The organism is Pseudothioclava arenosa (assembly GCF_002358085.1).
Lineage (GTDB): Bacteria > Pseudomonadota > Alphaproteobacteria > Rhodobacterales > Rhodobacteraceae > Pseudothioclava > Pseudothioclava arenosa.
Map to the genome: position 1 here is coordinate 164512 of NZ_NTJD01000003.1, position 54581 is coordinate 219092.

Below are 54581 nucleotides of genomic sequence, written 5' to 3' on the forward strand. Positions count from 1 at the left end.
GGTCACGCTGCGCGCGGTGGCGCGCCTGCAAGAGGCCGATGCGATTTTCCACGCGCCCGAAGTCAGCGCTGAGGTGCTGGAGCTGGCGCGCCGCGATGCCGAGCGGGAACTGGCCGCGCCGGGCGATGCGGCGGCGGCGCTGGAGGCTGCGAGCGAGGGCGCGCAGGTCGTGCGGCTCGTGCCGGGCGATGTCGAGGCGCTCTGCGCCGCCGAGATCGCGGCGGCGCGGGCGGCGGGCATTGCCGTGGAAATCGTGCCGGGGCTTGGTTAACCGATCACGGTGACGGGCGCGGGCAGGGGGTATTCCTCAAGGTTCGCGCTGGCGCCTATTCGGTCGATCACCGCGAACAGCCCGGGCTCGGACAGGGGCGTCAGCACGCCGTGCCAGGTGCCGCGATGGAGGTTGATCGCCTGCGCCCCGTTCGTCAGGAACGCGCGCGGCGCACCGGGGCGCCCGTCCGCATCGGGCGCGACGATCACCAGAAACGGATCGGCCGTCATCGGGATGAACGCCTGGCTGCCCTCGGGGTGGCGTTCGAGCAGATCGCAGAGATAAGGCAGGGCGCGCGCCTCGGCCTTGAAGATCGAGATCCCTGCGCGGCCCCCGGTCTCGGTCCCGAAATCAAGCCGCGCGCGGTTGTGAAACCGCCCGCAGAGCCCTTGGTTGATGATCTTGTCGGGGGCGCCGGTGGCGTCCAGCACATCGCCGAAAGGGGCGAAGGCGGCAGCACTCAGCGGTTCGGCCTTGATCTGCATCGCGCCTCCGATCAGCCCGGAAAGGGCGAGCCCAGCTTCGGATGGCGGTTCACATCCTTGTAGAGCAGGTAGCGGAACGGCCGCCGCCCCGCCGCGTAGCAGGCCTGAGGGCAGAACGCGCGCAGCCACATGAAATCGCCCTCTTCGACCTCGATCCAGTCCTGATTGAGCAGGTAGACGCCGCGCCCTTGCAGCACGTAGATGCCATGCTCCATCACATGGGTTTCGGCGAAGGGAATGGTGCCGCCGGGCATGAAGGTGACGATATTCACATGCATGTCGTGGCGCAGGTCGGTTGGATCGACAAAGCGCGAGGTCGCCCAGTAACCAGCGGTATTGGGCATTTCGACGGGCGGTTTCTCGGTGTCGCGGGTGACGAAGCTTTCGGGCGCCTCAAGCCCCGGCGCGCGTTCGTAACGCTTGCGGACCCAAACGAAGGTGGCGGGCGTGTCGCCGTCATTGGCCACAGACCACGCGGCCCCGGGCGCAAGATAGGCGTAGCTGCCAGGTTCCAGCTGATGCGCGCGCGCGCCGATCACCAGTCGCAGGTGGCCCGCCAGCATGAACAGGACGCCTTCGCCCTCGGCGTCGGGTTCCGGGGTTTCGGCACCGCCGCCCGGGCTGACCTCGACGATCAGCTGCGCGAAGGTTTCGGCAAAACCCGAGAGCGGGCGGGCGAGAACCCAGGCGCGGGTGTTTTCCCAGCCGGGCAGGAAGGAAGTGACGATATCCGACAGCACGCCGCGCGGGATCACCGCGTAGGAATTGGTGAAATGCGCGCGTTCGCGGGCGCGGGTGTTCTGGTCGGGCAGGCCGCCGGTGGGGGCGTAATAGGTGTAGTCCATCACAGATCCATTGCAGAAAGCCGGTGCCAGGCGATCCGTTCGACTTGCCGGCAGGCCTCGGCGAACTCGGCCTCGCGGCTGTTCTCAAGGCGGTGGTGGAAGGCGTGCAGGATCGAGGCCTTGGTATTGTCTTTCACGGCGATGATGAAAGGGAAACCGAATTTCTCGGTGTAGCGGGCGTTCAGCGCCTCGAATTCGGCGCGTTCGGCATCGGTCAGCGCGTCGAGCCCGGCCGAGGCCTGCTCGGCGGTGCTGTCGGCGGTCAGCCGTTTTGCCTGCGCGAGCTTGCCCGCCAGATCGGGGTGCGCGGTCAGCACGCCGAGGCGCTCGACCGCGCTGGCGCTGCGGAAGATGCGCGCGAGCGCCGAGGCCATGCCTTCGAGGCTGTCATGCGCGGGGCCGAGTTCCAGCGCATGGGCACGCTCGGCGATCCAGGGCGAATGTTCGTAGATCGCGCCGAAGGCCTCGATGAACCGCGCCTGCGCCATCTGACTCGGGCGTTCGCGGCGGCGATGCGGATGGGTTTCGGCCCAATGCGCGGCGATCTGACCGCGGGTGGCGAACCAGACGCCTTCGTGCCCGCGCGCGTAATCGAGGAAGCGTTTCAGCCCCGCAAGCTTGCCGGGCCGCCCGATCAGCCGGCAATGCAGCCCGATCGAGAACATCTTGGGCGCGCCCGCCAGCCCCTCGGCGTAAAGCGTGTCGAATGTGTCGCGCAGATAGGTAAAGAACTGCTCGCCCTCGATATAGCCCGGCGCGGTGGCAAAGCGCATGTCATTGGCTTCGAGCGTGTAGGGGATGACCAGCTGATCGCGGGGTCCGACCTCGCGCCAATAGGGCAGGTCGTCATCGTAAGTGTCTGAAATCCAGTCGAAACCGCCCTCTTCGGCGGTCAGGCGCACGGTGTTCTCCGAGCACCGCCCGGTATACCAGCCGCGCGGGCGCGCGCCGGTCACCTCGGTGTGCAGCCGGATCGCCTCGGCGATCTGGGCGCGCTCCTCGGCCTCGGGCATGTCGCGGTGCTCGACCCATTTCAGCCCGTGGCTGGCGATCTCCCAGCCGGCCGATTGCATCGCGGCGACCTGCTCGGGGCTGCGTGCGAGCGCGGTGGCGACGCCGTAGATCGTGACCGGCAGGTTCATCCCGGTGAACAGCCGGTGCAGGCGCCAGAACCCCGCACGCGCGCCGTATTCATAGATCGATTCCATGTTCCAGTGGCGCTGGCCGGGCCAGGGCGCGGCGCCCGCAATGTCCGACAGGAAGGCTTCGGAACCGGCATCGCCATGCAGGACGCAATTCTCGCCGCCTTCTTCGTAATTCAGCACCAGCGAAATCGCGACGCGCGCGGCGCCGGGCCAGCGCGGATCGGGAGGGGTTGCGCCATAGCCGCGCATGTCTCGGGGGTAGCGGGTCATCTGTGTCTCCAAGCTTGGGGGAATGAAAGGCGCAAATTCGGGGGTTTGCAAGATCGACGCGGCGGGCGCATAGTCCGGCGCAAAAGGAGGCGCCTCATGTCCGGCTATCTGACGACCCATGTTCTCGACACCGCCAAGGGGGTTCCGGCTGCCGGGCTGCGGATCGTGCTGTTTGACCTGAACGGGGACGCGCCGCGCCAGATCGCCGACTGTGTGACCAATGAAGACGGGCGCACCGATGGCCCGATTCTGCCCGCAGAGCGCTTTGCCGTTGGGGTTTACGAGCTGGTCTTTCATGCGGGCGACTACCTGCGCGCAAGTGGTCAGGCGGGCGACGCGCCGCTGTTCCTTGACGCGGTGCCGATCCGCTTCGGCATCTCGGACGGGGCGGCGCATTACCACGTGCCGCTCCTGCTTTCGCCCTTCGGCTACTCGACCTATCGCGGCAGCTGAGCGCGCAATAATTTTGCGCCTGCCGCGTTGCGAGGCGTGAATGCTGCAAATTTAGGCGCCTGACGGGGCATCCGGCGCGAAGCCCGCCCCCGGTTCACGAGCCCTTGCGCTTGTCCGGCTGGCGGCAGAAGCTGGCGAAAAATGCCGAGGGGAACCATGTTCGACACGATCTTTCTGATGGAATGGGCGCAATTCGCGGTGCGCTGGCTGCATGTGGTGACCGCGATCGCCTGGATCGGGTCGTCTTTCTATTTCATCGCGCTGGACCTTGGGCTGCGACCCGAAGCGGGGGCGCCCAAAGGCGTGCATGGCGCGGCCTGGCAGGTGCATGGCGGGGGCTTTTACCACATCCAGAAATATCTGGTCGCGCCCGAGGCGATGCCGGCGGAGCTGACCTGGTTCAAATGGGAAAGCTACATGACCTGGGTGTCGGGCTTTGCCATGCTGGTACTGCTGTACTGGTTCGGGGCCGAGTTCTACCTGATCGACCCGCGGGTGATGGAGATGCCGATCTGGGCGGGGGTGGCGATCTCGGCGGGGTCGCTGACCATCGGCTGGCTGTTCTATGACTGGCTCTGCAAGTCGCGCTTCGGCGAGGACAACACCAAGCTGATGATCGGGCTTTTCGGCGTGCTGGTGGCGATGAGCTGGGGCTATACGCAGGTGTTCTCGGGGCGCGCGGCGCTGTTGCATATGGGCGCCTTCACCGCGACGATCATGACGGCGAACGTGTTCTTCGTGATCATGCCGAACCAGCGCATCGTGGTGGCCGATCTCAAGGCGGGCCGCACGCCCGACCCGAAATACGGCAAGATCGCCAAGCAGCGCTCGACCCATAACAACTACATCACCCTGCCGGTGATCTTCCTGATGCTGTCGAACCATTACCCGCTGGCTTTTGCCAGCGAATACAACTGGCTGATCTGTTCGCTGGTGTTCCTGATGGGGGTGACGATCCGGCATTTCTTCAACACCCATCACGCGCACAAGGGCTATGTCTGGTGGACCTGGGGGCTGACGGCGGCGCTGTTCGGGGCGATCGTCTGGCTATCCTCCTTTGGCCCGGTCGAGGCCGAGGCCGAAGAGGCGGCGCTGAGCCCCGCACAGGCGCGCTTTGCTGCGGCCGAGGGGTTCGACGAGGTGTCGGATGTCGTGCTCGGGCGCTGCTCGATGTGCCACGCGGCCGAGCCGGGCTACGAGGGAATCGGTCGCGCGCCGCGCGGCGTGCATCTGGAAACCCCCGAGCAGGTCGCCGCCGCCGCGCATCAAATCTATGTGCAGGCCGGCCTGACGCACGCGATGCCGCCCGGCAACCTGAGCTTCATGGAAGACAGCGAGCGTGCGCTGATCCGGCGCTGGTACCGGGGTGTTGTTGCGGGTGAGGCGGGCTGAGTGCGCTTTCGCACCGGGCTGCCCTTGAAGCGGCAGGCGCGCGCAACTAAGACTTGGATAAGGTTCTGCGGCTAACGATGGCCGGGACGAGATTCTGGAAAGGGCAGCCGATGAAAGATCCGATCGACCTCTACATGAACACGCTTGTGCCGATGGTGGTCGAGCAGACCTCGCGCGGCGAGCGGGCCTATGACATCTATTCGCGCCTCCTGAAGGAGCGGATCATCTTTCTGTCGGGGCCGGTTCATGACGGGATGGCGACGCTGATCTGCGCGCAGCTCCTGTTCCTCGAGGCGGAAAACCCCTCGAAGGAAATCGCGATGTATATCAACAGCCCGGGCGGCGTGGTGACCTCGGGCCTGTCGATCTACGACACGATGCAATACATCAAGCCCAAGGTCTCGACGCTGGTGATCGGGCAGGCGGCCTCGATGGGCTCGCTCCTGCTGACCGCGGGCGAAAAGGGGATACGCTTCTCGCTGCCGAACTCGCGCGTGATGGTGCACCAGCCCTCGGGCGGCTATCAGGGTCAGGTCACCGATATCCTGATCCATGCGCGCGAGGTCGAGAACCTCAAGCGTCGTCTGAACGAGATCTACGTCAAGCACACCGGCAACGATTACGCGACCGTCGAGGCGGGGCTCGAGCGCGACAATTTCATGTCGCCCGAAGAGGCCAAAGATTGGGGCCTGATCGACGAGATTCTCGAAAGCCGCCCGCGCAGCGAGGCCTGAGACCCGGCCGGGGCGGCACGTCCTGCCCCGGAAATTTGACATTGTGGTGACGGGGGGGCTGTCCTAGAGTTTGGACAGGCCCACCAGAACGGACCGGCCAGGACGGTCAGGCGCAGAGGAAAGTAATGGCGAACAATTCCGGCTCCGATAGCAAGAACACGCTCTATTGTTCGTTCTGCGGCAAGAGCCAGCACGAGGTGCGCAAGCTGATTGCGGGCCCGACCGTGTTCATCTGTGACGAATGCGTCGAGCTGTGCATGGACATCATCCGCGAGGAAACCAAGTCCTCGGGGCTGAAGGCCACCGATGGCGTGCCGACCCCGCGCGACATCTGCAAGGTGCTGGACGATTACGTGATCGGGCAGGAACACGCCAAGCGCGTGCTCTCGGTCGCGGTGCATAACCACTACAAGCGGCTCAATCACAGCTCGAAATCCGACATCGAGCTGGCCAAGTCGAACATCCTGCTGATCGGCCCGACCGGCTGCGGCAAGACGCTTCTGGCGCAGACGCTGGCGCGCATCCTCGATGTGCCCTTCACCATGGCCGATGCGACCACGCTGACCGAAGCGGGCTACGTGGGCGAGGATGTCGAGAACATCATCCTCAAGCTGCTGCAGGCCTCGGAATACAACGTCGAGCGTGCGCAGCGCGGCATCGTCTATATCGACGAGGTCGACAAGATCACCCGCAAGTCCGACAACCCCTCGATCACCCGCGATGTCTCGGGCGAGGGCGTGCAGCAGGCACTCCTCAAGATCATGGAGGGCACGGTGGCCTCGGTGCCGCCGCAGGGCGGGCGCAAACATCCGCAGCAGGAATTCCTGCAGGTCGACACCACGAACATCCTGTTCATCTGTGGTGGCGCCTTCGCGGGGTTGGAAAAGATCATCGCGCAGCGCGGCAAGGGCTCGGGGATCGGGTTCGGCGCGGCGGTGAAGGACCCGGACGCGCGCGGTGTGGGCGAGCTGTTCAAGGAGCTTGAGCCCGAGGATCTGCTGAAATTCGGCCTGATCCCGGAATTCGTCGGCCGCCTGCCGGTGATCGCGACGCTGACCGATCTGGATGCCGAGGCGCTGGTCACCATCCTGACCGAGCCGAAGAACGCGCTGGTCAAGCAATACCAGCGGCTCTTCGATATCGAGGGCGTGGCGCTCACCTTCACCGAGGACGCGTTGAAGGCGATCGCGAACCGCGCCATCGCCCGCAAGACCGGCGCGCGCGGGCTGCGCTCGATCATGGAAGACATCCTGCTCGACACGATGTTCGAACTGCCCGGCATGGACGGCGTCGAAGAGGTCGTGGTCAACGAGGAAGCCGTCGATCATGCCGAGGTCAAGCCGCTCCTGATCTACGCCGAGAAGGACAAGAAAGAGCCGAAGTCGGCGGGCTGATCTGCGCGTCGAAGCGATTTTCGCAAAGGCGGGCCGGCAATGGCCCGCCTTTTTGCATTCTGGCCGCGGCGTGGGGTCGCGCGGCTACTGGACGCGGGCGGATCCTTCGCTATAAGGGGGGAGAACAGCCCTGCGGAGGATAGATCATGAAATTCCTGCTTCGCCTGCTGACCTGGTGGAATGGCCAGACCCTCGGCACGCAACTCTTTACCGCGCGCAAGGGCGTGAAGGTCGGTGAAGACGCGCAGGGCAATGTCTATTACCAGACCCGCGACGGCAAACGCCGCTGGGTGATCTATAACGGCGAGGTCGAGGCGTCGCGGATTTCGCCCGACTGGCATGGCTGGCTGCACCACACCTTCAAGGAGCCGCCGACCGAATCGCCGCTGCCGCACAAGGCTTGGGAACTTCCGCATCAGGAAAACCTGACCGGCACGCCCGGCGCCTTTGCCCCCGCGGGCTCGCTGCGCCGCGCCGCGCCGGTCGTGCGCCAGGATTATGAGGCCTGGCAGCCCGAATAAGGGCCCGGACAGCGCCATGAGCGAAACCCGTTTGGAAATCGTCACCGGAGCGGCCGTTCTTGCGGCCGCTTTGGGTTTTCTGTTCTGGGCCGGGCGGGGCGCCGAGATTTCGGCGGGCACGGGGCACTACCCGCTGACCGCCTCGTTCCGCTCGGTCGAAGGGGTGACGGTGGGCTCGGATGTGCGGATGGCGGGCGTCAAGGTCGGCACCGTGACCGATCTTGAGCTGAACCCGCAGACCTTCTTCGCCGATGCCGAGATCAGCCTGCGCAAGGACGTGATCCTGCCCGACGATTCGGTGATCCTGATTGCCTCCGAGGGGCTCCTGGGCGGCGCGTTCGTCGAGATCATCCCGGGCGGCAGCCTGACCAACCTGGAGCCTGGCGAAGAGATCCTCGACACGCAAGGCGCGGTCTCGATGCTGGCGCTGATGATGAAATTCGCGGGCGGCGGTTCGGAGGACGGGCAATGATCCGTCTGGCTGCTGTATTGCTGGCCCTTCTCGCGCTGCCTGTGGCCGCGCAAGAGGCCCCTGCGGGGCTGGCCGACGCGCCGGGCGCGGTGCTGCGCGGGCTCGACAAGGTCGCGGGGGCGGCTTCGGATATCGAGCTTCTCTCGGGCCAGACCGTGCCCTATGGCCAGTTGGAAATCACCCTGCGCGAATGCCGCTATCCGCCGGCGGACCCGTCCTCGAACGCCTATGCTTTCGTGACGATCAAGGACACGAGCGCCGAGGCGCAGGTGTTTTCGGGCTGGCTGATCGCCGACAGCCCCGCGCTCTCGGCGCTGGATCATCAGCGCTACGACGTCTGGGCCATCCGCTGCAAGATCGAGTGACCCGATGAGGGCGGCGGCGCGGTGAAATCCGCAGTCCGTTGCAGGGCCTCGGCCAGACGTGCGTGATAGTCCTCGCGCGGAATTTCCACCCCGCCAAGGCTCGCCAGATGTGGCGTCAGGTATTGCGTGTCGAACAGGCAAAACCCGGCGCGCCGCAGCCGGTCCACGGTGTAGGCCAGCGCAACTTTCGAGGCATTGGTCGCGCGTGAAAACATGCTCTCGCCAAAAAAGGCGCCACCCAGGGTGATGCCAAAGATGCCGCCAACCAGATCCTTGCCCGACCAGACCTCGAGCGAATGGGCGAAACCGGCCGCGTGCAGCGCGTCATAGAGCGAGAACAGCGATCCGTTGATCCAGGTCTCGTGGCGATCCGCGCAGCCTTCGACCACGGCCCGGAATGCCTCATTTGTTGAAATAGTGAAAGTTTCACGCCGAATAACCCGCGCGAGCGAGCGTGAAATGTGGAAATTATCCAGAGGGATGATGCCGCGCAGCTTCGGGTCGAACCAATAGAGACGGGTATCCTCGCGGCTTTCGGCCATCGGAAAGATGCCCTGTGCATAGCCTGCCAAGAGCAGTTCCGGACTGAGCCTGTCGGTCATGCGATCCACCTCCTCCGGCGCAGAATGACCGAGGTCGCGGGCAGGTGCAATGCAATGAAAAACGCCCCCGAAGGGGCGTTTTCGTCAGCCGTAGGTGGCTTTCAGCCATTTCTCGAGCCAGTGGATCGAGTAATCCCCGCTCTGGATGTCGGGCTCGGCCAAGAGCTGGTGGAACAGCGGCACCGTGGTATCGACCCCGTCCACGATCAGCTCGCCAAGCGCGCGTTGCAGGCGGGCCAGCGCTTCGGGGCGATCGCGGCCATGCACGATCAGCTTGCCGATCAGGCTGTCGTAATAGGGCGGGATCTTGTAGCCGTCATAGAGCGCGCTATCCATCCGCACGCCCAGGCCACCCGGCGCGTGATACTGGGTGATCTTGCCGGGGCAGGGCGAGAAATTCGGCAGCTTCTCGGCGTTGATGCGCACCTCGATCGCGGCGCCGCGGATCTTCAGGTCTTCCTGACGGAATTCCATTTCCTCGCCAGCGGCGACGCGGATCTGTTCGCGCACCAGATCGACGTCGAAGATCGCCTCGGTGACCGGGTGCTCGACCTGCAGGCGGGTGTTCATTTCGATGAAGAAGAACTCGCCGTCTTCGTAGAGGAACTCGATCGTGCCGGCGCCGGAATATTGCAGCTCGGCCATGGCGTCGGCGCAGATCTTGCCGATGCGGGCGCGTTCCTCGGGGGTGATGCAGGGGCCGGGGGCCTCTTCGAACACCTTCTGGTGGCGGCGCTGCAGCGAGCAGTCGCGCTCGCCCAGATGCACGGCGCGACCGCGACCGTCGCCAAAGACCTGGATCTCGATATGGCGCGGCTTTTGCAGGTAGCGCTCCATATAGACTTCGTCATTGCCGAAGGCGGCCTTGGCCTCGGAGCGCGCGGTGCGGAAGGCGATTTCCAGATCGGCCTCGGAGGTGGCGACCTTCATGCCGCGCCCGCCGCCGCCGGCGGTGGCCTTGATGATCAGCGGATAGCCGATCTCGGCGCCGACGCGCTTGGCGGTCTCGAAATCGGGCACGCCGCCATCCGAGCCGGGCACCACCGGGATGCCGAGGTTCTTGGCGGTTTCCTTCGCGGTGATCTTGTCGCCCATGATACGGATATGGGCGGCCGTGGGGCCGATGAAGGTGATGTCGTGATCTTCGAGCACCTGCACGAAATTGGCGTTTTCCGAAAGGAAGCCATAGCCCGGGTGGATCGCCTGCGCGCCGGTGATTTCACAGGCGGCGACGATCGCCGGGATCGAGAGGTAGCTTTCGGCCGAGGAATTCGGCCCGATGCAGACGCTTTCGTCGGCCATGCGCACATGCATCGCGTCGGCGTCGGCGGTGGAGTGAACCGCGACCGAGGCAATCCCCATCTCGCGGCAGGCGCGGATCACGCGCAGCGCGATCTCGCCACGGTTGGCGATCAGGATCTTGTCGAACATGGGCGCGCCCTCACTCGATGATCATCAGGATGGTGCCGAACTCGACCGGCGTCGCGTCATCGACCAGGATGCGTTTCACGGTGCCCGATTTCGGCGCCGGGATGTGGTTCATGGTTTTCATCGCCTCGACGATCAGCAGCGTCTGGCCTTCCTTGACGGTCGAGCCGACCTTGACGAAGGCCTCCGAGCCGGGCTCGGGCGAGAGGTAGACGGTGCCGACCATCGGCGAGGCCACCGCGCCGGGGTGGCTGGCCGGGTCGTCGGTCGCGGGTGCTGCGGCGGCCGGGGCTGCGGCAGGCGCGGCCGCGGGGGCCGCAGCGGGGGCCGGGGCGGCATAGGCCACCGGGGCCTGCACGATGGTCGCCTGCTTCACAACGCGGACTTCGAGACTGTCATCCTCGCCATATTCGCGCACCACAGCGATCTCGGTCAGATCGTTCTGGTTCAGCAGTTCAGCCAACGCCTGAATGAAGGCCACATCGTTGTCGCGGGTGTTTTTGGTCATGCCATCCTCGAAAGGTGCGTTATGGGATTGGCCCGTCTTCTGCGGGCCATTCGATCCCGGGCGTTATACGCCAGCGGGAGACCGAGGGGAAGCGAGAACGACTGACGCAGGGGTAACGGTGCCTGCGTTGGGGGCGCGGCGGGCCGCAGGGCGTGCCGTGGGGCGGATTCTTCGCGATTGTGACAGAATCAGCGGGTTAGGCTGACCTTGGGGTCTTCCGGCGCCTTCAGGCTGGCCCAGCCGTCGGGCTGCGATGGCGCAGGGCGTTCCTCGTGGCGCGGTGCCTCGGCCTGCAGCGCTTGTGCCGGGTCGGGGGCATCCTCGGGCACCTCCGGCGTGGGGTCCTCGATCGCTTCGGGCGGCGCAAGCTGCTCGGCGGCCATGGCCTCGAGTGGCGTGATTTTGAAGGTCGGCGGTGGCCCGGTCGGCGCCTCGGGGTCCGGCGGTGGTTCGGGCATCAGCCCGCTCTCGCTGGAGCGCCCCGCGCCATCACCAGCCGCCTCGGCGCCTGTCGCCCCGCGATAGAGCCCGGCCTGCGTGCCGACATCCGCCGCCAGCCCGCCTTGCGCCGAAGTCGATTGCCCCGCCGGTTCGACGGTCGTCGCCGGCGCCTTCTTCGGTGTCGCAGGCGTCATCAGCGGCGACCAGCCGATCTGGGGCATCAAGCCCGAAATCTGGTCCATCCCCAACTCCTCGCACAAAACACCCCCACCAACGGGAATCCTGCGCGCCAAGAGTAAACCGAAGGTGAATCCGGGCGGGTTTTCGCAAGGCTTGGTTAACGGCTGGGCTCTAGCGGCCGGGGTCCGGGGCCAAAAGCCGCGTGAACAGCATTTCCAGGTAGCTTTCGGCCTCGATGAACGGGTCATGGCCCGGCCCGAGAATGGCGCGCACCTGCACGTCGAAATCGGCGTAATGCTGGGTCAGTGCCCAGATCGAAAAGATCAGGTGATAAGGATCGACCGGCGCGATCCGGCCGTCCTCGGACCAGCCGCGGATCATCGCGGCCTTGGCATCCACCAACGCCTTGAGGTCGCCCGAGAGCCCCGCCAGCACATGCGGCGCGCCCTGCAGCATCTCATTTGCGAAGAGCCGGCTTTCGCGCGGCATCTCCTGGCTCATCTCGAGCTTGCGGCGCACGTAGCGCAGGATTTCCTCGCGCGGCTCTCCGGCGGCGTCCATCGCCCGCAGCGGCGCCAGCCAGTCGTCCATCAGCTCCGAGAGCAACTCGATGTGGATCGCTTCCTTCGAGGGGAAATAGTACAGCAGGTTCGGTTTCGACAGCCCCGCTGCCTTGGCGATCTGGTCGAGCGTCGAGCCGCGAAACCCGAAGGCCGAGAACACCTCCAGCCCGGCCTCCAGAATGGTCTCGCGATTGCGCTTCTGGATGCGGGTCTGCGGACGCTGGGCCGCGCCGACGGGCTTGCTGGGCTTGCTCTGGGTCACGCGTTTCCTCCTCGCTCGGCGGGCTTGTACAGGAGTGCTTGACAGCGATCAACGGCGGGCGTTCCCTGTCGCTCGCCGCCGCGCAAGTGCCGTTTTGGATTCCTTGACTACCCTTAACCCTGTGTTAGCGTGGCGCTGACCGTCTGGTCAAATCCGGACATTAAAGAACTGGGTGCGGCAGGGGCCGGCCCGAACCCCAAGGAGACAGCGATGGCGCTTGATCGCAATACGCCCAACGACCTGAATGCTTTCTGGATGCCGTTCACCGCGAACCGCCAGTTCAAGAAGGCGCCGCGCCTTCTGGCTTCGGCAAAAGACATGCATTATTTCACCACCGACGGTCGCCAGGTGCTTGATGGCACGGCGGGCCTGTGGTGCTGCAACGCGGGCCATTGCCGCCCGAAGATCACCGAGGCGATCCAGAAGCAGGTCGCCGAGCTTGACTATGCGCCGCCCTTCCAGATGGGCCACCCGGTCGCTTTCGAACTGGCCAACCGGCTGGTCGATATCGCGCCCGAGGGCATCGACCACGCCTTCTTCACCAACTCCGGCTCGGAATCGGTCGAGACCGCGCTCAAGATCGCGCTGGCCTATCACCGCGCCCGCGGCGAGGGCACCCGCACCCGTCTGATCGGCCGTGAAAAGGGCTATCATGGCGTGAACTTCGGCGGCATCTCGGTGGGCGGGCTTGTCAACAATCGCCGCATGTTCGGCACGCTGCTGGCCGGTGTCGACCACCTGCCGCACACGCATCTGCCCGAGAACGCCTTTACCCGTGGCCAGCCCGAGCATGGTGCGAACCTCGCCGATGAGCTGGAGCGCATCGTCGCGCTGCATGGCGCCGAGACCATCGCCGCCGTTATCGTCGAGCCGATGTCGGGCTCGGCCGGCGTGATCCTGCCGCCCAAGGGCTATCTGCAGCGCCTGCGCGACATCACCAAGAAGCACGGCATCCTGCTGATCTTCGACGAAGTGATCACCGGCTTCGGCCGCCTCGGCTCGGCCTTTGCCTCGCAGCATTACGGCGTCACGCCGGACATGATGACCACGGCCAAGGGCCTGACCAACGGCGTCATCCCGATGGGCGCGGTGCTGGTCTCGGGTGAGATCTACGACACGTTCATGACCGGCCCCGAGCACATGATCGAGCTGTTCCACGGCTATACCTACTCGGGCAACCCGGTGGCCTCGGCCGCGGGGATCGCGACGCTCGAAACCTATCGCGAAGAGGCGCTGTTCGAGCGCGCCGCCGAGATGGCGCCCTATTGGGAGGACGCGCTGCACAGCCTCAAGGGGGCGCGCCACGTGATCGACGTGCGCAACACCGGTCTGGTCGGCGCGATCGAGCTGGAGCCGCTTCCGGGCGAGCCGACGAAGCGCGCCTTCAACGCCTTCCTGCAGGCCTATGAAAAGGGCATCCTGATCCGCACCACGGGCGATATCATCGCGATGAGCCCGCCGCTGATCATCGAGAAAGAGCATATCGACCAGCTGATCGGCACGATCGGCGAGGTTCTGGCGACGCTCGACTAAGGCCCGCCTCCGCGCAAAAGCGGCCCGCTCCGGCAGATCCGGGGCGGGCCGTTTGCGTTTCAGCCTTTGTTAATCGGCGTTTGCCAGACTGTCTGCGACTGGAGGTAACGGATGCAAAAGGTCGAGGTGCGCGCGGAAGGGGATTTCCCCGCCTGGTTGCTCTGGGGCGGCGGGGCGGTTCTGGTGGCGCTGGTGGCGGGGCTGTTTTTCCTGACCTGGAAAAGCCAGTTTGCGGCACCGCCCGGGTATCTGTTCGGGACGCCGAGCCTCGGGGCCGAGGCGGGCTATTGCTTGGCGGTGGCGCAGGATGTCTCGCCCGGAGGCGCGCCTTCGGGCAGCTATTTCGACGAGGCGGCGCAGTTCTGGCTTGGGCGGCTTAAGGGCTATGATGCGCCAATGGGGGAGGAGATCGCGGCGGGGCGCGCGAAGCTGGGCGCCGATCTGGGGATATTCGACGGGCCCGATCGGGTCTGGCTGCGCGACGCGATGGAGGTCTGTTCGCGCCGCGCGCTCAATTACGGGGCCAAATTCCGCTCGCTCGGGTGACCCGAACGGAAACGACGTTGCGGCACCTCGGGCCGGATTTGATGCCGATCAGTTTTCGCACAAGTTTTCGTGCCATATGATGGGCTTGCGCGGTGAAGCCGTGTGGACTGCTTTGAGGAGGCAAAGATGCGTTATGTTCAGAAATTCATGGTGGCGGGGCTGAGCGCGGTCGTCCTCGCGCTGGCGGCCTGTGCGCCGATGCCGAGCGGCGACATGCAATGCGAAGGCGGCGTGAGCGACATCAGCGATATGGCGGCGGTTGTTCCGTCGGAGTGCTGAGACCCCTTTGAAAATCCGGCGCGCCGTGTAAATCTCTCGCAAAGGCAGTCTGTTAGCGGTTAAGTTGCAGGCTGAGAGGGGGAGAAGGCATGGCGCGCTCTGCATTGACCGGCACGCGCATCCGCGAAAGACGGACGGCGCTGGGCCTGAAACAGGCGGATCTGGCGCGCGCGGTCGGCGTGTCGGCGGCCTATATCAACCTCATCGAACATAACCGGCGCCGGGTCGGCGACGAGCTTCTGGACAAGCTTGCGCGGGTGCTGGGGGCCGAGCCCGTGGCGCTGGCAGAAGGCGCCGAGGGGGCGCTCTTTGAGGGGCTGCGCGAAGCGGCCGCGGGGGGCGATGCGCCGGTCAGCCAGGCCGAGCTGGAGCGGATCGAAGAATTTGTCGGCCGCTTCCCGGGCTGGGCGGCGGTGCTGGCCGCGCGGCAGAAGCGCGTGACTGAACTGGAGCGCGTGCTAGAGGATTATTCCGAACGCATGGCGCAGGACCCGTTCCTGCTGACCTCGCTGCACGAGGTGATCTCGGCGGTGACGGGGCTGCGTTCGACGGCGGCAATTCTGGTCGAGACCGAAGATATCGAGCTCGAGTGGCGGGCGCGGTTCCTCGCCACGATCCAGGAGGAAAGCCTGCGCCTCTCGGACACGGCCGAGGCGCTGGTGGGCTATCTGGACGCCGAGGAACAGGCCGAGACCGGCCTGGCCACGCCGCTCGAACAGGTCGAGGCCTGGCTCGAGGCGCGTAACTGGCACCTGACTGAGCTGGAGGCCGCCGATCCGCCCGCGCATGAACGGCTGATCGACGGCGTGCCCGAACTGGCCTCGGGGGCCGCGCGCAAACTTGCGCTGGCCCATATCGCGCAGGTCGCGGCCGATGCGCGCGCGCTGCCCTTGCCCGAGATGACCCGCGCATTGGCGGCGCTTGGGCCCGATCCGGCGGCGCTTGCAGCGCGCTTCGGCGTGTCGTTGGGGACGGTGTTTCGCCGGCTTGCGGCGCTCCCCGAGGGGGTGCCCGGCCTGCCGCCGCTGGGGCTGGTGATCTGCGATGCCTCCGGGACGCTCACGTTTCGGCGTCCGGCGCCGGGCTTCGCGCTGCCGCGCTTTGGTGCGGCCTGTCCGCTCTGGCCACTGTTCGAGGCGCTGTCGCGGCCGATGCAGCCGATCCGCGCGCTGGTCGATATGGCCGGGCGCCTGCCGCAGCGCTATCTGAGCTATGCCTATTGCCAGCCGCGCGCTCCGGGCGGGTTCGACGGGCCGGTGCTGATGGAGGCGATGATGCTGATTCTGCCGCCCCCCGACACGCCTGAAATCGCCACTGGCCCAGCCCGGCTGATCGGGTCGAGCTGCCGGATCTGTCCGCGCGCGGCCTGTGCTGGCCGACGCGAGCCTTCGATTATGGGCGAAGCCTAGCGAGGCGTTTGACAGTTCGCCCGCCGCCCGCAATAGTTGAACGGGGGAGGACGCCGTGGAAAAGCATCATGTGCTTCTCATTGAGGATGAGCCGAACATCGCGGAGGCGATCCGATTCATTCTGAAACGTGCGGGTTGGGAGGTTTCGATTCGGTCCGACGGGGCGCAGGCTTTGTCGGCTGTTGAAGACTTGCGCCCCGATGTACTTATTCTCGACCTGATGTTGCCGGGGCTTTCCGGCATCGAGATCCTGTCGCGGCTGCGCGCGCGCAGTGACTTCGCCGATTTGCCGGTGCTGATGCTGACCGCCCGCGGGCAATCGCGGGACCGCGAGGCGGCGCAGCGCGCGGGCGCCACGGCCTTCCTGTCGAAACCCTTCGCGAATTCGGAACTGTGCGAGATGCTCGGGCGGATCGTCGCGCCGGAGACCACCCCCGATGCCTAAGTCCAGCCAGCCGGTTTTCCTCGCGCGCCGGTCCTATCGGCGGCGGCGCAAGATGGATGCGGCGCGGCTGCTGCCGATCGGCGGTGCGGTGATCTTCATGCTGCCCGTTGCCTGGGAACCGGCCAGCACGCCTGTGCCCGATACCGCGCGTGGGTTGGTCTATATCTTTGCCTCCTGGGTGATGCTGATCCTGGCGGCGCTGATCCTCGCGCGGGGGCTGGCGCCGACCTATGACGAGGAGGAAACGGCCGAGGGCTCGGGCGTGCTGCGCCGCCGCGACGCGGGCGGGGGGGCTGCTCCGCGCGCAACCGAGCCGCCGCCCGAGGAGTGACGCGCCATGCCCTTCAACATGCTCGTCGCCTTCTGCCTGCTCTACGTCATCATGCTCTTCGCCGTGGCCTATTTCGCCGAGCGGCGGGCGCAGCGCGGGCGGCTGAAATTCCTGCATTCGCCGATCATCTACACGCTTTCGCTGTCGATCTATTGCACCGCTTGGACGTTTTACGGCGCGGTGGGCTATGCGGCGCGTTCGGGGCTTGAGTTCGTCACCATCTATCTCGGCCCGACGCTGGTCTTCATCGGCTGGTGGTGGATCCTGCGCAAGCTGGTGCGGATCGGCCGGGCGCAGCGGGTGACCTCGATCGCCGACCTGATCTCGTCGCGCTATGGCAAGTCGAACTCGCTGGGGGTGATCGTCACGCTGATGTCGGTGGCCTCGGCCACGCCCTATATCGCGTTGCAGCTGCAATCGGTGACACTGAGCTTTGGGGTCTTCGCCGCCGACACGCCCGAATTCTGGGTGATGTCGGGGCAGGGCGAGGCCGCGCTCTGGATCGCGGGCGGGCTCGCGGTGTTCACGATCCTGTTCGGCACGCGCAACCTCGATGCCAATGAGCGCCACCACGGCGTGGTGATGGCCATTGCGCTTGAGGCGGTGGTCAAGCTTGTGGCGCTGGTGGCGGTAGGGGTTTTCGTCGTCTGGGGGCTTGCGGGCGGGGTGGCCGATGTCCTCGACAAGGTCGCGGCCTCGCCGATAGCGGATTGGAACCTGAAGCCGGGCCGGTTCGCAGGGCTGATCTTTGTGTCGGCGGCGGCGATCCTGACCTTGCCGCGGATGTTTCAGGTGCTGGTCGTCGAGAACGTGAGTGAGCGTCACCTTGCCACCGCCAGCTGGGCCTTTCCGGCCTATCTGATGATGATGAGCCTCTTCGTCCTGCCAATCGCGGTGGTCGGGCTTGAGCGGATGCCGCCGGGCACCAATCCGGATCTTTTCGTGCTGACGCTGCCCCTGTCCGAAGGCCAGGGCAAGCTCGCGCTGCTGGCGTTTCTGGGCGGGTTTTCCTCGGCCACCTCGATGGTGATCGTGGCGGCGATTGCGCTGGCGACGATGGTCTCGAACCATATCGTCACGCCGCTCTGGCTCGCTTTGCGGCGTCAGAGCGTGCGCGAAAGCGGCGATGTGCGCGGGCTCGTGCTGACCTCGCGGCGGGTCTCGATCGCGGGCGTGCTGGCGATGGGCTATACCTATTACCACCTCTCGGGCGGCTCCGAGGCGCTGGCCGCCATTGGCCTGATCGCCTTCGTCGGTGCGGCGCAGGTTCTGCCCGCGCTTTTGGGCGGGATCTTCTGGCGTGGGGCGACCCATGTCGGTGCGCGTGCGGGGCTCCTGATTGGTTTTGCGATCTGGCTTTACACGCTGTTTCTGCCCTCGGTCGGTACCAGCGGCTGGATCTCGGCCAGCGTCATGGCCGAGGGGCTCTTCGGCATCGACTGGCTGCGCCCGCACGCGCTTTTCGGCTTTACCGGGCTCGATCCGCTGCTCCATGCTCTGATGTGGTCCTTGCTTCTCAACACCTTGGCGTTCCTCATCTTTTCGATGTCGAGCTTCCCGCCGCCGATGGAGCGGCTGCAGGGGCTGGCCTTTGTCAACGTGTTCGACCAGGCGCCCAATGCGCGCGGCTGGACGCGCGGGCAGGCCGACGCCGAAGACCTTCTGTCGATGTCGCAGCGCATCCTTGGCGTCAGCGAGGCGCAGAAGTTCTTTCAGTCCGAGGCGGCGGCACAGGGAAAGACCGGTTTTCTGCCCGATACCACGCCCGAATTCATCACAACGCTTGAACGCGAGCTGGCCGGCTCGGTCGGGGCGGCCACGGCGCACGCGATGATCGCGCAGCTTTCGGGGGGCAGTTCGGTCTCGGTGCAGGACCTGATCGCGGTGGCGGGTGAGGCGGCCGAGATCAAGGAATATTCCGCCCAGCTCGAAGCCAAGTCCGAGGAGCTCGCGCGCACCGCCCGCGCGCTGCGCGAGGCCAATGACAAGCTGACCGAGCTGTCGGTGCAGAAAGACGCCTTCCTCGGCCAGATCAGCCATGAATTACGCACGCCGATGACCTCGATCCGGGCGTTCTCGGAGATCCTGATGGAGCCCGACCTGCCCGAGGAGATGCGCCAGAAATACGGCGAGATCATCCATGAAGAGGCGCGCCGACTGACCCGCCTGCTCGACGATCTGCTCGACCTGTCGGTGCTGGAAAACCGCCGCGTACAGCTTAATATCGGGGCGGCGAACCTGCATGACCTGCTGTCAAAAGCGGTGCAGGCGGCGGGCTCCACCCGGCCCGAGCGCAAGTTCCGCATCGAGCGCGATCCGAGCGTTGAACACATGGCGGTGTTCACCGATACCGACCGGCTGTTGCAGGTGTTCATCAATCTTGTTTCCAACGCCCGCAAATATTGCGACGCCGAGCTGCCGAAGCTGCGCATCGAGGTGCGCAAGCGCGGCCCGCGCGTGCAGATCGACTTCATCGACAACGGCTCTGGCATCCCGAAAAAGGCGCAGGCGCTGATCTTCGAGAAATTCGCGCGTCTGACCGATACCTCGCGCGCGGGCGGGGCGGGGCTGGGGCTGGCGATCTGCCGCGAGATCATGGCCAATCTGGGCGGCACGATCGACTACCTGCCGGGGCAGGGCGGGGCGGCGTTCCGGGTGACCTTGCCGCTGCGCTATTCCGAGGCCGAGGCGCGCGCGGTGATGGAGGGGTGAAAGCCCTTCCCATTTCAATGATTTATAAACCCTGATCTGCGAATCCTTGTCCCGAATGCCCCCGTCTGGGGTCGGCAGGTCAGGATGGCAGAGCAAAACGGCAACACGGTGGTGCGCAGGAAGGCCGAGGCGGGCAAGCTCGCCCCGGATGCGGCACCCATGACGGCGGAGCGTGCGATCGGGCAGGCGCTGGCGCGGGTTGCGCAGGATCAGCTTGAGTTGCCGCTGCATGTGCACGCGCTGAAAGAGGCGCGAATGACGCTCGCGGACCTGCCCGAGCTGTTCCAGGACCTGTCACTTTACACGCTGCTCGAAGGGCCGAAAGAGGGGCTGGGGCTGATGGTCCTGCCGCCCGACACGCTGGCCGCGCTGATCGAGATGCAGACGATGGGGCGGCTGAGCACAACGCCGCCCGCGCCGCGCCGCCCGACCCGGATCGATGCCGCGATGGCCGCCGATTTCGTCGACGGCGTTCTGGCCGAGATCGAGGCGCAACTGGCCGAGCATGACGCAATCACTTGGGCGGGCGGGTTCCGCTATGGCTCGTATCTTGATGATCCGCGCCCGATCGGCCTGATGTTCGAGGATATTTCCTATCGCGTCTGGACGATCGAGATGGGGTTTGGTCCGGGCGGCGACCGCGCGGGGCGGCTGATCTGGGCGGTGCCCGCGACCGGGCGCGGGGCGCGGCCGCGTCCCGCCGCTGCGCCGGAAGCCTCCGAGATCACGGCGCTTGCCTCCGAGTTTGGCGCGGACGAGGCAGAGCTTTGGCATGCGCAGATGGAGGCGGTGGTCAAGGGGGCGCCCGCCGAGTTGCTGGCGGTTCTGCAGCGTGTGCAGCTGCCCTTGCAGGCGGTGATGTCATTTCGGCCGGGGCTGGAAATTCCGCTCTCGGCTGCGTGTCTCGAACAGGTGCGGGTCGAGGGCGGCGGGCGCAGGCTTCTGAGTTTCGCGCGGCTGGGTCAGCAAAATGGCGCGCGGGCGCTGCGCTTGCGAGACCGCGAGGCTGAGCCAGCGGCGGTCAATCGTGGGCGGCGGCGGGACGACACGGATTGGTCACGGGCGGGGCAAAGCCCGTTTCCCGCGATGGACCCGGCCGAGGTGCCCGAGCTGGGCACGCTGTCGGGGCTGGGCGCACCGGAGGCCCAGGCCTACGACCTGCCCGGCAATCTGGCTATGGCCGCGCCGATGGAGGGGCTCGCGCTGGATGGGTTCGACCCGGCCACGCTTGACCCGGAGGCGCTCAAGACCGGGTCCGATAGGTGATGCTCAGCCGTCCTCGGGTGCGGTGTCGAGCCGGGCAAGCTGTTCCTTGAACATCGGCGCGATCGCCATGCCCATGCCCATCGCCAGCACGAAAAGCCAGCCCTGCCAGCCGCCAAAGGAGAGCGATCCAAGCGCCGGGCCCGGGCAGAGCCCCGCCAGCCCCCAGCCCACGCCGAACATCAGAGACCCAAACACGAGGTTACGATCAACGAGCTTCGGCGGCGCTTCGGGCATCGGCAGGCCGATCAGGGTCTGCGCGCGGCGTTTGGCGAACGCCCAGGCGATCATCATCACGCCGACGGCGCCGGCTAGCACGAAGGCCAGCGTCGGATCCCATTCGCCGAACACGTCAAGCCAGCCCTGCACCTTGCGCGTGTCGACCATGCCCGCGACCAGAAGCCCCGCGCCGAACAGCCCGCCCGAGAGGAAAGCAAAGAAATTGCGCATCAGATCACTCCCAGCAGGTGGCGCCCGACGATCAGCGCCAGCCCGCCGCCGATCAGGTAGAACACCGTCGCCGTGATCCCGCGCAGCGAAAACCGCGAGATCCCGCAGACGCCATGCCCCGAGGTGCAGCCATTCGCGATCCGCGTGCCGATCCCGACCAGAAGCCCCGCGATCACCAGCACCGCGATATTCGAGGTCACCTTGGTGTCGACCACCTGATACAGCGGCACCAGAAGCGGCGGGATCGCCACCAGCCCCGCAAGAAAGGCGAAACGCTCCGAGGTGGAATCGCGCCCGCTGCCGTCCACCAGCCCGCCCAGAATGCCGCTTGCGCCCATGATCCGGCCATTGACCAGCAGATAAATCGCCGCGCCAAGGCCGATCATCAGGCCTCCGACGAGGCCCCAGATCCAGTCCTGTTCCATCGTGATATCCCTTGTCGCGGCGCGTCTCCCGGCGCCGCAGTTCCGGGGCTACCGTATCGGGGCAGGTGTATGATCGGCAAGCGGTTTGACCTGTATCAAGGCCACCGGGCGCGGCTCGCTTCTAGATGAAATGATCAGAGGAGGACCGCCATGAAATCGGACGATATCCGCCGCGAAGAGCTTCAGGCGCGCAAGGCGCAGCTGCTGGGCCGCATCGACCAGATCGAGGCCGAGTTGGAAAGCCATGAGGCCAAGGATTGGGAAGAGATGGCGACCGAGCGCGAAGGCGACGAGGTGCTCCATGATCTGGGCGACTCCGCGCGCAACGAGCTGCGCATGATCGAGGCTGCACTCGCGCGTCTGGACGAGGGCGAGTATGGCTATTGCGTCACCTGCGGCGAGCGGATCGACGAAGCGCGCCTCGACCTGCTGCCGGCGACGCCTTTCTGCCGCAAACACGCGCCGGGCGCCTGATCCGCGCCCGCCAAACCCCTGCCAAGCTTTGATCTTTGGCGTTGCCTCGCAGCGCCAAGCTCGTAAACTTGGGCGAACTGGGCCTGCCGTGCGCCGCGGTCTCGCGGTGCCGCCGCAGGGAAGAGGAGCGGGAGATGACCAGACGCGTAAAGCTGCAACGACGCGAGGGTGTGGCCCTGATCACGATGAGCGGTCGGGGGCGCGATGGCGCGCGGGCGGGTTTCGACGCTGATCTGCGGGGCGCGCTTGGCAATGCGCTCGAGCTGGCGCTGGCCGAGCCGGGGGTGCGCGCGATCATTCTGCGCGCCGATCCCGAGGCGGGCGGCTGGCCGTTTTCGCCCGACCCTTTGATCGAATACGAGGCGCTGCAGGCGCCGGGCGACCCCGCCCGGGGGCTCGCGCCGGGGTTGGCGCCGCTCTGTGATCGCGTGGCCGGGGCGCCCCTGCCGGTGGTGGCCGAGCTTTCCGGGCTGGTCTCGGGGGCGGGGCTGGCGCTGGCGCAGGCGGCGGGGTTGCGGATCGCGGCGGCGGGCACGGTGTTTCTCGCGCGGGAATATGCGCTTGGATATTGTCCGGCCGGGGGTGCCGTGGTGCGCCTGGCGCAGCGCGCCGGGGCCGCCAGCACCATAGATTTCCTGCTGTCCGGGCGACGTGTGGCGGCGGCTCAGGCGGTCTCGCAGGGGCTGTGCGACCTGGTGGTGCCCGCGCAGGATCTGGATGCGACGGCGATGGCGCGGGCGCTGGACGCGGCCGGTGGTCAGGCGCCGGGTTTGCCCGATCGTCGCAAGGCGCTGGCCGAGGTCGGGCGGTTCTTTGACGAAGTCTCCGAGATGCGCGCGCGGGTCGCCGAGGGGCGGCGCCATGATGCCGGGCAGCGGCTGATCGGTGTGGTCGAGGCGGCCGCGCTTTTGCCGATCCGCGAGGCACTCGATTTCGAAGCGGTCGCGCATCATGATCTGCTTGGCGCTTCGCTGGCGCAGGGGCTGATCCATGCCGACCGGGTGCGCCGTCAGGCGCAGCGCCTGCCAGACGAGCCTTTGGCGGCCCCGCGCCCCGAGCGCGTCGCGCTTTGGGCGATGGGCGACCGGCTGGCGCTGGAGCTGGCCTCTGCCGGGCATCAGGTTATTTTCGGCGGTCCCGAGGATCGTGTCGCGCGGGCGCATGACCGGATCCTGAAGGAAATCGCGCTGCGTGCGGCCTCTGGCCGGATCGACGCGGCGCAGGCCGAGGCGCTGACGACGCGGATCGCCTTTGGCCGCAAGCTCCACGATCTGGCTGCGGCGCGGCTGGTCTATGCCGAGCCGACGGCGCCGGGCGAGGCGGATCTTGCCGCGCTGCGGGGCATCGTCGCGGGGCATCGCGTGCTGATGGTGGTCGCGGGGGCTGCGGCCGGGCCGGGCGAAATCCGGCTGCATCGCTCGGCGCGGTTGCGCGAACTCGCCCCCGAAGAGGGGATCGGCGCCGAGGCACTGTCCCGGGCGGCTGCGCCGCTGCGGCGGGCGGGTTCGGTGGTGATTTTTGGCGACGGGGTGGCCGACCGGCTGGAGGGCGCGTTTTTCGCCGCGGCCGAGCGCTGCGTCATGGCGGGGGCCTTGCCGGATGCCGTCGATCACGCGCTGGAAGACTTCGGCTTTGCGATCGGTCCGTTCCGGCGGATCGACGAGCGCGGCCTTGCTGGCGCCTTCGAGCGGCTCGCGGCGGCGCATCGCGCCCCCGGCCCCTATCTGAGTTACCTTGACCTTCTGGGCCAAAGCGGGCGCGAGGTCGGGCAAGGGATCTATCGTCATGCCGAGGGGCGCGCGCCGGAACTCCTGCCTGAAACCGCGGAAACTCTCGCCGCGCTGCGCCTTGAAGCCGGGATCGAGCCGCGCCGGATGTCCGCCTCAGAGATCGTCACGCGGGTTCTGGCCGAACTGGCGGGGGAGGGGGCGGCCTTGCTGCATTCGGGGGCGGCGCTGCGGGCCGGCGATGTCGATCTGGCGGCGGAACTGGCGCTTGGCTTTCCTGCTGCACAGGGCGGGCCGCTTTATTGGGCGGACCGGATGGGGGCGCTGGCGGTGCGCAAGCGCCTGCGTCAGTTGATCGACGAGGGCGGGCCGAAGCCGGTCGCCCTGTGGGATGAACTGGTGCGCGATGGCGGCAAATTCGGGATCTGAGGGGCTCAGCCCAGCATGATCCCCGCGACCACCATGATCAGGCCGAGCGCCGAAAGGAAAAACGCCCCGAGGTTCACGGTGACAGCGCGCTGAAGGCGCGCGCGCAGCGTTTCGTCGTCGAGGCCCGCGCGTTTCGCCTTCACGATCTCAAGGATCGACCACAGGATCACGGCGAGGCCGACCAGCGTGACGACGGCTCCGATCCAGATCAGAATTTGCATGGGCAGGCTCTCCGGCATGACAGGGCGATTGCTGCCGGGGTAACGCGGCAAAACCCTGCTGACAAGCCCCGGAGCCCGCGCCACGCACCACTGGGCGCTTGAAGCCCGCGCCGGAACCGCTTAGCAAAGCGACGAACAGAGCCGAGGAGTGCGCCCATGCCCAACGATGCCGTCTATTCCGTCGCCGCCGACGAGCTGCGCCAGTTCATCGAGCAATTCGAGAGCCTCGAAGCCGAGAAGAAGGACATCGCCGAGCAGCAGAAGGACATCATGTCCGAAGCCAAGGCGCGCGGTTACGACACCAAGGTGATGAAAAAGATCATCGCCCTGCGCAAGCGCGACAAGAACGACGTGGCCGAGGAAGAGGCGATCCTCGAGACCTACAAGGCCGCGCTCGGCATGCAGTAAGGCGCCCTGCCGCGCCCGACAGCCCCGGCCCCGCGGCCGGGGTTTTTTCATTTTCGGGGGTCAGGGCGCGATGAAGGTCACGCCGTCCATCGCCGCGATCTCGGCCACGTCGAGGTCGTAAAGCGCGGTGATGTCGTCGATCAGTTCCTCGGTCCAGCCGGGCAGGTCGGCCTCGACCTCAAGCGCCTCCGGGCGGGCGAATTTGTCGAGGAAGGCGGTGTGGATCTTGCGCCGCTGCGCAACCGACTGCGGCGGGTGCGTGGCGACATAGGCACGCAGCCGCTCGATCCCCTCGGGGCGCATGATCTCGGTCAGGATTTCCTCGTCGCCGCGCAGCGCCGCCTCGGGCGGCAGGCCCGCGACGGCGCGGATCACCTCGGGCCAGATCAGTGGCAGGTCTTCGTTGCACCACAGCACCAGCTTGCGGCCTTCGAGCGCGTGGACCATCTCGCGCACCAAGGGCGCCCAGCGCAATTCGCGCGGGTCATGTTCGCACATAGTTTCGCGATAGGTGCGGTTCGGCTGGCTAGCGCGCAGTTGCGGGATCAACGTGGCCGGATTGATCAGCGCCATGTGAAACTCGGTCTCGTCCTGCGGGAAGAGATTGGCCATCGGGCGCAGCTTGTCTGGCACCATCGCGTAGAAGCCCTGCGGCGTGATGACGCGATCGGGGATGCACAGAAAGAATTCATGGCTGAAGATCAGCCGCTCGACATTGTCCTGATCCGAACAGGCGGTCAGGATGCGCTGTTGCGTCTCGGGGTCGGCGGTCGATCCGCGCAGCGCCAGCAGCGTGTCGCGCAAAACCAGCCGATAGCGCTGCGGATGCGGCACGATCACGCCTTCGCGGCGCAGGCTGCGGAAGTTCTGCGAAAGGGTGCGCACGATCCGATCCTGATCGGTCATATGCGCGCCCATGTGAAAAACGACCTGCATCAGCCCCCGTCGGTGTTCTTGTCGATTGCGGGCGACAATATCGGCGCTTTTCTGGACAGGCAAACCTCTTTCGGGGTAAGCCGCTGTCATGGTTTCCGATTCAAAGACTCAAGAAATCCCCGTTCCCCTGCCGCGCCGCTCGTCGGGTCTGCGGCAATCGGGCGGTGGCATCTGGTCTTTGGGGGCGGTGGTGATCGCGCTACTGGTGGTCGCGCCGATCCTGTCGGTGGTCTGGATCGCGCTGAACCCGACCGAGAATATCTGGCCGCATCTGATGTCCACGACGCTGCCGCGCTACCTGACCAACACTGCGATTCTGGCGCTGGGCGTGGCGGTTCTGTCGGCGGCAAGCGGGGCGGGGGCGGCCTGGCTGATCTCGATGTACAGCTTCCCCGGCGCGCGGGTTCTGGAATGGCTGTTGCTGTTGCCGCTGGCGATCCCGGCCTATGTCGGCGCCTATGCGCTGGTGGATTTTCTCGATTATTCGGGGCCGGTGCAGGTGGCCCTGCGCGAGGCGTTCGGCTGGAGTTCGGCGCGCGACTACTGGTTCCCGCAGGTGCGCACGCGCTGGGCGGCGGTGGTGGTGCTTGCGGCGGCGCTTTATCCCTATGTTTACCTGCTCGCGCGTTCGGCCTTTCGCGAGCAATCGGGCGGCAGCTATGAGGTCGCGCGGGCGCTGGGTGCGGGGGGCTTCGGGCTGTTCTGGCGCGTGGGCCTGCCGCTGGCGCGCCCCGCGATCGCGGCGGGCGCGGCGATCGCGATGATGGAGACCGTCGCCGATTTCGGCGTGGTCGATTATTTCGGCGTGCAAACCCTGACCACGGGCATCTTCACCACCTGGCTCGAAGCGGGCAACGCGGGGGGCGCGGCGCAGATCGCGGTGGTGATCCTTGGTATCGTCTTCGTGCTGCTCGCGCTTGAGAAAACCTCGCGCCGGCATTCGCGCTATTATCAATCTGCCCGTCAGCCGCGCCCGATCCAGCGGGTGCGGATCAAGGGCGGCTGGGGCTGGGGGGCGACGCTCTTGTGCAGCCTGCCGTTTGCGATGGGCTTCGTGCTGCCGGTCGCGGTGATCTCGGTGCATGCGCTGCAGAACCCCGAGGCCTGGTTCGGGCCGGGCCTGCTGCGCGCGCTGTGGCATACGGTGGCCGTGGGCGGCACGGCGGCGGTGCTGACGGTGGGGGCGGCGCTGTTCATGGTCTATGGCGTGCGGATGACGGGCCGGCGCCTGCCGCGCTACCTGCTGCCCTTCACCACGTTGGGCTATGCGGCGCCGGGCGCGGTGCTGGCGGTCGGGATCCTGTTGCCGCTGGCCGCGCTCGATCATCGGGTGGCTGATACGATCCTCGCGCTGACCGGCTATGATCCGGGGCTGGTGCTGACGGGCTCGGCGCTGGCGATCGTGCTGGCCTATATGGTGCGCTTCTTCGCGATCGCGCAGGGCGCGGCCGATACCGCCTTCGGGCGGGTGTCGCCTTCGCTGCCGATGGCGGCGCGCTCGCTGGGGCGCACCGCGGGCGGCGCCCTGCGCGAGGTCTATCTGCCGCTGATGCGCGGCTCGGTCGGGTCGGGGTTGCTGCTGGTGTTCGTCGATTGCGTCAAGGAGCTGCCCGCGACGATGCTGCTGCGGCCCTTCAACTACGAGACGCTGGCCACGCGCGTGCATGAAAAGGCGAGCCTCGAGAATCTGGGCGACGCGGCCCCGCCCGCGCTTCTGGTGATGGCGGTGGGGCTGTTGGCCACGGCCTTCCTCGCGCGCGCCAACCTCGCCAAGCGCCGCTGACGCCCTTGCGCCACCGCTTGCGCAGACCCATTTCCGCCTGTATCTCGGCAGCGAGGCCGGCGTAGCTCAGTTGGTAGAGCGTCTGATTTGTAATCAGGGGGTCGGGGGTTCGAGTCCCTCCGCCGGCACCATTCCCCGCGACATCTGCGTTTCGATTGAGAAAAGTCAAAGCTCGCGGCATCTTGGCGGTGCTAGCTCGCGGCAAGGCGGTTTGGCCTCATCCTGGGAATTCGATGACCCGCGCGACCCGACTTGATGAATTGCGCACCAGCTTTGGTGAACGCTCGCTGGAGGAAACCCAGCGGCGCCGCGAGGTTACGGCGCTGTTCGACCGCATCGCGCCGCGCTACGACCTGATGAACGACCTGATGAGCTTTGGCACGCATCGGCTGTGGAAGCGCGCTTTCGTGCGCCGCGCGGTGCGGCGGCTGGGGCCGCGCACGGGGACCGTGGTCGATCTGGCGGGTGGCACGGGCGATATTGCGCGGGCGCTGCGGGCGCGCTTGCCAGGCCAGAAAATCGTGGTGACAGACCCGTCTGAGGGCATGCTGGCCGAGGCGCGGCGGCGTTCGGGCGCGGCGCTCGACTATGTGCAGGCGCCGGGCGAAGACCTGCCCTTTGCCGATAATTCCGTGGCGCTGCTGACGCTCTCGTTCGGGCTGCGGAACATGACCGACCCGGCGGCGGGCCTGCGCGAGGTGGCGCGGGTGCTGGAGCCCGGCGGGGTCTTTGCGCTGTTGGAATTTTCGCGCCCCGATCCCTGGTTCGCGCCGCTTTACGGGCTGCATGCGCGCCATGTGATCCCGCGTCTGGGTGGTGCGGTGGCGCGCGATCCGGGCGCTTATCGCTATCTTGTGGAATCGATCGAGCGCTTCCCCGCGCGTGCCGATATGCAGCGCGAAATCGCCGCAGCCGGGTTGAAACTTGTCGAGGAACGCGCTTTCGTGTTCGGCGTCGCTCGCATGCAGATCGCGGAAAAAACATGACTGGACAAAGCCTTGCACAGACCCGAGAGCGGTTGGCGGCGCTGCCGCGACTGGCTTTGTGGATTATCGCGGCGCGGTTCAAGACGGTGAGCCTGTCGCTGATGCCGGTGCTGGCGGCGGGCTGGCTGGCGGCGGGGCAGGGCGGGTTTCGGCCTGATGTGATGCTCGCGGCGATGCTGGCGGCCAGCGCGATTCAGGTCGGCACGAACCTGTGGAACGATGCGGCCGATGCGGCGCGCGGCGTGGACCGTGACGACCGGCTCGGGCCGCCGCGGATGACGGCGCTCGGGCTTCTGGACGGGGCGCAGGTGCGCCGCGCGGCCTTGGCGGCCTTTGGCGCGGCGGTGCTGGCGGGGCTGTATCTGGTGGCTCTGGGCGGCTGGCCGATCGTGGCAATCGGGCTCATGTCGCTGTTGCTTGGCTACCTTTATTCGATGGGCCCCTATCCGATGTCGGGCCTGCCCTTCGGCGAGGTTCTGGTGATCGCTTTCTTCGGCTTTGTCGCGGTTTCGGCCACGGCCTGGCTGCAGGGTGTCGACCCGATGGCGGGGCGCACGCTTTTGACGGGGGCGATGATCGGCTTTCCGGCGGCGGCGGTGCTGTTGCTGAACAATCACCGCGACCGCGCGCAGGACGAACGTGCGGGGCGGCGCACCCTGGCCATCGTGATCGGCGAGCGGGCCTCGAAACTTCTCTATTTTGCGTTCCTGTTGGCGGCCTGCGGCTTTGCCGCGCTGATCGCGCCGAGCCTGTGGCTGGCACTGCCGGTGGGGCTGGTGCTCTGGCTCGGGCACGCGATGTGGCATTGGCAGATTTCGGCGAAACTCAACCGGTTGCTGGCACAGACTGCCGGGGCCCAGATGCTTCTGGTGCTTGCGGTGGTTCTGGCCTGATCGTCCCCGGAACGATCAGGAAAAAAGGCCGCCGGTTTCCCGGCGGCCTTTCTTTTCGGGCGATGATGTGGGGACGCTTACTTCATCGCACCAGCAGATTTGACCGGCAGTGAGACCTCGATCTCGCCGGCCTTTTCGAAAATCAGGGTCACCGGGACGTTATCGCCTTCGGCGAGGGGCGCGGTGAGGTCGATGAACATCAAGTGCAGCCCGCCCGGCTCCAGCACGGCCTCGCCACCGGCGGGCACCTCGATCGCCTCGACCTGCCGCATCCGCATCATGCCGTTGTCCATGACATGGGTGTGCAGCTCGGGGCGGGCGCAGGCGGGCGAGCGGAACCCGATGAGGCGGTCGGCCTCGCCCTTCGAGCGGATCGTCACAAAGCCCGCGCCGATCTTGGCCGCACCCGGCGATGCGCGCAGGAAACCGCCCGAAATTTCGAGCGGGGCACCCTCTGCCCGGGCCGTGTGCAAGGGCAGGGCGAGGCTCAATCCGGTTGCCGCAAGGGCAGCCAGCACGGACCGGCGAGAGATCATCATCGGGGCTCCTGATGCTTGGAAAGACAGTGTTTTTGGACCGTTACGGTATTTGCACATTCGGGCCTTAACATTTGTCAAGGCCGCGCTCTCATTCGCGTGAGAGGTAGGCTGTGCGCAGATTCTGGACCGCCTGCGCTTCCGGGATTCTCATGCGGTCTAAAAACGAGGGCAAACAATGGTCAAGACCATTCAAAAAGGCCTGCTGGCGACGACGGCTTTCGTCGGACTCAGCGCGGCTCTGGGTGCTTCCGCCGAAACGCTTGACGACGTCATGGCGCGGCGCGGGCTGACCCAGCAAGACCTGGTCGCCGCGGCGAAAACCTATACGCCGACCGGCGGACGTGACGAGTTCATCGTCTTCTCCTCGGGCGGTCAGTCGGGCCAGATCATGGTCTACGGCGTTCCGTCGATGCGGATTCTGAAATATGTGTCGGTGTTCACGCCCGAACCGTGGCAAGGCTACGGCTTCGACGAGGAATCGAAGGCGATCCTGGAAGCTGGCAAGGTGGACGGCCGCGAGCTGCACTGGGGCGACACCCACCACCCGGCGATCACCGAAACCAACGGTGACCTGGACGGCGAATACCTGTTCATCAACGACAAATCGGCGCCGCGCGTCGGCGTGATCTCGCTGCATGACTTCGAGACCCAGCAGATCGTCGTGAACCCGATCCTGCAATCCGAGCACGGCGGCACCTTCGTGACCCCGAACTCGGAATACGTGATCGAAGCCGCGCAATATCCGGGCGTTCTGGGCCGTGGCTACGCGCCGCTGTCGCAGTTCAACGAGAAATTCCGCGGTGCTGTCACCTACTGGAAGTTCGACCGCGAAGCCGGGCGCATCGACCCGTCGAAATCCTTCTCGCTCGAACTGCCGCCCTATTCGCAGGACTTGTCGGACGCGGGTAAACTCGTGTCGGACGGCTGGTCGTTCACCAACTCCTTCTGCGCCGAACGTTATGTCGGCGGGATCGAGTCGGGCCGCCCGCCCTTCGAGGCCGGCTGCTCGCAGAACGACACCGACTATCTGCACATCATCAACTGGCGGAAAGCCGAAGAGGTCTACAAGGCCGGCAAGGTTACCATGATCAATGACCACCCGGTCATCACCATGGAAACCGCGATTGCCGAAGGTCTCGTGCATCTCGTGGCAGAACCGAAATCGCCGCACGGCGTCGATGTGTCGCCCGATGGCAAATTCATCGTGGTCGGCGGCAAGCTCGACACCCAGGCTTCGGTCTACTCGTTCGAGAAAATCCAGAAGGCAATCGAAGAGAAGAAATTCTCGGGCGTTGACCCCTACGGTATCCCGGTCATCGCGATGGAAGACGCGCTGCACACTCAAGTGCCGCTGGGCCTCGGCCCGCTGCACAACCAGTTCGACAGCAAGCCTTGCGTCGTCTACACCTCGCTCTACGTGGACAGCCAAGTGGCGAAATGGGACTATTGCGAAGGCAAGGTCCTCGACAAGATTTCGATCCACTACAACATCGGCCACCTCGTTGCGATGGAAGGCGAGTCGGTTAACCCGGCTGGTAAATACCTGATCTCGCTCAACAAGCTGGCGATTGACCGGTTCAACCCCGTGGGTCCGCTGCACCCGCAGAACCACCAGCTGATCGACATCTCGGGCGACAAGATGGAGCTCCTCTACGATATGCCGGTGCCGCTGGGCGAACCCCACTACGCCACCGCCATCGCGGCCGAGAAGCTCAAGCCGCTGGTCCGTTACAAATACGGCACCAACTCGCGCACCGGTGAGCGCCACGAAGGCGCGGTGCGTCCGGGTCAGGAGCGCATCGAGCGTGACGGCACGAACGTCAAGGTCTACATGACCGCGATCCGTTCGCACTTCACCCCGGAAATCGTGGAAGTGAACGAAGGCGATACCGTCGAGTTCATCATCACCAACTCCGAGCGTGCCGAAGACGAAACCCACGGCTTCTCGGTTTCGACCTATGACGTGAACCTCTCGCTGGAACCCGGCAAGACGGCGACCGCCAAGATCGTGGCTGACAAGCCCGGCGCCTTCTCGTTCTACTGCACCGAGTTCTGCTCGGCGCTGCACCTCGAGATGACCGGCTACCTCATGGTCAAGCCGAAAGGCTATGTCGAAGAAGAGGGTGCGGTCAGCGAAGGCCAGGCCTACAGCAAGGAAGATTACGACCGGCAGACCGCGAACAACGTGGCCACGCAGGAAGTGATCGACTCGGTTGTGGTCTATATCACCGAGCGTAACTACGCCGACTTCCCCGAAGTCGTCGCTCTGGTGGAAGACGCGACCGACCAGCTGAACTTCGCGGCTGACGCGAAGGCCAAGGCCGAGGCCGCCGCCGCCAGCGAAGACTGGCAGAACGCGACCCTCTGGGCCGGTCAGTGGTGGCAGTACCAGGTCAAAGCCGCGGACATCGGTCTGCGCGCCAAGACCTTCCTCGACGAGCATGGCGCTGTGAAGAAATAAGCGCCTTGGTGGCGGCGGCTCCGGCCGCCGCCACTAACCCTCTGAACATATTCAAACATTCGCAAGGAAACGCGACATGCGCCCGATCCTGAAAAGCCTTTTCGCCGCTGCGCTGGCGCTGACCACGCTGCCCGCCTTCGCCGACGATATCGCGGATGGCAAGAAGGTCTACATGACGAAGTCCTGCATGGCCTGCCACGGCATGAAGGGCGCCAAGCCCGTGCTGAGCTATCCGATGCTCGCCGGTCAGAATGAAAAATACCTGCTGCAGCAGCTGAAAGACATCAAGGCTGGCAAGCGCCTCGGCACGGTCGATCCGGCCAATAACGCGCCCTATGTGCAGGGCATGGTCGACATCATGCACCTTGTCGATGAAAACGACCTGAAGAAGGTTGCGAAATACCTGGCCTCGCTGCCGCCGGGCGCCCCCAAGCCCGTCGATCCGCCGCATGATCCGGCGCTGGTCGAAGCCGGCGAGAAGGCCTTCAACAGCCTCGGCTGCAAATCCTGTCATGGCGTCGAGGGCAAGAAACCCACCGCCAAGAACTACCCCTTTATCGCGGGCCTGAATGCCGAATACCTGGCCCGCGCCATGACCGAGATGCGCGACAAGGTCCGCGTCAATGGCCAGTCCAAGCTGATGTTCGGCACCATCAAGAAAGCCAAGGACGAAGATATCACCGCGATCGCCGCGTGGCTCTCGCAGATCGACCGTTCCGCTGAGTGACGAAAGGAAACGTCTTCATGAAAACCCATCTTCTCTCTGCTGCCCTGATCGCGCTGGCGCTGCCGGCGTTGGCTGCGGGCACTGTCGATACCTCGTCCTGGAACCAGGGCGGTGGCGAACAGGACGAGGCGCTGCACCTGACCCCGAACCACGAAAACGGGATCGAGGTCTATGAGGTCTGCTCGGCCTGCCACCAGCTCAATGGCTGGGGCCTCGACGACGGCACCTTCCCGCAGATCGCCGGGCAGCACTACAACGTCATCATCAAGCAGCTCGCCGATATCCGCGCGCTGAACCGCGACAACCCGACGATGTACCCGTTCGCGTTGCCGTCGGAAATCGGTGGTTCGCAGTCGATCGCGGACGTGGCCGAGTATATCTCGAACCTGCCTATGAATCCGAACCCGGGCCTTGGTGCGGGCGATGACCTTGAACACGGCGCGCAGCTTTACAAAGACAACTGCGTGCGCTGCCATGGCGAGAATGGCGAAGGCGACAACGAAAAGTTCTATCCGCGCATCCATGGCCAGCACTACAACTACCTCGTGCGCCAGTATCAGTGGATCAAGGAAGGCAAGCGCCGCAACGCCAACCCCGACATGGTGCAGCAGATCCAGACCTTCACCGAGCGTGATACGCTGGCGGTTCTGGACTATGTGTCGCGGCTGAAGCCGCCGGCGGAGATGGTGGCCGACCCGGATTGGGTCAACCCCGATTTCGACTGGTAAGAACGACCCGGCCGGGGGGCGCGGATCGCCCCCCGGTCATCCAACATAAGCCGAAGGACCTCACCCCATGGCTCAGGCTGCCTCTGACAAGCGTGGTATCGTTTACCGCGTCCTGACCCTTATTTCCGTTTGCCTCATTGCCGCTTCCTTCTTCAGCCCCGGCTGGTGGGTGTCGCTGACCGCGCCCAACTACCCGGAAGCGACCTTCCCGCAGGGGATCCGCATCCTGTTCCACATGGACTCGGTCCGGAACGGCTGCACTATCCGCACCAGCGAAGAGGTCGAGGAAAACGAAGCCCTCGATTGCGTCCACGAGATGGACACGATCAACCACTATGTCGGCATGTACCCGATCGCCTCGGGCGGCCCGGTCGAAAAGGCCTTCTCGCCCTTCCTCTTCGCGATGATGGGAGTGATGCTGCTGGCCTTCGCCGCGCCCGGTCGCAGCGCGCGCATCGGTGTGTCGGTCGTCGGTTACGGCGCGATCGCGGTCTGGATGTGGATGGCGATGTATGGCGAGAACGGGATTTCCAAGCACACGACCGGATATCTGAGCGGGCTGGTGGTTTCGCTCGGGCAGGACAGTAAGGAGAAGGTCGACGATTCAAACCTCTCGCCGATCGTGAAGATGCTCAAGCAGTCGCTGGCCGAAAGCGAAGAGGCCGAGAAACCGGCCGCCGCCGAGGGGGCGGGCGATGACAAGCTTGCGCTGATCGACAACCTGCGTGCCAACTACAATATCGACAATAACAAGCTCCCCGCCGATCAGCAGGAAGAGTGGACCGGCTCGGTGATGCAGGTGTTTAAGTGGCACTATGCCAAGTCGCTCGCGCGCTGGTTCAACGAGCCCGAGCGCAATGATCCGCTGGTGGCCACGATGTCCTCGATCGCGCAGATCCTGTTCGTCGTGATCCTGGCCTTCATGGCGTTGATGATCTTTGCCGCCTTCTCGGCGCGTTCGGTCTTCTACTGGCTGCTGGTGATCGTGCCGCTGGCGCTGCCGGTGGGCTTCCTCGCGGAATATGCGGGCTGGCTCTGGTGGTATGGCCACAGCCTGAACGAGATGGGGGCCTTTACGCTGAAGCCCTTCATGCCGACCGTGTTCGGCGACGGGAAAGTGGCGCAGTTCACCACGCACTCCTATCCGGCGCAGGGCTTCTTCCTTATGCTCGCCTCCTCGGCGGTGCTGGCGCTGGCCGCGCTGATCCGCTTCAAGCAGATCCGGCTTGCCGGGGATGCGGCGAGCAAGATGTGAGCCTGACCCATGCGTGCCCTTGTTGCAGCCCTCGTGCTTTGCCTCGCCGTCTTCGGCGGGGCCGCCATGGCCGAGACCTTGCAGGAGATGATCGACGCCGCCCCTGATGGCGCCGAGATCGACATCTCCGGTCAGGTCTTTGCCGGGCCGATCGTGATCCGTCGTCCGGTTGTTCTGGATGGCAAGGGCACGGGCGTGATCGACGGCCATGGCGAGGGCACGATCGTCACCATCGAGAGTAACGGCGTCACGCTGAAAGACCTGACGATCCGCAACTCGGGGCGGCTGCATAACAAGGTCGATGCCGGGTTGCGCATCAAGAGCAGCTACAACGTGATCCGCGACGTGCGCATCGAGAACAGCTTGTTCGGGATCGACCTCACGCAGGCCAATAACAACGTGCTGCGGCGCAACTACATCAGCTCCAAGGACATGCCTTTGGAGCTGCGCGGCGATAGCGTGCGGATCTGGTATTCGAACGACAATATCTTCGAGCATAACCACATCGAGCACAGCCGCGATTTCGTGATCTGGTATTCGGGCGGAAATCACATCCGCAACAACCGCATCCAGCACGGTCGCTATGGCATCCACTTCATGTATGCCCATGAGAATTTCGTCGAAGAGAACGAGATTTCCGACTGCGTCGTGGGCGTGTTCCTGATGTATGCCAATGACATCAAGGTCCGCGGCAACCAGATTCTGCGCGCCTGGGGCGCATCGGGGATGGGCGTGGGCTTCAAGGAGACCTCGGGCGCGGTGGTCGAGGACAACCTGATCCTCGGCAATGCGGTGGGCATCTACCTCGATCCGTCGCCCTGGGACCCGGACAAGACCAACGAGTTCCACCGCAACCAGATCGCCTATAACGGCATCGGGATGGAGTTCCACACCGACTGGGTGGGCAACAATATCTCGAATAACAACTTCCTGTCGAACTTCACCCAGGTCTCGGTGCGCGGGCGTGGCACGGCGCTGCGCGAGGGCTGGCACGGCAATTACTGGGACGATGCCGCCGGTTTCGACCGCGACGCGGACGGGATCAACGACGCGCCCTATGAAATCTACAATTACGCCGACCGGCTCTGGATGGACCTGCCGCCGGCCTCGTTCTTCCGCGGTGGGCTTGCGCTTTCGGCGCTCGATTTCGTCGAACGCCTCGCGCCCTTCACCGAGCCGCGCCTTCTGGTGCGCGAGGAAGCCCCCTTTGCCCATCCCGTCGATCACGCCGCTGCGCGCCTCGAGACCGCCGAGCAGGGCGCCAAACCGAAATCCGCACTGGAGCTGCTGACCCAATGACAGACGGTTCTGACACCCCGAAACCCGCCGCCGCCCCGAAAAAGCGGCTGACCCGGCGCGAGCTGGAGCGCCGCCGCCTGCTGATCCGCAGCTTCGGCCTTGGCATCGCCGCCGTCACGGCCGGCCTGGTCGGCTGGTACCCGGTCTACAAACGCCTCTTCGACCGGCTGCGCCCGCCGGGCGCGCTGGACGAGCGCGAATTCCTCGCGGCCTGCATCAAATGCGGCCAATGCGTTCAGGTCTGCCCGGTTGAGGCGATCAAGCTTGCCGATGGCGACGAAGGCTATGGCTTGGGCGTGCCCTATATCGACGCGCGCGCGCAGGCCTGCGATTTTTCCTGTGACGCGGTGCAATGCGTGCTGGCCTGCCCGACGGGCGCGCTCAGCCACGAGATCGCCCATAAGGAAGAGGTCACGATGGGCTTTGCCCGCCTCTCGCGCCCGGAAAGCTGCCTTGCGATGAAGGGCGAGGGCTTCAAGGGGCTGGCGCGGGGCTATGACTTCGAGGGCCTGCTGCGCTACGAGGAAATCGACCGCTGGGACCCGCAGCCGGTGGCCTCCTATCCCTACGATCTCGAAATCTGCGACCTTTGCGTGCGCGAATGCCCGATCAAGGGCGCGATCAGCCTTGAGCCGATGTCGGACGATCCGGCCGACAAGCGCCGCATCCCGGTCGTGCACGAGGCCTGCGTCGGCTGCGGCACCTGCGAAATGATCTGCCCGACCGAACCCGCCTCGATCATCATCGACACCGAACTGACGCTGGAGGCACAGGCATGAAGTGGTTTCTGCACAAGCTGGCGATGATGTTCGGGGCCGAGGGGCGCAAGGCCTCCGCGTCCGAAGAGACCGAAGCCGCGCGCGAGATGAAGAAATTCAAGAAGACGCCCGAGCAGGTCATCAAGCGCAAGGAAATCATCGACCACGAGCATCAATACCCGCTGGTCAGCAACAAGTGGCGCAACCTGCGCTGGCTCTCGATCATCGTGATCAACGCGATGTTCATCGTGTCGTTTGCCTGGGACGTGCAGTTGGTTGAAGGCTCGATGTCGGCGTCGCGCTTCCTCGGGTTCCACATGGCGGACCCGAACGCGGCGCTGCAGGTCTTCCTGGCGTTCAAGGAGCTGGTGCTGAACCTCGTGATCGGCACGGTGACGGTGGTCTTGCTGTGGTGGATCGTTGGCGGGCGCGCCTTTTGCAGCTGGGCCTGCCCCTATCACCTGCTGGCCGAATGGGCCGAGGCGATCCACCTGTTCCTCGCCCGCAAGGGCTGGGTCAAGGATCACCCGTTCCATCGCGGGCTGCGCGTGGTGCTCTGGGTGATCTTCATGGCGCTGGCCTTTCTGTCGGGCTACACGGTGTTCGAATATATCAACCCGGTGGGCATCGTCAGCCGCGCGCTGATCTACGGGCCGACGGTGGCGCTGGTCTGGGTGATTTTCCTGCTCGGCTTCGAGATCTTTTTCTCGCGTCGGTTCTGGTGCCGTTATGTCTGCCCGATCGGGCTGACCTATGGCATCACCGGGGCGGTGGCGCCGGTGCAGATCAAGTATGACCTCGAGAAATGCGTTCACGAAGGCGAGTGCCGGGCGGTTTGTCTGGTGCCCCATGTTCTGGAAATCACCAAGATGGGCTATGCTTCGGATACGACTGAATATATCGGTCCCGACTGCACCCGCTGCGGGCTTTGTGTCGACGCTTGCCCGCAAGAGGCGCTGACCTTCACCGTTCGCGGTCTCGACAAGATCATCTGAGGAGCCATCATGATCACCATCGACCGCCTGTCCAAGCGCTTCGACCGCCGCGCGGTGCTCGACGAGCTGACGCTCTCGATCGACGCGGGCGATCGCATCGCGCTGATCGGCTCGAACGGGGCGGGCAAGACGACGCTGTTTCGCTGCCTTCTGGGCCATTACGGCCACGAGGGGCGCGTGGGGTTCGACGGCAGCGCGGGCCAGCGCCGCGATGCGGGCGCGCTGGCGCGGGTGGCCTTTGTGCCGCAATTGCCGCCGCCCCTGCGGATGCCCGTTGGCGAATTGCTGACCTTTGCCGAGAAGGGCGCGGGCGCCGACCCGGCCTTGATGCGCGACATCGCGGGCAAGATGGGCATCGACCTCGACGAGGTAAAGAAACGCCCCTTCTACCGGCTCTCGGGCGGGCAGAAGCAAAAGATCCTGGTGACCGTGGCGCTCGGGCGCAATGCCGATCTGATGATCTTCGACGAGCCTTCGGCCAACCTCGACCCGGCGGCGCGGGCGGTGTTCATCGACCTTCTGGCCGCGCGCACCGATGCCTCGATGCTGATCGCCTCGCACCGGCTCGAAGAGGTGGCGCCGCTGGTGAACCGTGTGATCGAGATGGATCGTGGCCGCGTGGTGCTGGACGATTCCGTGGCCGACCGGCTGCGCGCGGGCGATTTCCGCCGCGCCGAGATCGAGATTTCCGCCCCGCACGAGCCTTTCGCGCGCGCGCTCGAAGGCTGGGGCTTTGTCACCGATGCGTCGGGGCTGCGCTTCAGCGGCCCGGTGCCCGCCGCCGAGACCTTCCGCTTCCTCGGCGTTCTCGCGCGTCACGGCAGCCTGATCGAGCGGCTTTCGCTTGAAGAAGTGCCCCAGGCCGCGCCCGAAAAGGTCAACTGAGATGTGCTGTCGCTGCCCTCATCCCAACCGTCGCCAGACCCTGGTGCTTTTGGCCGGGGCGCCGTTACTGGCGGCGTGCAAGCCGCAGAACGAGGGCCCCGAGGATATCCGCTGGGGCCGCGAGACCTGCGCGATCTGCGGCATGATCATCTCGGACCCGCATTACGCCGCCGAGATCCGCGGCGGCACCGACAAGCACCTGTCGAAATTCGACGATATCGGCGATGCGATCATCTGGCTCGAGGCGCAGGACTGGAAGGACGATCCGGCGATCGAATTCTGGGTGCGCGATTACGATACCGGCACGAAATGGCTCGATGCGCGCAAGGTTTTTTACCGCGGCGGCATGGTGACGCCGATGGATTACGGCTTTGCCGCGGTCGAGCTGCCGGCCTCGGATACGGTTGGTTACGACGACATGAGAATTGCGGTCATCAAGCACGGGCTCACGCTCGGTTGCTTGCAGGGCGCCGAATACGAGCAGTATAGATGAACGCCATGAGCTCTGATCCCCTGTTTCCCCAAGGCGGCGACCGTATCGCCGCGCGCAAGAGCGGCGCTGTGCCGCGCACCGGGCTTGGCCTCGTGATGCGCCTCGAACTCTCCGAGAGCCTGCGCTCGCGCTGGTTCCATTTCTATTCGATTGTGGTGGTGGGGCTGATGCTGTTGCTGATCACCACCGGGATTTCCGAAAGCCGCGTGCTGGGGTTCACCGGCCTGTCGCGGCTTCTGGTGACCTATATCCAGATCGCGATGGCGGTGCTGCCCCTGTTCATCGTGGTCTCGACGGCGCGCTCGATGGTGGGCGACCGCGAGGCGGGCAACCTCGAATACATGTTGTCCTTCCCGGTCACGCTGCGGGTCTGGTATTGGGGACGCTTCCTTGCGCGCCTCGTGCTGGTGCTGTCGCCGGTGCTGCTGGCGCTGGGGCTTGCGGCGGTCTACGGGCTGGTGCGCGGCCATAGCGTGCCCTGGTGGCATTTCGGGCTTTATTCGGGGCTGGTCGCGGCGCTTGCGGCCTGTTTCCTCGGCATCGGCTTCCTCGTGTCCTCGATTTCGCGCTCGACCGAGGTGGCGCTGGGGGCGAGCCTGTTGATCTGGCTGACGTTGGTTGCGCTTCTGGACCTGCTGTTGCTGGCGATCCTGATCCAGCAGCATTTCATCCCCGAGTTCGTGATCGGCATCGCGCTCGCGAACCCGCTCCAGGCCTTCCGCACGGCTTCAATGATCCTGTTTGACCCGCAGCTGATCCTGCTCGGCCCGGCGTCCTACGTGATCCTCGATCACTTCGGGGTCACCGGCTATGTCGCTTGGGCGATGGCCTATCCGACGGCGCTGGGGCTGGTTCTGGCGGCGCTTGGCTACTGGCGGTTCTCGCGCACCGATCTGGTCTGAGGCCACGCGCCTGATGTCGAAAGGCCGCCCCGAGGGGCGGCCTTTTCGTTTGATCCGGGGCAGGGCAGGGGTTCAGAGGCTCAGCAGCCATTCCTGCGTCGGCTCGTCGTCCCAATGCGCTTCGCCCTCGATCAGCGCCAGCGTCTGGCCCGCGCGATCCAGGATCACCGTCGTCGGCAGGTTTTCGATGCCGAGCGTCGCATTCAGGTTGTCGCCATCGCCAATCAGGATCGGCAGATGCGCGATCTCGGTCTCGCGGTAGAAGCGCCGCACGCCCGAGGCGCCGCGCCAGTCGAAGGCCAGCGGCAGGACCGTGACGCCCTTGCCATCAAGCGCCGTCGCAAGCCGCGCCAGCGAGGGCATCTCGCGCCGGCAAGGCACGCACCACGGCCCCCAGAGGTTCAGAACGACGATCTGCCCGGCATAGTCGGAGAGGCTGCGCGGCGTGCCATCGGCATCGACCATCTGCAGCGGCGTCGCATCGCGCGATGGCGCGGCCGTGCGCGCAAGTGTTGCGGCCGAAGGGGCGAAATGCGTGTCGGCCCGCGCAAGCCCGGGCACGAGCATCGCCGCGCCAAGGCCGGTCAGAAATTGACGCCGCTCGATCAGGCTCACTGCATCGCCTCGGTCATGATCTTGTCCATGTCCGCCGCAATCGCCTCGGCCGAGGTGCCGTGCGGATAGCGCTTGATCAGGAAGCCGCCCGGATCGAGGAAGGCGATCGAGGCGGTGTGGTCGATCGAGTAGAGATCGGGCTGGTTCGGGTCAGGGATGTGCTTTTCGTAGCGCGCGTTGAAGGCCTTGACCATGTGGTCGGTATAGGCCACCGGCCCGCGCAGCCCGACGATCCGCGGATCGAAGAATTCGAGGTAGTCGCGCATCAGCTTGGCGGTGTCGCGATCAGGGTCGACCGACACGAAAAGCGGCGCGATGCCCGCGGCTTTCTCTTCGCCCAGACGCTCCAGCACCTCGGCCATCGTCGAGAGCGAGGTCGGGCAGACATCGGGGCAGCCGGTATATCCGAAATAGACCAGCACGAATTTGCCCTGGAAATCCTCGTTGGTCATGACGTTGCCGTAGAGGTCTTCCATCATGTAGCGGCGCGGCATTTCCTGCCGCACATCCGTCGCCGGATCGGGTTCAAGAGCCGCATGTTGGGCCAGCCCCAGTCCGGGGGCAGCCATGAGAGAGGCCAGTGCGGCACCGGCCAGAAGAACGCGTCGGGTGAGCATGGTCGTCCTTTCAGCAGTGTTTGATCGCAACCTAGGACTGCGAAGTTGCGCAAGCCTTGACTTTGATCAGGGCGGGCGCAAGAGGCGAACGGCAACTCTCTCCGGAACGTGTTCAGAACTCAGGGGAATTGGGATGGCTGGCTTTCTGGCGGCGTTTCTGCCGGTCGCGATGATGGTGCTGATGTTCTCGCTCGGGCTGCGCCTGCGGTTGGGCGAGATCGTCGGCGAATTGCGCGCGCCCAAGGCGCTGGGACTGGGGCTGATGGTGCAGATGCTCGGCCTGCCGGTGCTGGCCTTCGGGGTGGCGCGGGCGATCGGGCTCGACCCGATGCTGACTGCGGGGCTGATGCTGGTCGCGGCATCGCCGGGGGGGGTGACCTCGAATTACGCGGCGCATCTGGCGCGGGGCTCGATCGGGTTGTCGGTGGCGATGACGCTGGTGACGAGCCTCCTGGCGCCGGTCACGCTGCCCCTCGTGCTGGTCGCTTCGGGCGTCAGCGCGCCTGAGCCTGCCGGGCTGCTCAAGATCTCGCTCGGGATGAGCGCGGTTGCGGTGGCGCCGATGGCGCTGGGGATGGTGCTGGCGCGCTATCTGCCGCGCCTTGCCACGCCGCTCGCGCGGGGGGTGGACCCGCTGGCGAAGCTTCTGTTCCTCGCCATGGTGATCGCGACCTTCGTGCAGAACTGGGGCGCGATGCAGGGCGCGGTGAGCGATGTTGGCGGTGCGGTTCTGGTGCTGGCGCTCTTGGGCCCGGCTCTGGCCTTTGCTGTGGCGCGTCTGGGGCGGCTGGACGGCACGCGGCTGCGCACCGTGATGACCGAAGCCGCGTTGCAGAACGTCGCGATCACGATCTTCGTCGCCAGCCAGTTGCTGGGCCAGCCCGAGCTTGCGATCCCCGGCCTGATCTACGCGGTTCTGATGAACTTCGTGGCGCTCCTGATCATCGGCTCGGCCGCGCTTGGCGGTACGCGCGAGGCGGTTCCCGCGCCGCGCTCCTGATCCGCGCCGATCTGTCGCAGCGTCGCCATATCCCGCAGGTTGTGAAACGACCTGCGGGTCTTTTGCCTGCCCGGGAAATGTGAAAGAGTCCCCCGGATCGGAGGGATGAATGCTGAGCGAATACGCAGATCTGGCACGGCGTTGCCTGCTTTTGGCGAACGTTCCGCGCGAATCGCAAGATGCGATTCTCGCGACGGCCCGCGCGCGTCAGCTTGAGCGCGGCGCGACCGTGTTCCTGCAAGGCGAACGGGCGAGCGCGGTCTATATCGTGGTCGAAGGCTGGGTGAAGCTCTATCGCATCGCGCCGAGCGGCGCCGAGGCGGTGGTGGGGGTGTTCACGCGCGGGCATTCCTTTGGCGAGGCCGTGGCCTTCACCCATGACACCTATCCGGTCTCGGCCGAATGCGCGACCGATTGCACGCTGTTGCGTCTGGAAACCGACTCGATCCTGCGTCTGATCCGCGAAGAGCCGGGGCTGGCGCTGTCGCTTTTGTCGGCGACCTTCGCGCACTTGCATCGCCTTGTGGCGCAGATCGAGCAACTCAAGGCGCAGACCGGCGCGCAGCGCGTGGCGGAATTCCTGCTCGAACTCGCGCCCTGCGGTGAAGGCCGCTGCGAGGTGACCTTGCCTTATGACAAGGTGCTGATCGCGGGGCGTCTGGGGATGAAACCCGAAAGCCTCAGCCGTGCCTTCGCCAAGCTGCGCCAGCAGGGTGTGACGGTGAAGCAGAACCTTGCCGTGATCGAGGATATCGACGCGCTGCGCGTCTATGCCGAAGAGGACCCGGCAGAGGCCTGGACCAAGCACTAATTCGGCAGGGGATCAGCCGATCAGGTAGAGCCCCAGCAACAGCGCCGCATAAAGCCCCAGCGTGATCCGAAACCCGCGGTGCCAGAACGGCGCCTGCGCCAGCCCGAGATAGCGGCTCAGGATCACGTTGGCCTTGGCCCAGGCGAGGATCAGGATCGCCGCGCCGCCAATCGTCACACCGGCCCCGCTCAGCAAGCCTTTCGAGACCGCCACCGCAAGCGCGGTCGAAATCCCGGACAAAGCCAGAAGCCAGGCCCAGGCGCGGATCAGCGGATCGTGCAATGCGCGGGCCATGGTTACCTCAGCAGATAGATGACGGGGAACAAGAGCACCCAGACCAGATCGACCATGTGCCAGAAGGCGGCGCCGACCTCGACGGTGCGCGGCGTGCAGCGGATGCTGACCAGCCCGAGGATCACGATCCCCGCCACCACATGGGCGGCGTGAAACCCGGTCAGCAGGTAGTAGAAGGTGAAGAAGCTGTTGGTCTCGACGCCGATGCCATGGCTGGCCTTTTCGGCATATTCCATCACCTTGATCACCAGGAACACGATGCCAAGCGCGGAGGCGGCGGCAAGCCAGCCGCGGGTCGCGGCCTTGCGGCCATGCTCTGCCATGCGCACTGCGAGCGCCGCAAAGAACCCCGAGGTGACCAGCACCACCGTGTTGATGCCCGCCGCGGTGCGGTGCAGCGCGTCCTGCGCCTCGGCAAAGCCCAGAGGGTCTGTGATGCGCACGCCCAGAAAGGCCGCAAGCCCCGCGCCGAAGACCAGCAGCTCCGACACGATCAGCACCCACATCATCAGGTCGCCCGGCAGTTCATCAAGCACGGAGGGCGGTTCATAGGCTGCGGGGGCGGGGGGCTGTAGCTCGGTGTCGCTCATGCGCCTATCAGTTGCCGGTAGATCTCGGGCAGGGCCGAGGTCAGGTGATCGGCGTGGGGGATCAACGCGTGTCCGCCACGCCCGAAAATACGCGGGAACCAGGCCTTGGCCTCGCGGTCGATGGTGATGCCGAACACGGCATGGCCGGCGCGGCGTGCCTCTTGCACGGCCATGCGGCTGTCTTCGATGCCGTGGCGGCCCTCGTAATGGTCGAGGTCGTTGGGCTTGCCGTCGGTAATCACCAGAAGCAGCCGGCGCTTGCGCGTCTGTTTCGCCAGATCGGCCGAGGCATGGCGTATCGCCGCGCCAAGGCGCGTGTAGAAGCCCGGCTTCAGCCCGGCGATACGGGATTCGACGGTCGTCGACATCGGCTCGCCGAAAGCCTTGCAGTTCAGCATGTAGACGCGGCTGCGTTTCAGCGAGGAAAAGGCGTTGATCGCGAAGTCGTCGCCGCAGGCGTCGAGCCCCCAGGCCAGCGCGGCCAGAGCCTCGTGTTCGATCTCGATCACCGAGCGCCCCGCCACCGCGCTTTCGGTCGAGCGCGAAACATCAAGCAGGATCGACACCGCGAGGTCGCGCTGCTGCGGGCGGGTCTGGCGCCAGATCCGTTCTCGGGCCTCGCCGGTGGCGCGCAGCTCGACCTGCGCGCGCACGGTGGCCTCGATATCCAGCTCGTCGCCGTCGAGATGCCCGGTCGTCGTGACGCGCCCCGGACGCAGCGCCTCGAACTGGCGCTTGACCGCGCGGATGCGCCGCCAGGCTTTGGGATCGGCGCGAAAATCGGGGATCGTGTCGCTGACCTCGGCCTCGCTCGCCAGCACGTTGCAATGATCGGGCAGATAGGCGCCGGTGCGCACATCCCATTCGTGATAAAGAAACTTGCCCGAAACGCGTTCGCGATCCACATCCTCGGGCGCAAGGTCGAGGTGCAGCTTCAGCTTGGTTGCGGGCGCTTTCGACACCTGCCCCAGCCCCAGCTCTTCCTGATCGTCGGCGGCCTTTTTCGCATCGTCATTGTCGTCATCGTCAACGCGGCGGTTGAGGTTGATGAACTCGGCCCAGCTCAGGATCGCCTCGAACTTGTGCAGGATCAGGCTGTCCTTGCGCTCGACCTGATCGGCCTTGCGGCGCCGCGCGCGGTACATCTTTTTGTCATTGCCTTCGCTCTCGTCGCCCGAGGCTTCGGCATCGCGGGTCTCGACGGCCATCGAGGCCGAACTATGCGTGCCGCGCAGCACGGGCCAGAGCGCGATGGGGCGCGCGGGCTGATAGCCGCGCGGCTCTTCGAACCCCGAAATGTCGCCCGCGATCAGCGCGGCGCGATATTCTTCGGCCAGCGGGGGCAGGGGGGTGGTGTCGCCAAGCTCAGCGCGAATGAGCGCCTCGATCGCGGCCTCGGCGGCGGGCAGCTTCGGCGCCGGGCGCAGTTGCAGCGTCAGCGCGCTCAGATCGGCATAGAGGCTGCGGAACCCCGGCGCGTCGGCCAGCGTGTCGCGCACCATCCGGTTGGCTTGCGCCAGATGCGTCAGGTCCGCTTGCAGCAGATCTTCGGGCGTGTCGAATTCTTCGGGTGCATGCGCGGCCGAGGCGGCCAGCCAGATATAGGCGGCGGCATTGGCTTCGCGTGCGGGGAACAGCGCGAGCGAGACGGGCAGGCGCAGCGCCGCGCCGTCATAGCTCGTGCGGGCGGCCGATTCCGCCTCGGCGCCAAGACGGCGCAAAAAGCTCAGCCGGTGTCGGCTGACCTCTTCCGCGACTGGGCGGAACTCGCATTCCGCGGAACCGCCCAGTGCACGAAAAAGGACTGCCAGCCGTCCGCCGACCTCGGAGAGGTCGACACGGGCTCCGTCATACGCCTCTGGGGCGTCAAGACGGCTGGCAAGGGCGTGCCACAGTTTCCCGACGGATTCCTCGGGTTCCCATGGCTCGAAGTCGATCCTGGACACGGCCTGCCTCACCCGAAAATGGCCGTTACAAGATCGCGGAGCCCGCGTTTCACATCCGCGTCGTCCGAGAGCGGCTCGATCATCGCGGTTTCGATGGCGCGTTCGAGTTTCATGCCGTTCTTGATGAGCGTGGCGGCATAGACAACGAGACGCGTGGAGACGCCTTCCTCCAGATCCTGGCCCTTGAGCCCGCGCAGCTTGTTGGCAAGGCGCACGAGGTTGCGGACGAGGTCTTCGGAAAGGCCCGATTCCCGGACCACCACCGGCACTTCATGCTCGGGGCGGGGGAAGTCGAATTCCATCGCTACAAACCGCTGCCGGGTGGAGGGTTTGAGCGTCTTGAGGATGTTCTGGTAGCCCGGGTTGTAGGAGGCCACCAGCATGAAGCCCGGCGTCGCTTCCAGCTCTTCGCCGGTGCGGTCGATGGGCAGAATGCGGCGGTCGTCGGTGAGCGGGTGGAGCACCACCGTCACGTCCTTGCGCGCCTCGACCACCTCGTCGAGGTAGCAGATCGCGCCTTCGCGCACCGCGCGGGTCAGCGGGCCATCGACCCAGACGGTCTCGCCACCCTTCAGGAGGTAGCGACCGATCAGGTCGGCGGCGGAAAGGTCATCGTGGCAGGCCACCGTATAGAGCGGGCGGCCGAGCCGGGCGGCCATATGGGCCACGAAGCGGGTCTTGCCGCAGCCCGTGGGGCCTTTCAGCAGGACCGGAAGATCGGCGGCGGCGGCGGCCTCGAAGATGGCACATTCGTCGCCTTGCGGGAGGTAGAAGGGGGCCTCGGCCCCCTCCTTCATGGTGTTGTGCGCGTTCATCCTGTTTGTCCTTTCGTCTTGCTGGCTTACTCGGCAGCGACGTGGTCAGCGTCAGTGTCGAGGCGGCGCTGCTCGATCGGACCCGGGCCGACCACTTCACGGCGCGGCATGGCCAGAGCGTAGATGAACAGCAGTGCACCCAGCACAACCGCGACACCCGAGCCGAAGCGCATCACATAGAAGACCCAGAGTTGATCCTGGACGTCCATGTAATACTCGCCCATCACGCGCTGCAGGTGGGTTTGCACCGTGCCTGCGAAGGTCAGCGTGAAGGTCATGAAGGTCATGCCGCCCGCCATCAGCCAGAACGAGGCCATGTTGAGGACCTGGTTGTAGGGGTCACGACCGCGCAGGATCGGCAGCGCGTAGGACATGATCGCGAGGTTCAGCGCGACATAGGCGCCGAAGAAGGCGAGGTGCCCGTGGGCGGCAGTGATCTGCGTGCCGTGGGTGTAGTAGTTCACCCCGTGCAGCGTGTGCAGGAAGCCCCAGACGCCCGCACCGAAGAAGGCCAGCGTGGCGCAGCCAAGGCTCCACAGCAGCGCGGCTTTGTTCGGGTGGTCGCGGCGGCCCTTCCAGACCATGACGAAGGCGAAGGCCATCATCGCGAAGAAGGGAATGATCTCGAGCGAGCTGAAGATCGAGCCGATCCACTGCCAGTAACCGGGGGTGCCGATCCAGTAGTAGTGGTGGCCGGTGCCCAGGATACCCGAGAACAGCGCGGCGGCGACGATGACATAGAGCCATTTTTCCACGACTTCGCGGTCAACGCCCGTCAGCTTGAGCATCAGGTAGGCGAGGATCGACGCCATGATCAGCTCCCACACGCCTTCCACCCAGAGGTGCACGACGTACCACCAGTACTGCTTGTCGAGCGCAAGGTTGCCGGGGTTGTAGAAGGCGAACAGGAACAGCAGCGCCAGACCCCAGAGGCCCAGAAGCAGGATGTTCGTGATCGCGGTCTTGCGGCCCTTGAGCACGGTCATGGTGACGTTGAACAGGAAGATCAGCGCGGCAACGACGATGCCGGCCTTGACCCAGAGCGGCTGCTCGAGGAATTCGCGGCCTTCTTTGCCCAGCAGGATGTTCCCTTCAAACAGGTTGAAGGTGTAGGTGATAACTGCACCCAGCGTGCCCACCACCAGGATCAGAAGCTGCAGATAGGCCAGCTTTTCCGAGTGGATTTCACGCTCGGCCTCTTCCGGGATCAGGAAGTAGGCCGCGCCCATGAAGCCGGTGATCAGCCACACGACGAGCGCGTTGGTATGGAGCATCCGGCCGATGTTGAAGGGCAGGAGTTCCGACAGGAAGTTCGGCGAGACATAGATCCAGCCGATCACGAGGCCCATGGTCACCTGAATGAGGAACAGCGCAAGCGCGACCCCCATATAGGCAAGGGCGATTTTCTGACTTTGGTATTTCATGGTTCTACTCCAGTCCTTGCCTCAGCCCGCGTCGTTCGGCGGCCATTCCTGCGCGTCGATGCTGTCCGCCCACATCAGGAAGTCGGCGAGGTTCTGGTATTCCTCGTCGCTCAGGTTGAATTGCGGCATCTGGCGACGACCTTCGATACCCGTGGGCATCGCGTCCATCCACGCCTTCAGGGCATCTTTCGCGCCTTCATGGTCGCCCGGGTCGATGCCCCAGCGGGTCATCACGTTGACCAGTTCAGGGGCGAAATAAGCGCCTTCGCCCATGATCGTGTGGCAGTTGATGCAGGCATTCTCTTCCCAGACGCGTTTGCCCGCGCGCACCGAGTCGGTCAGCGTGGATTCATCCGTCGAGGTCGAGGTGATGTAGAGATGGCTGTGGGCCGAGAGACCCACGAAGATGATAATGAAGAACAGGGATCCGCCATAAAAGATATTGCGGGCCATGCTCTTGGTCATGACTTCGCGCATGTGCGCTCTCCTTTTCGGAGCGGTTGATCGGTAGGCTCACAAGACCGTGACCGGGGGCGACTCGCCTTAACGAAAGTCAATCGTTTGCAATCGCATCGGTCCCGGGGCGCTTTAATTGGGGCGGCCGGAGCTGCCCGGGGTGGGGCCTGCGGGCGGGCGCGGCATGCGCGGAGCCAATAAAATAGGGGCAACGGCGGCCAGGGCGAGGCCGAAAGCGGTGATCCAAAGAATTCCTGCAAAAAGAGTCAGAAAAGCTTCGCCATCGGTGGCCTGAGGGGCGATCCAGCGGATCAGCGCCGCGATCGGGACGATTCCATAGGCCAGCGCGACCGGGCGCGCGGCGATCAGCGGACGGCCGGTGTGGCCAAGGCTTGCGCGGCTCATCACCGAGAGCACCATGCCGCCCACCGCGCCGATCCCTAGCAGGTGCAGCGCCGGGATCTCGGCGCCAATCCCGAAGCCCGCCGCGCCCCAGGCGAGGTATCCCAGCCCCAGCAGCGCATAGGACAGATGCAGCGTCCAGATGATCGGGTAGGGGCGGCTCCAGAGGCCTTTCCAGCGGCTCAGCCGCGCCAGTGTCAGCCCGCCCGCGACCAGCGCGAGGAGCGCGGGAATCATCTCGGGCAGGGGCAGCACCGCCAGAAGCGCGAGCGCGACAGTCACGCCGATGCCCGCCAGATCGAGCCGCCCGCCGCTTTCGGGCAGGTCGGTCTCGCGGCCGGTACGAATCATCGCGTTGCGGGTGAAGGCGGGCACCACGCGCCCGCCGATCACCGCGATCATCGCGCAAAGCGCCAGAAGGCCCACGCGCAGCCCGCGCGCCTCGTCGCCCCAGCCAAGGCCCATCCAGTCGGCCTGCACCAGAACTTCGCCGCCCCACATCGCGGCGAGGATGCCGAGGAACATCATGTTCTGGGGTTTTGGGCGTTTCAGCAACTGCGTGGCGATTTTTGCGCCAAGGAAGGGCACGAACAGAAGCGAGGCCAGCGCGACGAGCCCGGCGGGCCAGAGCGCCGAGGTCCAGGCGGCAATCCGGCCCAGCAGCCACAGCCCCGCCGCGATCGCGATAAAGCTGCGTTGCGCCGCGGGCGCGCCCGTCCAGTTTGGCACGGCGGTCAGGAAGAACCCGCCCATCGCGGCGCCGGCGAATCCAAAGATCATCTCATGCGCATGCCAGCCGATCGGGCCGGGCAGAATCGGCAGGCTCCAGCCGCCCGAACCGAAGAAGTCATTCCACAACAGGCCTTCCCAGACCGAAAGGAACAGCACGGCGCTGAGCAGCGTGAGCAAAAAGAAGATTCGGAATCCTTCGGAAAACAGGCGCGCGAGGACGGGCATCGGGAAACTCCTCAGGGCACCGGCGGCATGGCCCCGGCGCCCGACATGACATGATTTGGGAAAGGATGCTGGGCACGCGCCGCGATAGCCTTAACGAAAGTCAATCTGCACCGGGGCGGCGCCATGAATTCGGCTTCAAGGATATGAAATATTTATGAAATTCTAATATCCGACGATTGCGATCACCAATGGCTCACAGAAACTTGACTTTGGTCAATGCTCATCGGGGCCCGGCTTGGCAGGTTCAGCGTGCCTCATCGCCCCACAGGAGAGTGATCATGTCACTTGAGAGAAAGAATAAACGCTTCGGACTGGTCCCGACCGCGGGTCTGGCCGTGTTCCTCGCCGGCGTGGCGCTTCCTGCGCTCGCCCAGGACGTTCCGACGCTGAGTGAAGAAGCTTTCGAGCATTCGAAAGAAATCTACTTCCAGCAGTGCGCAGGCTGCCACGGTGTTCTGCGCAAAGGGGCGACGGGTAAAAACCTCGAGCCGGCCTGGAAGAAAACCGCAGCCGACGGCACCGTCACCGAGGGTGGCACGCTGAAGCTGGGCCAGGAACGCCTTGAAAAGATCATCTCCTTCGGTACCGAAGGCGGGATGAACAACTTCTCGGACATCATGACCGAGCAGGAAATCAAGGATATGGCCACCTATATCCAGATGACCCCGCCGAAACCGCCGGAATGGTCGCTGGAACAGATGAAAGCCTCGCGCAAGGTCTATGTTGACCCGGCCGACTATCCGACCGAGCCGCTGCATGGCCGCAACTGGGAAAACTTCTTCGTCGTCATCGAGCGTGACGTCGGCAAGGTTGCCATCATCGACGGCGACACCAAGGAAGTTCTCGTCCATATCCCGACCGGCTACGCCGTGCACGTGATCAAGGCCTCCGAGCACCACAATGTGGAGCACATGGAGAACCCGGGTCGCTTCTGGTACACTATGGGCCGCGACGGCAAGATGACCAAGATCGACCTCTGGCAGACGCCGGACAAGATGCTGGTTGCCGAAGTCGACATCGCCCACGACGCGCGTGACGTGTCGATCTCGGGCGACGGCAAATACGTGATCGGTGGGGGCTACTGGCCGCCGCACTTCGTGATCGCCGACGCCGTGACCATGGAGCCGCTGAAAGTGGTTTCGACCCGCGGCGTGAACGTCGACGGCAACTATGTCGAAGAGGCCCGCGTGGCCGCCATCTACACCACCCCGAACGAGCCGACCTTCCTGGTCGCCGTGAAGGAGCTGGGCCAGATGTGGCAGGTGGATTACACCGACCTCGACAACCTGCGCATCGAGATGATCAACTCGGCCAAGTTCCTGCATGACGGGTTCTTCGACACCACCGGCCGTTACTTCCAGATCGCCGCGAACGCCTCGAACAAGATGGTCGTGGTCGACACCAAAGAGCGCAAGCTGGAAGCGATGATCGACGTGGGCGCGCTGCCGCACCCCGGCCCGGGCGCCAACTGGGATGACCCGAACTGCGGTCCGGTCGCCGGCACCACCCACCTCGGCGAAGGCACTGTGACGGTTTGGGGCAACGACCCCGAAGGTCATGCCGATCAGGCGTGGAAAGTCTGCTACACGGTCGAAACCGATGGCCCCGGCCTGTTCGTCCGCACCCACCCGAAGTCGAAATACGTCTGGGCTGACCAGACCAAACACCCCGACCCGGAAGTGCAGCAGTCGATCCAGGTCATCGACAAGGCCACCGGCGAGATCGCCAAGACGATCCAGATCACCGACGAGGAAGGCAGCGCCGCTGTCCACTTCGAGTTCAACGCGGATGGCACGGAAGTCTGGGTCTCCAAGTGGAACCTGAAGGACTCGAAAGAGCCGAACGGCCAGATGGTGATCTTCGACGCCGAGACGCTTGAAGAAAAAGCCCGCATCGACGGCCTCTTTGCCCCGACCGGCAAGTTCAACGTCTACAACCGCACCAACCACGTGACCTGATAAGGTCTCGTCGCGGGCCGCCCCTTGCGGGCGGTCCGTATTTTCCAGCCCATTCTTTCCAGCAGGGCCGCCTTCGGGCGCTGGCCCGCTGTTGCGCAGGAGCCAGGAGATGTCGGACGACACCCCGCAACCCAAACAACCCGCGTCCCTTTGGCGGCGCTATGTCTTCTTTGGCGTGCCCGTTGTCGGTGCCGCCGCCGCCTTCATCGCGGGGATCGTCTTCTGGGGCGGCTTCAACACCGCGATGGAAGCCACCAACACGATGCCCTTCTGTATCTCGTGCCACGAGATGGAAGATAACGTCTATGCCGAATACAAGGGCACGATCCACGACGTGAACCGCTCGGGCGTGGGCGCGGTCTGTTCGGACTGCCACGTGCCGAAGGACTGGACGCACAAGATCATCCGCAAGATCCAGGCCTCGCGCGAGGTTTGGGGCAAGCTGACCGGCTCGATCTCGACGCCCGAGAAATTCGATGCCAAGCGGCTTGAGCTGGCGATGCACGAATGGGAACGGATGAAATCCACCGACTCGCGCGAATGCCGCAACTGCCACGATTTCGAATCGATGCTGCCCGAGAAACAGCGCCCGCGTGCGCGTCAGCAGCACATGAACGCGATCGAGACGGGGCAGACCTGCATCGACTGCCACAAGGGCATCGCGCACCACAACGTGCGTGACCGCGCCGACGAGGAATACCTCGCCGAGCTGGAAGCGCCGAACCCGAAATTCGCCCGCGAAATCCCGGCTGAATATCTGGAAAGTCTTGCGCGGATCGAAGCCAAGGAAGCCGCAGAGGCCGAAGCCGCCGCTGCCGCGACCAAGGCTGCCGAAGAGGCGGTGCAGGCACGGATCGCCTCGGCGGTCGACAAGGCGGTTGCCGAAGAGCAGGCCAAGGCCTCCGGCGCTCCGGTTCCGGCCGCTGGCGGCTCGGGCGACGGCCCGGATGCCGCGATCGACTGGAGCAAATCCTCGCCGCTGACCGTGACCATGTTCTACCCGGGTCAGGCGAGCTTCGAATGGGTGCAGAATGGCAAGACCCATGGCGGCGCGCGTCCGGTGACCAAGGGCGGCGACAAGTGCTCGACCTGCCACGCCAAGGAACTGGCCAACATGGGCCAGAAGATCGTGACCGGCGAAAAAGCCGAGCCGACCCCGATCCCGGGCAAACGCGGCTCGATCGACGCCTCGCTTCAGGCCACGCATGACGGCGAGAACCTGTATCTGCGCCTGCAGTTCCAGGCTGGTCCGCACAACCCGGTCCCCTTCGTCGACGGCGGCAAGATGGACCCGGAAAACCCGGTGAAAGTCGCGATGATGATCCTGGGCAACGGCATCGAATACGGTGAACAGGCCGGGTGCTGGGTGACTTGCCACAACGACAACCGCTATATGCCCGATGCGCCCGATGGCGCGGCCCTCGCGGCGGCGGGTGATGTGGCGGCACGTCTCGGGGCGACCGACTATGTCAGCAAATACATCGCCGAAAGCCGCACCGAGATCGAGCTCAAGGGCCGTGGCGGCAAACCGCTCGGCGGCTGGGACAAGCTGAAAGCCGAAGGCGAGATCGCGGCCTACCTTGATGGCGGCACCTATATGGACCTGCTCCGCGCCAACCCGACCGGCAGCTCGAACGGCCATATCCTCGAAGCGCGCCACGGTGACGACGAGGCGCAGATCGAGACCTCGCTGACGCTTGACGGCGATACCTGGACCGCGGTGATCAAGCGTCCGCTCGACACCGGCGCTGCGGGTGACATCAAGATCGAACCCGGCAAGGTCTATACCGTCGGCTTCGCGATCCACGACGACTTCACCGCCGCACGCTTCCACCACGTGTCGATGGACTGGCGTCTGGGTCTTGATGACGCGGGGGTCGAAATCAACGCGGTTGCCCAGTAAGATGGGCCCGCAGGGAGGGCGGCAGGGCAACCTGCCGCCCTTTTTCTTTTGGCAAAGGAGCTTTCCGATGACCCGAACCATCCTGAGCGTCCTGGCTGTGCTGGCGGCCGGCACCGGGCTCGCGCATGCCGAGACCGACCCCGAGAAGATCGCCAAGATCTGCCAGGAAG

At 65.4% G+C, this 54581-nt stretch carries 59 protein-coding genes and 1 tRNA gene (2 of these 60 only partly in view); 38 read left to right on the forward strand and 22 right to left on the reverse strand.

Annotation, left to right across the window (positions count from 1 at the left end; translation table 11 throughout):
* Positions 1-271 carry the 3' portion of an NAD(P)-dependent oxidoreductase gene (locus CLN94_RS05055; RefSeq protein ID WP_096432209.1) on the forward strand. It extends 695 nt beyond the left edge of the window, so 271 of the gene's 966 nt are visible here — the last part of the coding sequence; its start codon lies off the left edge, out of view; it ends in the stop codon at positions 269-271.
* Here the strand turns inward: CLN94_RS05055 and CLN94_RS05060 are convergent.
* The 3 genes from CLN94_RS05060 to puuE are packed head-to-tail and all read right to left on the reverse strand — an operon-like array spanning position 268 to position 3016.
* A complete protein-coding gene (locus CLN94_RS05060; RefSeq protein ID WP_096431812.1) occupies positions 268-756 on the reverse strand; it encodes an ureidoglycolate lyase in 489 nt (162 codons plus the stop codon). The genes CLN94_RS05055 and CLN94_RS05060 overlap by 4 nt on opposite strands.
* Before the next feature lie 11 nt (positions 757-767).
* Positions 768-1601, reverse strand: coding sequence for a bifunctional allantoicase/(S)-ureidoglycine aminohydrolase (locus CLN94_RS05065; RefSeq protein WP_096431814.1), 834 nt, complete (start codon positions 1599-1601; stop codon positions 768-770).
* Positions 1601-3016, reverse strand: coding sequence for an allantoinase PuuE (gene puuE / locus CLN94_RS05070; RefSeq protein ID WP_096431816.1), 1416 nt, complete (start codon positions 3014-3016; stop codon positions 1601-1603). Before puuE ends, CLN94_RS05065 begins: the two co-directional genes overlap by 1 nt.
* 96 nt (positions 3017-3112) lie before the next feature.
* On the opposite strand from puuE, the gene uraH reads away from it, so the two are divergent.
* The 7 genes from uraH (at position 3113) to CLN94_RS05105 (ending at position 8347) form a co-directional block, all read left to right on the forward strand.
* Positions 3113-3469 (forward strand): hydroxyisourate hydrolase, encoded by a 357-nt coding sequence (gene uraH / locus CLN94_RS05075; RefSeq protein ID WP_096431818.1) that lies wholly within the window; start codon positions 3113-3115, stop codon positions 3467-3469.
* A 156-nt stretch (positions 3470-3625) separates the two neighbouring features.
* Positions 3626-4861 (forward strand): urate hydroxylase PuuD, encoded by a 1236-nt coding sequence (locus tag CLN94_RS05080; RefSeq protein WP_096431820.1) that lies wholly within the window; start codon positions 3626-3628, stop codon positions 4859-4861.
* Positions 4862-4971: 110 nt separating this feature from the next.
* Positions 4972-5595 carry an ATP-dependent Clp protease proteolytic subunit gene (locus tag CLN94_RS05085; protein WP_096431822.1) on the forward strand — a complete coding sequence of 208 codons (624 nt, stop codon included), beginning with the start codon at positions 4972-4974 and terminating at the stop codon, positions 5593-5595.
* A gap of 125 nt (positions 5596-5720) precedes the next feature.
* Positions 5721-6989: an ATP-dependent Clp protease ATP-binding subunit ClpX gene (clpX, locus tag CLN94_RS05090; protein WP_096431824.1), complete on the forward strand. Its 1269-nt coding sequence runs from the start codon at positions 5721-5723 to the stop codon at positions 6987-6989.
* A gap of 146 nt (positions 6990-7135) precedes the next feature.
* Positions 7136-7510, forward strand: a complete 375-nt coding sequence (locus tag CLN94_RS05095) for an NADH:ubiquinone oxidoreductase subunit NDUFA12 (protein ID WP_096431826.1) — start codon at positions 7136-7138, stop codon at positions 7508-7510.
* A gap of 16 nt (positions 7511-7526) precedes the next feature.
* Positions 7527-7982, forward strand: a complete 456-nt coding sequence (gene mlaD, locus CLN94_RS05100) for an outer membrane lipid asymmetry maintenance protein MlaD (RefSeq protein WP_096431828.1) — start codon at positions 7527-7529, stop codon at positions 7980-7982.
* Positions 7979-8347 carry a DUF2155 domain-containing protein gene (locus CLN94_RS05105; protein WP_096431830.1) on the forward strand — a complete coding sequence of 123 codons (369 nt, stop codon included), beginning with the start codon at positions 7979-7981 and terminating at the stop codon, positions 8345-8347. The genes mlaD and CLN94_RS05105 overlap by 4 nt, the downstream gene beginning before the upstream one ends.
* Here the strand turns inward: CLN94_RS05105 and aat are convergent.
* The 5 genes from aat to CLN94_RS05130 all read right to left on the reverse strand — a co-directional run bounded on the left by aat (position 8311) and on the right by CLN94_RS05130 (position 12331).
* Positions 8311-8949, reverse strand: a complete 639-nt coding sequence (aat, locus tag CLN94_RS05110; protein WP_096431832.1) for a leucyl/phenylalanyl-tRNA--protein transferase — start codon at positions 8947-8949, stop codon at positions 8311-8313. The two genes, CLN94_RS05105 and aat, sit on opposite strands and share 37 nt — an antisense overlap.
* A gap of 84 nt (positions 8950-9033) precedes the next feature.
* Positions 9034-10380, reverse strand: a complete 1347-nt coding sequence (gene accC / locus CLN94_RS05115) for an acetyl-CoA carboxylase biotin carboxylase subunit (RefSeq protein WP_096431834.1) — start codon at positions 10378-10380, stop codon at positions 9034-9036.
* Between the two features lie 10 nt (positions 10381-10390).
* A complete protein-coding gene (accB, locus tag CLN94_RS05120; protein ID WP_096431836.1) occupies positions 10391-10885 on the reverse strand; it encodes an acetyl-CoA carboxylase biotin carboxyl carrier protein in 495 nt (164 codons plus the stop codon).
* A gap of 188 nt (positions 10886-11073) precedes the next feature.
* Positions 11074-11568, reverse strand: a complete 495-nt coding sequence (locus tag CLN94_RS05125) for a hypothetical protein (RefSeq protein WP_096431838.1) — start codon at positions 11566-11568, stop codon at positions 11074-11076.
* A 109-nt stretch (positions 11569-11677) separates the two neighbouring features.
* Positions 11678-12331 carry a TetR family transcriptional regulator C-terminal domain-containing protein gene (locus CLN94_RS05130; protein ID WP_096431840.1) on the reverse strand — a complete coding sequence of 218 codons (654 nt, stop codon included), beginning with the start codon at positions 12329-12331 and terminating at the stop codon, positions 11678-11680.
* Positions 12332-12541: 210 nt separating this feature from the next.
* On the opposite strand from CLN94_RS05130, the gene aptA reads away from it, so the two are divergent.
* The 8 genes from aptA to CLN94_RS05165 all read left to right on the forward strand — a co-directional run bounded on the left by aptA (position 12542) and on the right by CLN94_RS05165 (position 20852).
* Entirely contained in the window at positions 12542-13864 is a 1323-nt protein-coding gene (gene aptA, locus CLN94_RS05135) for an omega-aminotransferase AptA (protein ID WP_096432211.1), read from the forward strand.
* Between the two features lie 111 nt (positions 13865-13975).
* Positions 13976-14410 (forward strand): hypothetical protein, encoded by a 435-nt coding sequence (locus tag CLN94_RS05140; RefSeq protein ID WP_096431842.1) that lies wholly within the window; start codon positions 13976-13978, stop codon positions 14408-14410.
* 126 nt (positions 14411-14536) lie between these two features.
* Positions 14537-14689, forward strand: coding sequence for a hypothetical protein (locus CLN94_RS13945; protein WP_179300238.1), 153 nt, complete (start codon positions 14537-14539; stop codon positions 14687-14689).
* 89 nt (positions 14690-14778) lie between these two features.
* Positions 14779-16098, forward strand: coding sequence for a helix-turn-helix transcriptional regulator (locus tag CLN94_RS05145; RefSeq protein WP_096431844.1), 1320 nt, complete (start codon positions 14779-14781; stop codon positions 16096-16098).
* A 55-nt stretch (positions 16099-16153) separates the two neighbouring features.
* Positions 16154-16543, forward strand: a complete 390-nt coding sequence (locus tag CLN94_RS05150) for a response regulator transcription factor (protein ID WP_096431846.1) — start codon at positions 16154-16156, stop codon at positions 16541-16543.
* Complete coding sequence (locus CLN94_RS05155; RefSeq protein ID WP_245845104.1) at positions 16536-16874, forward strand: hypothetical protein; 339 nt, start codon at positions 16536-16538, stop codon at positions 16872-16874. Before CLN94_RS05150 ends, CLN94_RS05155 begins: the two co-directional genes overlap by 8 nt.
* A gap of 6 nt (positions 16875-16880) precedes the next feature.
* Complete coding sequence (locus CLN94_RS05160) at positions 16881-19586, forward strand: sensor histidine kinase (RefSeq protein WP_096431848.1); 2706 nt, start codon at positions 16881-16883, stop codon at positions 19584-19586.
* Between the two features lie 84 nt (positions 19587-19670).
* Entirely contained in the window at positions 19671-20852 is a 1182-nt protein-coding gene (locus CLN94_RS05165) for a FliM/FliN family flagellar motor switch protein (protein ID WP_096431850.1), read from the forward strand.
* 3 nt (positions 20853-20855) lie between these two features.
* Here CLN94_RS05165 and CLN94_RS05170 read toward each other — a convergent pair whose 3' ends face one another.
* Together CLN94_RS05170 and CLN94_RS05175 are read right to left on the reverse strand one after the other, a co-directional pair.
* Positions 20856-21299 (reverse strand): DUF6691 family protein, encoded by a 444-nt coding sequence (locus CLN94_RS05170; protein ID WP_342744525.1) that lies wholly within the window; start codon positions 21297-21299, stop codon positions 20856-20858.
* The gene (locus CLN94_RS05175; RefSeq protein ID WP_096431854.1) at positions 21299-21724 is read right to left on the reverse strand and encodes a YeeE/YedE family protein; all 426 of its coding nucleotides are present in this window, start codon (positions 21722-21724) and stop codon (positions 21299-21301) included. The genes CLN94_RS05170 and CLN94_RS05175 overlap by 1 nt, the downstream gene beginning before the upstream one ends.
* A 150-nt stretch (positions 21725-21874) precedes the next feature.
* On the opposite strand from CLN94_RS05175, the gene CLN94_RS05180 reads away from it, so the two are divergent.
* Positions 21875-22198: a TraR/DksA family transcriptional regulator gene (locus CLN94_RS05180; protein ID WP_096431856.1), complete on the forward strand. Its 324-nt coding sequence runs from the start codon at positions 21875-21877 to the stop codon at positions 22196-22198.
* Positions 22199-22332: 134 nt separating this feature from the next.
* Complete coding sequence (locus CLN94_RS05185; protein ID WP_096431858.1) at positions 22333-24354, forward strand: enoyl-CoA hydratase/isomerase family protein; 2022 nt, start codon at positions 22333-22335, stop codon at positions 24352-24354.
* 5 nt (positions 24355-24359) lie between these two features.
* On the opposite strand, the gene CLN94_RS05190 is transcribed toward CLN94_RS05185, so the two are convergent.
* Positions 24360-24575, reverse strand: coding sequence for a hypothetical protein (locus CLN94_RS05190; protein ID WP_096432213.1), 216 nt, complete (start codon positions 24573-24575; stop codon positions 24360-24362).
* 156 nt (positions 24576-24731) lie between these two features.
* On the opposite strand from CLN94_RS05190, the gene CLN94_RS05195 reads away from it, so the two are divergent.
* The gene (locus CLN94_RS05195; protein WP_096431860.1) at positions 24732-24983 is read left to right on the forward strand and encodes a DUF2312 domain-containing protein; all 252 of its coding nucleotides are present in this window, start codon (positions 24732-24734) and stop codon (positions 24981-24983) included.
* Between the two features lie 60 nt (positions 24984-25043).
* On the opposite strand, the gene CLN94_RS05200 is transcribed toward CLN94_RS05195, so the two are convergent.
* On the reverse strand, positions 25044-25919 hold the full coding sequence (locus CLN94_RS05200; protein WP_096431862.1) for a hypothetical protein: 876 nt from the start codon (positions 25917-25919) through the stop codon (positions 25044-25046).
* Between the two features lie 88 nt (positions 25920-26007).
* Here CLN94_RS05200 and CLN94_RS05205 point away from each other — a divergent pair, with 88 nt between their 5' ends.
* The 4 genes from CLN94_RS05205 to menA all read left to right on the forward strand — a co-directional run bounded on the left by CLN94_RS05205 (position 26008) and on the right by menA (position 29581).
* Positions 26008-27702, forward strand: a complete 1695-nt coding sequence (locus CLN94_RS05205; RefSeq protein ID WP_096431864.1) for an ABC transporter permease — start codon at positions 26008-26010, stop codon at positions 27700-27702.
* A 55-nt stretch (positions 27703-27757) separates the two neighbouring features.
* Positions 27758-27833, forward strand: a tRNA-Thr gene (locus tag CLN94_RS05210).
* A gap of 102 nt (positions 27834-27935) precedes the next feature.
* Positions 27936-28688, forward strand: coding sequence for a ubiquinone/menaquinone biosynthesis methyltransferase (locus CLN94_RS05215; RefSeq protein WP_096431866.1), 753 nt, complete (start codon positions 27936-27938; stop codon positions 28686-28688).
* Positions 28685-29581, forward strand: a complete 897-nt coding sequence (menA, locus tag CLN94_RS05220) for a 1,4-dihydroxy-2-naphthoate octaprenyltransferase (protein WP_096431868.1) — start codon at positions 28685-28687, stop codon at positions 29579-29581. The genes CLN94_RS05215 and menA overlap by 4 nt, the downstream gene beginning before the upstream one ends.
* Before the next feature lie 77 nt (positions 29582-29658).
* On the opposite strand, the gene CLN94_RS05225 is transcribed toward menA, so the two are convergent.
* Complete coding sequence (locus CLN94_RS05225; protein ID WP_179300239.1) at positions 29659-30120, reverse strand: copper chaperone PCu(A)C; 462 nt, start codon at positions 30118-30120, stop codon at positions 29659-29661.
* A 175-nt stretch (positions 30121-30295) separates the two neighbouring features.
* Between CLN94_RS05225 and nosZ the strand changes: the two genes are divergently transcribed.
* The 10 genes from nosZ to CLN94_RS05275 all read left to right on the forward strand — a co-directional run bounded on the left by nosZ (position 30296) and on the right by CLN94_RS05275 (position 40623).
* Entirely contained in the window at positions 30296-32581 is a 2286-nt protein-coding gene (gene nosZ / locus CLN94_RS05230) for a Sec-dependent nitrous-oxide reductase (protein WP_096431872.1), read from the forward strand.
* Between the two features lie 76 nt (positions 32582-32657).
* A complete protein-coding gene (locus CLN94_RS05235) occupies positions 32658-33308 on the forward strand; it encodes a c-type cytochrome (protein ID WP_096431874.1) in 651 nt (216 codons plus the stop codon).
* Between the two features lie 17 nt (positions 33309-33325).
* Positions 33326-34036, forward strand: coding sequence for a c-type cytochrome (locus CLN94_RS05240; RefSeq protein WP_096431876.1), 711 nt, complete (start codon positions 33326-33328; stop codon positions 34034-34036).
* Positions 34037-34103: 67 nt separating this feature from the next.
* The gene (locus CLN94_RS05245; protein WP_096431878.1) at positions 34104-35291 is read left to right on the forward strand and encodes a hypothetical protein; all 1188 of its coding nucleotides are present in this window, start codon (positions 34104-34106) and stop codon (positions 35289-35291) included.
* Positions 35292-35300: 9 nt separating this feature from the next.
* Positions 35301-36590 carry a nitrous oxide reductase family maturation protein NosD gene (nosD, locus tag CLN94_RS05250; RefSeq protein WP_096431880.1) on the forward strand — a complete coding sequence of 430 codons (1290 nt, stop codon included), beginning with the start codon at positions 35301-35303 and terminating at the stop codon, positions 36588-36590.
* Positions 36587-37369 (forward strand): 4Fe-4S dicluster domain-containing protein, encoded by a 783-nt coding sequence (locus tag CLN94_RS14090; RefSeq protein WP_096431882.1) that lies wholly within the window; start codon positions 36587-36589, stop codon positions 37367-37369. Before nosD ends, CLN94_RS14090 begins: the two co-directional genes overlap by 4 nt.
* On the forward strand, positions 37366-38343 hold the full coding sequence (locus CLN94_RS05260) for a NapH/MauN family ferredoxin-type protein (protein ID WP_096431884.1): 978 nt from the start codon (positions 37366-37368) through the stop codon (positions 38341-38343). The genes CLN94_RS14090 and CLN94_RS05260 overlap by 4 nt, the downstream gene beginning before the upstream one ends.
* Before the next feature lie 9 nt (positions 38344-38352).
* On the forward strand, positions 38353-39228 hold the full coding sequence (locus CLN94_RS05265) for an ATP-binding cassette domain-containing protein (protein ID WP_096431886.1): 876 nt from the start codon (positions 38353-38355) through the stop codon (positions 39226-39228).
* 1 nt (position 39229) lies between these two features.
* Positions 39230-39721: a hypothetical protein gene (locus tag CLN94_RS05270; RefSeq protein WP_096431888.1), complete on the forward strand. Its 492-nt coding sequence runs from the start codon at positions 39230-39232 to the stop codon at positions 39719-39721.
* Positions 39722-39726: 5 nt separating this feature from the next.
* Positions 39727-40623 (forward strand): ABC transporter permease, encoded by an 897-nt coding sequence (locus CLN94_RS05275; RefSeq protein ID WP_218837237.1) that lies wholly within the window; start codon positions 39727-39729, stop codon positions 40621-40623.
* Between the two features lie 72 nt (positions 40624-40695).
* Here CLN94_RS05275 and CLN94_RS05280 read toward each other — a convergent pair whose 3' ends face one another.
* Positions 40696-41238 carry a TlpA disulfide reductase family protein gene (locus CLN94_RS05280; protein WP_096431890.1) on the reverse strand — a complete coding sequence of 181 codons (543 nt, stop codon included), beginning with the start codon at positions 41236-41238 and terminating at the stop codon, positions 40696-40698.
* Positions 41235-41855: an SCO family protein gene (locus CLN94_RS05285; protein ID WP_096432217.1), complete on the reverse strand. Its 621-nt coding sequence runs from the start codon at positions 41853-41855 to the stop codon at positions 41235-41237. Before CLN94_RS05285 ends, CLN94_RS05280 begins: the two co-directional genes overlap by 4 nt.
* 133 nt (positions 41856-41988) lie before the next feature.
* Between CLN94_RS05285 and CLN94_RS05290 the strand changes: the two genes are divergently transcribed.
* Together CLN94_RS05290 and CLN94_RS05295 are read left to right on the forward strand one after the other, a co-directional pair.
* Complete coding sequence (locus CLN94_RS05290; RefSeq protein WP_179300240.1) at positions 41989-42855, forward strand: bile acid:sodium symporter family protein; 867 nt, start codon at positions 41989-41991, stop codon at positions 42853-42855.
* Positions 42856-42964: 109 nt separating this feature from the next.
* A complete protein-coding gene (locus tag CLN94_RS05295) occupies positions 42965-43666 on the forward strand; it encodes a Crp/Fnr family transcriptional regulator (RefSeq protein WP_096431894.1) in 702 nt (233 codons plus the stop codon).
* A 12-nt stretch (positions 43667-43678) separates the two neighbouring features.
* Here CLN94_RS05295 and CLN94_RS05300 read toward each other — a convergent pair whose 3' ends face one another.
* The 7 genes from CLN94_RS05300 to CLN94_RS05330 all read right to left on the reverse strand — a co-directional run bounded on the left by CLN94_RS05300 (position 43679) and on the right by CLN94_RS05330 (position 50550).
* Positions 43679-43960: a hypothetical protein gene (locus tag CLN94_RS05300; protein WP_096431896.1), complete on the reverse strand. Its 282-nt coding sequence runs from the start codon at positions 43958-43960 to the stop codon at positions 43679-43681.
* A 2-nt stretch (positions 43961-43962) separates the two neighbouring features.
* Positions 43963-44550, reverse strand: coding sequence for a cytochrome c oxidase subunit 3 family protein (locus tag CLN94_RS05305; protein WP_096431898.1), 588 nt, complete (start codon positions 44548-44550; stop codon positions 43963-43965).
* Complete coding sequence (locus CLN94_RS05310) at positions 44547-46496, reverse strand: nitric oxide reductase activation protein NorD (RefSeq protein ID WP_096431900.1); 1950 nt, start codon at positions 46494-46496, stop codon at positions 44547-44549. The genes CLN94_RS05305 and CLN94_RS05310 overlap by 4 nt, the downstream gene beginning before the upstream one ends.
* Before the next feature lie 8 nt (positions 46497-46504).
* Complete coding sequence (locus CLN94_RS05315; RefSeq protein ID WP_096431902.1) at positions 46505-47311, reverse strand: CbbQ/NirQ/NorQ/GpvN family protein; 807 nt, start codon at positions 47309-47311, stop codon at positions 46505-46507.
* Positions 47312-47337: 26 nt separating this feature from the next.
* A complete protein-coding gene (locus tag CLN94_RS05320) occupies positions 47338-48735 on the reverse strand; it encodes a cbb3-type cytochrome c oxidase subunit I (protein WP_096431904.1) in 1398 nt (465 codons plus the stop codon).
* A 21-nt stretch (positions 48736-48756) separates the two neighbouring features.
* A complete protein-coding gene (locus tag CLN94_RS05325) occupies positions 48757-49212 on the reverse strand; it encodes a c-type cytochrome (protein WP_096431906.1) in 456 nt (151 codons plus the stop codon).
* Between the two features lie 111 nt (positions 49213-49323).
* Positions 49324-50550 carry an NnrS family protein gene (locus tag CLN94_RS05330; protein ID WP_096431908.1) on the reverse strand — a complete coding sequence of 409 codons (1227 nt, stop codon included), beginning with the start codon at positions 50548-50550 and terminating at the stop codon, positions 49324-49326.
* Positions 50551-50828: 278 nt separating this feature from the next.
* Here CLN94_RS05330 and CLN94_RS05335 point away from each other — a divergent pair, with 278 nt between their 5' ends.
* The 3 genes from CLN94_RS05335 to CLN94_RS05345 all read left to right on the forward strand — a co-directional run.
* The gene (locus CLN94_RS05335) at positions 50829-52508 is read left to right on the forward strand and encodes a cytochrome D1 domain-containing protein (protein ID WP_096432219.1); all 1680 of its coding nucleotides are present in this window, start codon (positions 50829-50831) and stop codon (positions 52506-52508) included.
* Between the two features lie 109 nt (positions 52509-52617).
* Positions 52618-54411, forward strand: a complete 1794-nt coding sequence (locus tag CLN94_RS14195; RefSeq protein WP_096431910.1) for a NapC/NirT family cytochrome c — start codon at positions 52618-52620, stop codon at positions 54409-54411.
* Between the two features lie 67 nt (positions 54412-54478).
* A protein-coding gene (locus tag CLN94_RS05345) for a cupredoxin domain-containing protein (RefSeq protein WP_143598877.1) crosses the window boundary here: on the forward strand, positions 54479-54581 show its beginning. The gene runs 320 nt beyond the window's last position; 103 of the gene's 423 nt are visible here — the first part of the coding sequence; it begins with the start codon at positions 54479-54481; the stop codon falls past the right edge of the window.

Bases quoted from the DNA above. Each gene is read 5' to 3' on its own strand.
- CLN94_RS05315 (WP_096431902.1), bottom strand. From the start codon at position 47,311: ATGAACGCGCACAACACCATGAAGGAGGGGGCCGAGGCCCCCTTCTAC.
- CLN94_RS05300 (WP_096431896.1), bottom strand. From the start codon at position 43,960: ATGGCCCGCGCATTGCACGATCCGCTGATCCGCGCCTGGGCCTGGCTT.
- CLN94_RS05275 (WP_218837237.1), top strand. From the start codon at position 39,727: ATGAGCTCTGATCCCCTGTTTCCCCAAGGCGGCGACCGTATCGCCGCG.
- CLN94_RS14090 (WP_096431882.1), top strand. From the start codon at position 36,587: ATGACAGACGGTTCTGACACCCCGAAACCCGCCGCCGCCCCGAAAAAG.
- mlaD (WP_096431828.1), top strand. From the start codon at position 7,527: ATGAGCGAAACCCGTTTGGAAATCGTCACCGGAGCGGCCGTTCTTGCG.
- CLN94_RS13945 (WP_179300238.1), top strand. From the start codon at position 14,537: ATGCGTTATGTTCAGAAATTCATGGTGGCGGGGCTGAGCGCGGTCGTC.
- CLN94_RS05290 (WP_179300240.1), top strand. From the start codon at position 41,989: ATGGCTGGCTTTCTGGCGGCGTTTCTGCCGGTCGCGATGATGGTGCTG.
- CLN94_RS05175 (WP_096431854.1), bottom strand. From the start codon at position 21,724: ATGGAACAGGACTGGATCTGGGGCCTCGTCGGAGGCCTGATGATCGGC.
- accC (WP_096431834.1), bottom strand. From the start codon at position 10,380: ATGTTCGACAAGATCCTGATCGCCAACCGTGGCGAGATCGCGCTGCGC.
- CLN94_RS05205 (WP_096431864.1), top strand. From the start codon at position 26,008: ATGGTTTCCGATTCAAAGACTCAAGAAATCCCCGTTCCCCTGCCGCGC.
- CLN94_RS05125 (WP_096431838.1), bottom strand. From the start codon at position 11,568: ATGGACCAGATTTCGGGCTTGATGCCCCAGATCGGCTGGTCGCCGCTG.
- CLN94_RS05155 (WP_245845104.1), top strand. From the start codon at position 16,536: ATGCCTAAGTCCAGCCAGCCGGTTTTCCTCGCGCGCCGGTCCTATCGG.
- aptA (WP_096432211.1), top strand. From the start codon at position 12,542: ATGGCGCTTGATCGCAATACGCCCAACGACCTGAATGCTTTCTGGATG.
- CLN94_RS05325 (WP_096431906.1), bottom strand. From the start codon at position 49,212: ATGCGCGAAGTCATGACCAAGAGCATGGCCCGCAATATCTTTTATGGC.
- CLN94_RS05190 (WP_096432213.1), bottom strand. From the start codon at position 24,575: ATGCAAATTCTGATCTGGATCGGAGCCGTCGTCACGCTGGTCGGCCTC.
- CLN94_RS05160 (WP_096431848.1), top strand. From the start codon at position 16,881: ATGCCCTTCAACATGCTCGTCGCCTTCTGCCTGCTCTACGTCATCATG.
- puuE (WP_096431816.1), bottom strand. From the start codon at position 3,016: ATGACCCGCTACCCCCGAGACATGCGCGGCTATGGCGCAACCCCTCCC.
- CLN94_RS05225 (WP_179300239.1), bottom strand. From the start codon at position 30,120: ATGATGATCTCTCGCCGGTCCGTGCTGGCTGCCCTTGCGGCAACCGGA.
- CLN94_RS14195 (WP_096431910.1), top strand. From the start codon at position 52,618: ATGTCGGACGACACCCCGCAACCCAAACAACCCGCGTCCCTTTGGCGG.
- CLN94_RS05060 (WP_096431812.1), bottom strand. From the start codon at position 756: ATGCAGATCAAGGCCGAACCGCTGAGTGCTGCCGCCTTCGCCCCTTTC.
- CLN94_RS05240 (WP_096431876.1), top strand. From the start codon at position 33,326: ATGAAAACCCATCTTCTCTCTGCTGCCCTGATCGCGCTGGCGCTGCCG.
- CLN94_RS05335 (WP_096432219.1), top strand. From the start codon at position 50,829: ATGTCACTTGAGAGAAAGAATAAACGCTTCGGACTGGTCCCGACCGCG.
- CLN94_RS05265 (WP_096431886.1), top strand. From the start codon at position 38,353: ATGATCACCATCGACCGCCTGTCCAAGCGCTTCGACCGCCGCGCGGTG.
- CLN94_RS05270 (WP_096431888.1), top strand. From the start codon at position 39,230: ATGTGCTGTCGCTGCCCTCATCCCAACCGTCGCCAGACCCTGGTGCTT.
- nosD (WP_096431880.1), top strand. From the start codon at position 35,301: ATGCGTGCCCTTGTTGCAGCCCTCGTGCTTTGCCTCGCCGTCTTCGGC.
- menA (WP_096431868.1), top strand. From the start codon at position 28,685: ATGACTGGACAAAGCCTTGCACAGACCCGAGAGCGGTTGGCGGCGCTG.
- aat (WP_096431832.1), bottom strand. From the start codon at position 8,949: ATGACCGACAGGCTCAGTCCGGAACTGCTCTTGGCAGGCTATGCACAG.
- CLN94_RS05180 (WP_096431856.1), top strand. From the start codon at position 21,875: ATGAAATCGGACGATATCCGCCGCGAAGAGCTTCAGGCGCGCAAGGCG.
- CLN94_RS05065 (WP_096431814.1), bottom strand. From the start codon at position 1,601: ATGGACTACACCTATTACGCCCCCACCGGCGGCCTGCCCGACCAGAAC.
- CLN94_RS05145 (WP_096431844.1), top strand. From the start codon at position 14,779: ATGGCGCGCTCTGCATTGACCGGCACGCGCATCCGCGAAAGACGGACG.
- CLN94_RS05195 (WP_096431860.1), top strand. From the start codon at position 24,732: ATGCCCAACGATGCCGTCTATTCCGTCGCCGCCGACGAGCTGCGCCAG.
- CLN94_RS05095 (WP_096431826.1), top strand. From the start codon at position 7,136: ATGAAATTCCTGCTTCGCCTGCTGACCTGGTGGAATGGCCAGACCCTC.
- CLN94_RS05215 (WP_096431866.1), top strand. From the start codon at position 27,936: ATGACCCGCGCGACCCGACTTGATGAATTGCGCACCAGCTTTGGTGAA.
- clpX (WP_096431824.1), top strand. From the start codon at position 5,721: ATGGCGAACAATTCCGGCTCCGATAGCAAGAACACGCTCTATTGTTCG.
- CLN94_RS05285 (WP_096432217.1), bottom strand. From the start codon at position 41,855: ATGCTCACCCGACGCGTTCTTCTGGCCGGTGCCGCACTGGCCTCTCTC.
- CLN94_RS05200 (WP_096431862.1), bottom strand. From the start codon at position 25,919: ATGCAGGTCGTTTTTCACATGGGCGCGCATATGACCGATCAGGATCGG.
- CLN94_RS05260 (WP_096431884.1), top strand. From the start codon at position 37,366: ATGAAGTGGTTTCTGCACAAGCTGGCGATGATGTTCGGGGCCGAGGGG.
- CLN94_RS05165 (WP_096431850.1), top strand. From the start codon at position 19,671: ATGGCAGAGCAAAACGGCAACACGGTGGTGCGCAGGAAGGCCGAGGCG.
- CLN94_RS05235 (WP_096431874.1), top strand. From the start codon at position 32,658: ATGCGCCCGATCCTGAAAAGCCTTTTCGCCGCTGCGCTGGCGCTGACC.
- CLN94_RS05105 (WP_096431830.1), top strand. From the start codon at position 7,979: ATGATCCGTCTGGCTGCTGTATTGCTGGCCCTTCTCGCGCTGCCTGTG.
- CLN94_RS05140 (WP_096431842.1), top strand. From the start codon at position 13,976: ATGCAAAAGGTCGAGGTGCGCGCGGAAGGGGATTTCCCCGCCTGGTTG.
- CLN94_RS05245 (WP_096431878.1), top strand. From the start codon at position 34,104: ATGGCTCAGGCTGCCTCTGACAAGCGTGGTATCGTTTACCGCGTCCTG.
- CLN94_RS05170 (WP_342744525.1), bottom strand. From the start codon at position 21,299: ATGCGCAATTTCTTTGCTTTCCTCTCGGGCGGGCTGTTCGGCGCGGGG.
- CLN94_RS05295 (WP_096431894.1), top strand. From the start codon at position 42,965: ATGCTGAGCGAATACGCAGATCTGGCACGGCGTTGCCTGCTTTTGGCG.
- CLN94_RS05305 (WP_096431898.1), bottom strand. From the start codon at position 44,550: ATGAGCGACACCGAGCTACAGCCCCCCGCCCCCGCAGCCTATGAACCG.
- CLN94_RS05085 (WP_096431822.1), top strand. From the start codon at position 4,972: ATGAAAGATCCGATCGACCTCTACATGAACACGCTTGTGCCGATGGTG.
- uraH (WP_096431818.1), top strand. From the start codon at position 3,113: ATGTCCGGCTATCTGACGACCCATGTTCTCGACACCGCCAAGGGGGTT.
- CLN94_RS05330 (WP_096431908.1), bottom strand. From the start codon at position 50,550: ATGCCCGTCCTCGCGCGCCTGTTTTCCGAAGGATTCCGAATCTTCTTT.
- CLN94_RS05185 (WP_096431858.1), top strand. From the start codon at position 22,333: ATGACCAGACGCGTAAAGCTGCAACGACGCGAGGGTGTGGCCCTGATC.
- nosZ (WP_096431872.1), top strand. From the start codon at position 30,296: ATGGTCAAGACCATTCAAAAAGGCCTGCTGGCGACGACGGCTTTCGTC.
- CLN94_RS05320 (WP_096431904.1), bottom strand. From the start codon at position 48,735: ATGAAATACCAAAGTCAGAAAATCGCCCTTGCCTATATGGGGGTCGCG.
- accB (WP_096431836.1), bottom strand. From the start codon at position 10,885: ATGACCAAAAACACCCGCGACAACGATGTGGCCTTCATTCAGGCGTTG.
- CLN94_RS05080 (WP_096431820.1), top strand. From the start codon at position 3,626: ATGTTCGACACGATCTTTCTGATGGAATGGGCGCAATTCGCGGTGCGC.